This window comes from Amycolatopsis sp. cmx-4-83, assembly GCF_046548815.1.
GTDB classification, from domain to species: Bacteria; Actinomycetota; Actinomycetes; order Mycobacteriales; family Pseudonocardiaceae; genus Amycolatopsis; species Amycolatopsis pretoriensis_A.
The window spans coordinates 451,027-508,697 of the sequence record NZ_JAEBEF010000003.1; the positions used below are offsets into that span (position 1 = coordinate 451,027).

Annotated in this window: 46 protein-coding genes and 2 pseudogenes (2 of these 48 only partly in view); 22 read left to right on the plus strand and 26 right to left on the minus strand. The window is 71.1% G+C overall.

Annotated features, from left to right (window positions below; all coding sequences use genetic code 11):
- The 3 genes in view from ACLJQM_RS11585 to ACLJQM_RS11595 are tightly spaced (at most 25 nt apart) and all read right to left on the minus strand, a layout consistent with a single transcriptional unit that may run on beyond the window.
- Positions 1-519 carry the 5' portion of an alpha/beta fold hydrolase gene (locus ACLJQM_RS11585; RefSeq protein ID WP_410631170.1) on the minus strand. 399 nt of this gene lie to the left of the window's left edge, so only the first 519 of its 918 coding nucleotides appear in the window; its start codon is at positions 517-519; its stop codon lies off the left edge, out of view.
- Positions 520-544: 25 nt separating this feature from the next.
- Complete coding sequence (locus tag ACLJQM_RS11590) at positions 545-1,780, minus strand: beta-ketoacyl-[acyl-carrier-protein] synthase family protein (RefSeq protein WP_410631171.1); 1,236 nt, start codon at positions 1,778-1,780, stop codon at positions 545-547.
- A complete protein-coding gene (locus ACLJQM_RS11595) occupies positions 1,777-2,010 on the minus strand; it encodes a phosphopantetheine-binding protein (protein ID WP_410631173.1) in 234 nt (77 codons plus the stop codon). The genes ACLJQM_RS11590 and ACLJQM_RS11595 overlap by 4 nt, the downstream gene beginning before the upstream one ends.
- 533 nt (positions 2,011-2,543) lie before the next feature.
- Here ACLJQM_RS11595 and ACLJQM_RS11600 point away from each other — a divergent pair.
- Positions 2,544-3,251: an STAS domain-containing protein gene (locus ACLJQM_RS11600; RefSeq protein ID WP_410631174.1), complete on the plus strand. Its 708-nt coding sequence runs from the start codon at positions 2,544-2,546 to the stop codon at positions 3,249-3,251.
- 132 nt (positions 3,252-3,383) lie between these two features.
- Complete coding sequence (locus ACLJQM_RS11605) at positions 3,384-3,725, plus strand: hypothetical protein (RefSeq protein WP_410631175.1); 342 nt, start codon at positions 3,384-3,386, stop codon at positions 3,723-3,725.
- A gap of 85 nt (positions 3,726-3,810) precedes the next feature.
- On the opposite strand, the gene ACLJQM_RS11610 is transcribed toward ACLJQM_RS11605, so the two are convergent.
- From ACLJQM_RS11610 to ACLJQM_RS11625, 4 genes are read right to left on the minus strand one after another with little or no spacing between them, the layout of a single operon-like run.
- Positions 3,811-5,511: an amylo-alpha-1,6-glucosidase gene (locus ACLJQM_RS11610; protein ID WP_410631176.1), complete on the minus strand. Its 1,701-nt coding sequence runs from the start codon at positions 5,509-5,511 to the stop codon at positions 3,811-3,813.
- Between the two features lie 13 nt (positions 5,512-5,524).
- Positions 5,525-6,286: a carbohydrate ABC transporter permease gene (locus ACLJQM_RS11615; protein WP_247025088.1), complete on the minus strand. Its 762-nt coding sequence runs from the start codon at positions 6,284-6,286 to the stop codon at positions 5,525-5,527.
- A gap of 47 nt (positions 6,287-6,333) precedes the next feature.
- On the minus strand, positions 6,334-7,221 hold the full coding sequence (locus tag ACLJQM_RS11620; protein ID WP_410631178.1) for a carbohydrate ABC transporter permease: 888 nt from the start codon (positions 7,219-7,221) through the stop codon (positions 6,334-6,336).
- A gap of 8 nt (positions 7,222-7,229) precedes the next feature.
- Positions 7,230-8,480 carry an extracellular solute-binding protein gene (locus ACLJQM_RS11625; RefSeq protein ID WP_410631180.1) on the minus strand — a complete coding sequence of 417 codons (1,251 nt, stop codon included), beginning with the start codon at positions 8,478-8,480 and terminating at the stop codon, positions 7,230-7,232.
- A 96-nt stretch (positions 8,481-8,576) separates the two neighbouring features.
- Here ACLJQM_RS11625 and ACLJQM_RS11630 point away from each other — a divergent pair, with 96 nt between their 5' ends.
- Entirely contained in the window at positions 8,577-9,662 is a 1,086-nt protein-coding gene (locus ACLJQM_RS11630) for a LacI family DNA-binding transcriptional regulator (RefSeq protein ID WP_410631182.1), read from the plus strand.
- 130 nt (positions 9,663-9,792) lie between these two features.
- Entirely contained in the window at positions 9,793-11,622 is a 1,830-nt protein-coding gene (locus ACLJQM_RS11635) for an RICIN domain-containing protein (protein WP_410631184.1), read from the plus strand.
- A gap of 308 nt (positions 11,623-11,930) precedes the next feature.
- Here ACLJQM_RS11635 and ACLJQM_RS11640 read toward each other — a convergent pair whose 3' ends face one another.
- Genes ACLJQM_RS11640 through ACLJQM_RS11650 form a run of 3 tightly spaced genes read right to left on the minus strand, consistent with a single transcriptional unit; the run spans position 11,931 to position 15,432 of the window.
- Complete coding sequence (locus ACLJQM_RS11640; protein WP_410631372.1) at positions 11,931-14,222, minus strand: FtsX-like permease family protein; 2,292 nt, start codon at positions 14,220-14,222, stop codon at positions 11,931-11,933.
- Positions 14,222-14,911 carry an ABC transporter ATP-binding protein gene (locus ACLJQM_RS11645; RefSeq protein WP_410631186.1) on the minus strand — a complete coding sequence of 230 codons (690 nt, stop codon included), beginning with the start codon at positions 14,909-14,911 and terminating at the stop codon, positions 14,222-14,224. The genes ACLJQM_RS11640 and ACLJQM_RS11645 overlap by 1 nt, the downstream gene beginning before the upstream one ends.
- Positions 14,908-15,432: a PadR family transcriptional regulator gene (locus ACLJQM_RS11650; RefSeq protein ID WP_410631188.1), complete on the minus strand. Its 525-nt coding sequence runs from the start codon at positions 15,430-15,432 to the stop codon at positions 14,908-14,910. Before ACLJQM_RS11650 ends, ACLJQM_RS11645 begins: the two co-directional genes overlap by 4 nt.
- 427 nt (positions 15,433-15,859) lie before the next feature.
- Here ACLJQM_RS11650 and ACLJQM_RS11655 point away from each other — a divergent pair, with 427 nt between their 5' ends.
- The gene (locus tag ACLJQM_RS11655) at positions 15,860-16,243 is read left to right on the plus strand and encodes a MerR family transcriptional regulator (protein ID WP_410631373.1); all 384 of its coding nucleotides are present in this window, start codon (positions 15,860-15,862) and stop codon (positions 16,241-16,243) included.
- A 6-nt stretch (positions 16,244-16,249) separates the two neighbouring features.
- Here ACLJQM_RS11655 and ACLJQM_RS11660 read toward each other — a convergent pair whose 3' ends face one another.
- Positions 16,250-17,842 (minus strand): peptide chain release factor 3, encoded by a 1,593-nt coding sequence (locus tag ACLJQM_RS11660; protein ID WP_410631190.1) that lies wholly within the window; start codon positions 17,840-17,842, stop codon positions 16,250-16,252.
- A 1,109-nt stretch (positions 17,843-18,951) separates the two neighbouring features.
- The gene (locus ACLJQM_RS11665; RefSeq protein WP_410631192.1) at positions 18,952-21,951 is read right to left on the minus strand and encodes an AfsR/SARP family transcriptional regulator; all 3,000 of its coding nucleotides are present in this window, start codon (positions 21,949-21,951) and stop codon (positions 18,952-18,954) included.
- 640 nt (positions 21,952-22,591) lie between these two features.
- Between ACLJQM_RS11665 and ACLJQM_RS11670 the strand changes: the two genes are divergently transcribed.
- Both ACLJQM_RS11670 and ACLJQM_RS11675 read left to right on the plus strand, forming a co-directional pair.
- Positions 22,592-25,507, plus strand: coding sequence for a helix-turn-helix domain-containing protein (locus ACLJQM_RS11670; RefSeq protein ID WP_410631193.1), 2,916 nt, complete (start codon positions 22,592-22,594; stop codon positions 25,505-25,507).
- Positions 25,508-25,685: 178 nt separating this feature from the next.
- Positions 25,686-26,603: an NUDIX hydrolase gene (locus tag ACLJQM_RS11675; protein ID WP_410631194.1), complete on the plus strand. Its 918-nt coding sequence runs from the start codon at positions 25,686-25,688 to the stop codon at positions 26,601-26,603.
- A 41-nt stretch (positions 26,604-26,644) separates the two neighbouring features.
- On the opposite strand, the gene ACLJQM_RS11680 is transcribed toward ACLJQM_RS11675, so the two are convergent.
- Both ACLJQM_RS11680 and ACLJQM_RS11685 read right to left on the minus strand, forming a co-directional pair.
- Positions 26,645-26,950, minus strand: coding sequence for a hypothetical protein (locus tag ACLJQM_RS11680; RefSeq protein ID WP_410631195.1), 306 nt, complete (start codon positions 26,948-26,950; stop codon positions 26,645-26,647).
- 32 nt (positions 26,951-26,982) lie between these two features.
- Positions 26,983-27,405: a hypothetical protein gene (locus ACLJQM_RS11685; protein ID WP_410631196.1), complete on the minus strand. Its 423-nt coding sequence runs from the start codon at positions 27,403-27,405 to the stop codon at positions 26,983-26,985.
- A 223-nt stretch (positions 27,406-27,628) separates the two neighbouring features.
- On the opposite strand from ACLJQM_RS11685, the gene ACLJQM_RS11690 reads away from it, so the two are divergent.
- Positions 27,629-28,003: an RNA polymerase sigma factor gene (locus ACLJQM_RS11690; protein WP_410631197.1), complete on the plus strand. Its 375-nt coding sequence runs from the start codon at positions 27,629-27,631 to the stop codon at positions 28,001-28,003.
- Between the two features lie 135 nt (positions 28,004-28,138).
- A complete protein-coding gene (locus tag ACLJQM_RS11695) occupies positions 28,139-28,408 on the plus strand; it encodes a DUF1883 domain-containing protein (RefSeq protein WP_410631198.1) in 270 nt (89 codons plus the stop codon).
- Positions 28,409-28,560: 152 nt separating this feature from the next.
- Here ACLJQM_RS11695 and ACLJQM_RS11700 read toward each other — a convergent pair whose 3' ends face one another.
- Complete coding sequence (locus ACLJQM_RS11700; protein ID WP_360778266.1) at positions 28,561-29,598, minus strand: alpha/beta fold hydrolase; 1,038 nt, start codon at positions 29,596-29,598, stop codon at positions 28,561-28,563.
- Between the two features lie 133 nt (positions 29,599-29,731).
- Between ACLJQM_RS11700 and ACLJQM_RS11705 the strand changes: the two genes are divergently transcribed.
- Positions 29,732-30,379: a class I SAM-dependent methyltransferase gene (locus tag ACLJQM_RS11705; protein ID WP_410631199.1), complete on the plus strand. Its 648-nt coding sequence runs from the start codon at positions 29,732-29,734 to the stop codon at positions 30,377-30,379.
- Positions 30,380-30,513: 134 nt separating this feature from the next.
- On the opposite strand, the gene ACLJQM_RS11710 is transcribed toward ACLJQM_RS11705, so the two are convergent.
- Entirely contained in the window at positions 30,514-30,783 is a 270-nt protein-coding gene (locus ACLJQM_RS11710) for a hypothetical protein (protein WP_410631200.1), read from the minus strand.
- A 582-nt stretch (positions 30,784-31,365) separates the two neighbouring features.
- Between ACLJQM_RS11710 and ACLJQM_RS11715 the strand changes: the two genes are divergently transcribed.
- Positions 31,366-31,608 carry a hypothetical protein gene (locus ACLJQM_RS11715; RefSeq protein ID WP_360778258.1) on the plus strand — a complete coding sequence of 81 codons (243 nt, stop codon included), beginning with the start codon at positions 31,366-31,368 and terminating at the stop codon, positions 31,606-31,608.
- A gap of 120 nt (positions 31,609-31,728) precedes the next feature.
- Positions 31,729-32,916: an oxygenase MpaB family protein gene (locus tag ACLJQM_RS11720; protein ID WP_410631201.1), complete on the plus strand. Its 1,188-nt coding sequence runs from the start codon at positions 31,729-31,731 to the stop codon at positions 32,914-32,916.
- A 161-nt stretch (positions 32,917-33,077) separates the two neighbouring features.
- On the opposite strand, the gene ACLJQM_RS11725 is transcribed toward ACLJQM_RS11720, so the two are convergent.
- Positions 33,078-34,142 (minus strand): sodium:calcium antiporter, encoded by a 1,065-nt coding sequence (locus tag ACLJQM_RS11725; protein ID WP_410631202.1) that lies wholly within the window; start codon positions 34,140-34,142, stop codon positions 33,078-33,080.
- Between the two features lie 465 nt (positions 34,143-34,607).
- On the opposite strand from ACLJQM_RS11725, the gene ACLJQM_RS11730 reads away from it, so the two are divergent.
- Entirely contained in the window at positions 34,608-35,396 is a 789-nt protein-coding gene (locus tag ACLJQM_RS11730; RefSeq protein ID WP_360778249.1) for a Calx-beta domain-containing protein, read from the plus strand.
- On the opposite strand, the gene ACLJQM_RS11735 is transcribed toward ACLJQM_RS11730, so the two are convergent.
- Positions 35,380-38,358: a BTAD domain-containing putative transcriptional regulator gene (locus tag ACLJQM_RS11735; RefSeq protein WP_410631374.1), complete on the minus strand. Its 2,979-nt coding sequence runs from the start codon at positions 38,356-38,358 to the stop codon at positions 35,380-35,382. The genes ACLJQM_RS11730 and ACLJQM_RS11735 overlap by 17 nt on opposite strands.
- 192 nt (positions 38,359-38,550) lie before the next feature.
- Here ACLJQM_RS11735 and ACLJQM_RS11740 point away from each other — a divergent pair, with 192 nt between their 5' ends.
- Complete coding sequence (locus ACLJQM_RS11740; protein ID WP_410631203.1) at positions 38,551-40,188, plus strand: vWA domain-containing protein; 1,638 nt, start codon at positions 38,551-38,553, stop codon at positions 40,186-40,188.
- A 184-nt stretch (positions 40,189-40,372) separates the two neighbouring features.
- Here ACLJQM_RS11740 and ACLJQM_RS11745 read toward each other — a convergent pair whose 3' ends face one another.
- Positions 40,373-41,191: an SDR family oxidoreductase gene (locus ACLJQM_RS11745; RefSeq protein WP_410631204.1), complete on the minus strand. Its 819-nt coding sequence runs from the start codon at positions 41,189-41,191 to the stop codon at positions 40,373-40,375.
- A gap of 97 nt (positions 41,192-41,288) precedes the next feature.
- Here ACLJQM_RS11745 and ACLJQM_RS11750 point away from each other — a divergent pair, with 97 nt between their 5' ends.
- The gene (locus tag ACLJQM_RS11750; protein WP_410631205.1) at positions 41,289-41,888 is read left to right on the plus strand and encodes a TetR/AcrR family transcriptional regulator; all 600 of its coding nucleotides are present in this window, start codon (positions 41,289-41,291) and stop codon (positions 41,886-41,888) included.
- Positions 41,889-42,327: 439 nt separating this feature from the next.
- Here ACLJQM_RS11750 and ACLJQM_RS11755 read toward each other — a convergent pair whose 3' ends face one another.
- Entirely contained in the window at positions 42,328-44,235 is a 1,908-nt protein-coding gene (locus ACLJQM_RS11755) for a S9 family peptidase (RefSeq protein ID WP_410631206.1), read from the minus strand.
- A gap of 263 nt (positions 44,236-44,498) precedes the next feature.
- Between ACLJQM_RS11755 and ACLJQM_RS11760 the strand changes: the two genes are divergently transcribed.
- Positions 44,499-48,206, plus strand: a complete 3,708-nt coding sequence (locus ACLJQM_RS11760) for a S8 family peptidase (RefSeq protein WP_410631207.1) — start codon at positions 44,499-44,501, stop codon at positions 48,204-48,206.
- Positions 48,207-48,227: 21 nt separating this feature from the next.
- On the opposite strand, the gene ACLJQM_RS11765 is transcribed toward ACLJQM_RS11760, so the two are convergent.
- Positions 48,228-49,241, minus strand: a complete 1,014-nt coding sequence (locus ACLJQM_RS11765) for a LuxR C-terminal-related transcriptional regulator (RefSeq protein WP_410631208.1) — start codon at positions 49,239-49,241, stop codon at positions 48,228-48,230.
- 416 nt (positions 49,242-49,657) lie between these two features.
- On the opposite strand from ACLJQM_RS11765, the gene ACLJQM_RS11770 reads away from it, so the two are divergent.
- A complete protein-coding gene (locus ACLJQM_RS11770; RefSeq protein ID WP_410631209.1) occupies positions 49,658-50,206 on the plus strand; it encodes an RDD family protein in 549 nt (182 codons plus the stop codon).
- On the opposite strand, the pseudogene ACLJQM_RS11775 reads toward ACLJQM_RS11770, so the two are convergent.
- Positions 50,099-50,422, minus strand: a pseudogene (locus ACLJQM_RS11775) (response regulator transcription factor); the annotation flags it as partial. The gene ACLJQM_RS11770 and the pseudogene ACLJQM_RS11775 sit on opposite strands and share 108 nt — an antisense overlap.
- A 60-nt stretch (positions 50,423-50,482) precedes the next feature.
- On the opposite strand from ACLJQM_RS11775, the pseudogene ACLJQM_RS11780 reads away from it, so the two are divergent.
- Positions 50,483-50,731 (plus strand): annotated as a pseudogene (locus ACLJQM_RS11780) (terpene synthase family protein); the annotation flags it as partial.
- Positions 50,732-50,923: 192 nt separating this feature from the next.
- Here the strand turns inward: ACLJQM_RS11780 and ACLJQM_RS11785 are convergent.
- Positions 50,924-51,511: a TetR/AcrR family transcriptional regulator gene (locus ACLJQM_RS11785; protein ID WP_410631210.1), complete on the minus strand. Its 588-nt coding sequence runs from the start codon at positions 51,509-51,511 to the stop codon at positions 50,924-50,926.
- A gap of 65 nt (positions 51,512-51,576) precedes the next feature.
- On the opposite strand from ACLJQM_RS11785, the gene ACLJQM_RS11790 reads away from it, so the two are divergent.
- The 3 genes from ACLJQM_RS11790 to ACLJQM_RS11800 are packed head-to-tail and all read left to right on the plus strand — an operon-like array spanning position 51,577 to position 54,034.
- Positions 51,577-52,596 carry a zinc-dependent alcohol dehydrogenase gene (locus ACLJQM_RS11790; protein WP_410631211.1) on the plus strand — a complete coding sequence of 340 codons (1,020 nt, stop codon included), beginning with the start codon at positions 51,577-51,579 and terminating at the stop codon, positions 52,594-52,596.
- 43 nt (positions 52,597-52,639) lie between these two features.
- On the plus strand, positions 52,640-53,212 hold the full coding sequence (locus ACLJQM_RS11795) for a TetR/AcrR family transcriptional regulator (protein WP_360778194.1): 573 nt from the start codon (positions 52,640-52,642) through the stop codon (positions 53,210-53,212).
- Positions 53,213-53,266: 54 nt separating this feature from the next.
- Positions 53,267-54,034 carry an SDR family NAD(P)-dependent oxidoreductase gene (locus ACLJQM_RS11800; protein WP_360778193.1) on the plus strand — a complete coding sequence of 256 codons (768 nt, stop codon included), beginning with the start codon at positions 53,267-53,269 and terminating at the stop codon, positions 54,032-54,034.
- Positions 54,035-54,164: 130 nt separating this feature from the next.
- On the opposite strand, the gene ACLJQM_RS11805 is transcribed toward ACLJQM_RS11800, so the two are convergent.
- The 3 genes from ACLJQM_RS11805 to ACLJQM_RS11815 form a co-directional block, all read right to left on the minus strand.
- A complete protein-coding gene (locus ACLJQM_RS11805; protein ID WP_410631212.1) occupies positions 54,165-54,791 on the minus strand; it encodes a TetR/AcrR family transcriptional regulator in 627 nt (208 codons plus the stop codon).
- Positions 54,792-54,806: 15 nt separating this feature from the next.
- The gene (locus ACLJQM_RS11810) at positions 54,807-55,280 is read right to left on the minus strand and encodes a nuclear transport factor 2 family protein (RefSeq protein WP_360778189.1); all 474 of its coding nucleotides are present in this window, start codon (positions 55,278-55,280) and stop codon (positions 54,807-54,809) included.
- 114 nt (positions 55,281-55,394) lie between these two features.
- Positions 55,395-56,729, minus strand: coding sequence for a UDP-glucose dehydrogenase family protein (locus ACLJQM_RS11815; RefSeq protein WP_360778187.1), 1,335 nt, complete (start codon positions 56,727-56,729; stop codon positions 55,395-55,397).
- Between the two features lie 132 nt (positions 56,730-56,861).
- Between ACLJQM_RS11815 and serC the strand changes: the two genes are divergently transcribed.
- Positions 56,862-57,671 carry the 5' portion of a phosphoserine transaminase gene (gene serC / locus ACLJQM_RS11820; RefSeq protein ID WP_360778185.1) on the plus strand. 423 nt of this gene lie beyond the right edge of the window, so only the first 810 of its 1,233 coding nucleotides appear in the window; the start codon lies at positions 56,862-56,864; its stop codon lies off the right edge, out of view.

Here is a 57,671-nt window from a genome sequence, read left to right on the forward strand (position 1 = left end):
CCGATCCTCGTCGAGACACAGCTGCATCCGTGCCGCCATCGTGGCGAACTCTTCGACGTCGCCGTTGGCGAGGTGCTCGGCGGCTCGACGCAACATCTCCTGCTGCATGGCGCTGGTGTGCGAGACCACACCGCCGAGCACCAGCCGGGCGATGCGGTGCGGATTGCGCTGAGCGCAGCCGAAGGCGAGTTCCGCTCCGTAGGAGTAGCCGAAGAGGTTGACACGCGCAACCCCGAGGTCGTCGATGATCCGGTCGATCGCGGTGACCATGAGTTCGGTTCCAGCGTCGGCCGGCAGCGGATCGGAGCTGCCCATCCCGGGAAGATCGGCGGTCACGAGGCTTGCCACGGGGGCAATTCTGTCCTCCATGTGCGGCCAGCCATTGCGCCCCTGGAAACCGCCGCCGAGCACGACCACCGGTTCGGTCTGGGCCGTGGGCTGTCGAAGAATCCGGTAGCTGAACCGCGTCCGGCCGACCGACAGCGCGTGGATGACCTCGGTGTGCCTGCTCTGCATCATGCTCCAAGCGGTCGGCTGGTGGGACTCAGCAGCTCTTCGTCAGGACGAGCGCGGCGTTGTGGCCGCCGAAGCCCATCGATGTCTTGGCCGCACAGTCGAATCGGGCGGAGCGAGCTTCCTTGGCGACCACGTCGATCGGTATCCGGACGTCTCTGGTCCGGAAATTGGCCGTGGCCGGTACCAGCTGGTGTTCGAGGGCCAGTACGGCCAACGCGGTCTCGATCCCGCCGGCCGCGCCGAGTGTGTGTCCGGTCAGCGCCTTCGTCGAAGTCACCAGCGGCTCGTCGCCGAAGACGCGGTGCAGCACGGTGGCTTCGATCAGGTCGTTCATCACGGTGGAGGTGCCGTGAGCGTTGACGTGGCCGATGTCGGCCGGGGAGACCCCTGCGTCGGCCAGCGCGACCCGCAGTGCGCGTTCGATTCCGGCACCATCAGGGTCCGGTGCCACCGCTGCGAAGGCGTCGCTGGACGCTCCGTAGCCCGCGATTCCCGCCCGTACCCGCGCTCCACGAGCCTTGGCGTGTTCAGGCCGCTCCAGGACGACCAGGCCGGCTCCCTCGCCGACGACGAAGCCGTCTCGGTCGGCGTCGAACGGGCGGCACGCCGTCGAGGCATCGTCCCTGCGGGTTGACACAGCCCGCATCTGGCACGCGCTGGCGATCAGCAGCCGGGAGCGGACTGATTCGGCACCGCCGGCGATGACGACGTCGCAAGCGCCGGAACGCAGCAGTTGCAGGGCGGTGCCCACCGCAACCGTGCCGGAGGAGCACGCGGTGGAGACACTCAGACTCGGTCCGCGGGCGCCGAGATCCATGCAGACGCTGCTGGCGGCGCTGTTCACCGTGGTCATCGGCGCCAGCTTCGGTGAGACCCGGCGCGCACCCTTGTCGGCCAGCACGATGCTCTGCTGGTCGTAGAAGGGGAGGCCGCCGTGGGCCGAGCCGATGACCACCGCGACCCGGTCAGCGTCCCATTCCGAGGTGTCGAGCCCGGCATCCGCCGCCGCTTCTCGCGCGGCGATCACCGCGAGCTGGGAAAAGCGATCCATCATCCGCGTGGCGGGCACGCCCAGGATGCCTTGGGTGTCGAGGTTGTCGATGGTGTACATGAAGTCGCACGGAAGATCGGCGAGTTCGTCCGGATGGCCGATTTCTGCGACGGCGTCGGGCCCGCTCACCCCGCGCCAGGCAGCGGCGGAACCGACACCGGCCGCCGTGACGAGGCCGAGTCCTGTCACCGCCGCGGTGAGTCGCCCGCTCACGCCGCGAGCTTTTCGTCGACGACCGTCGTGAGCTGTTCCAGGGTCTCCTGCGAGGTCAGCTGGATGTCCTCCAGGTCGATGCGCAGGCGCTCCTCGAGAAGGACGCGCAGTTCCTCCAGGGCAAGGGAGTCCAGGCCCAGATCACGCAACGCCGCGTCGGATCGGATGTCGGCGGGGGCTACGCCGAAGTTCAGGTTGAGCAAGGCCGCGATCTCTTGTGTGGCAGTCACTGATGTCGTACTCCCATTCGGGCGTTGTGCGACCGCGCGTGCCCGTGGCCGCCAGGCGGCGCATCAACGGATGGCCGCGGGAACGTCTTTTATACCGGTATTCCTTCGCGGCTCGTGTTCGATTAGCTCAATGGAGTGAGTCTCGATCAAGGCTGATTCCATGAATGGCCAGCCCAGCTGCCTTTCGTGAGCGCACAGTTTTCTCGATCGGCGGATTTCGTCCGCTCGGCGGTGTTGTGGCGAAGGCGGCGAACAGCAGGTCCTCGGGCACCAGGCCGCCGGCTCCGGCGGAACCGCCCGATGACGGTGCAGTTGTCGGACTCGCGTGACCGGACAGGTCGGGGCGGCTGAGCGAAGTCGGGTAGTCCACGGACGTCGGTGGGATCAGGAACCGCGGCCGGGTGGCAGACGCCGGCCCTGCTGGGCTGCAGCACCGTCCGCACGCTCGCGGGGTGAACCGGACCAGCGCGTTTCGCACACCGGCGGAGGTTCTTCGGAGGGCGTCGCCGTGCCGGGACTGGCAGACTCGGTGCATGGTTGACGGCAGCGCCGCTCCGGCTTGGACGATCACGGTGTCCCGCACCGACCCCGCTGCGGTGGAGATCCTGATGTCGGGCGTCCTCGGGGCTCCCGCCTACTCGCTGATGCGCCACACTCTGCGCGGTGCATCAGTGGCCGCGCGGGCTCCCGGCCCGGGGGCGATCAGGGTTGATCTGACCGCGACCACTCGATGCGACCAAGTGCTGGCCGAAGAATTGGGCCAGCTGGCTTTGCGGTGCCTGGACGGCCCCATTCGCTTACGCGTCGATGTTCCTCCACATCTCCTGTCCAAGCTGGGCACCACGGACTTGGTCAGGTTCCTGCACCTCGCCGACCCGGCAGTGACGGGTACCTTGCTGGTCGACGTCGAGGCGACGTGGATCGACAAGGTGACGCTCGTGATCGCGGTGACCGGAGAGCTCGATCTGGCCGGCACGCCGCGGATGCGCGACGAAGTGGCGCTCATCTTGGCTGGGCGGCCGCTGCGGCTGGTGCTCGACCTGAATGGTGTCTGCTTCTTGGCCTCGACCGGGGTGAACGAGATCGTCAGGTTGGCCCACGCAGCGACGGAGGATGCGGTCACCCTGCACGTCGCCGCGGGTCCGGACAACCGGCGGATGCTCACAATGCTCGGCCTCACCGACACGCTGCTGCGCGTGTTCGACACCCGGGCCGACGCGTTGGCCGCCTTCGGCAGCTAGTGCCGCGGGTCGGGCAGCCGTCTTCGCTGCCGGTTTGCGGTCGCGTCACGAGCTGTTGCTGAACCGCTGCCCGGACGTGGTGCTGCACCCGGGTTATCGCGTCTGGTGGCGGAAGTGCTGTCCAGCTGATCGGTGTTCGTCGACGCCACCCGTGAGCTGATCGGGCTTTGCGCGCGGCTTCCACTGGCGCTGCGAATCGCTGCCGGCCGGGTCGCGGCCCCGCCGCACCTCTTCGTCGTCGATGTCGTCGCCGAGCTGACCGGCGACCGGTTTCGAGTTCCGGCGGCCCGGTCCGGGGCGATCGGCGACCCGGCCGAGTCGGCCGCGCTCATCTGCGCCGACGGCTATCCCCGAACGCCGGAACCGGCAGGCCAACCGGCTGCGACGCGGCCGGGACGGTGGACGCCCACCGGCCTCCGACCGCGCCGCCTGCAAACGCCGCGATGTCGTCGAACGCTGTTTCGACCGCCTTGAGCAATCCGCGCCGTCGCCACGCGCTTCGAAAAGACGGCCACCGCCTGCCGAGGTCACCCCGTGCCTCGGAGGACACGCGCCAGGACTACTGGCCCGTGCTTCGCCGGTGCTGAGCTGCTTCGCTCAGCAGGAGGTACGCGCCGGCGGTCCAGGTGTACGCGCGGTCGCGCAGGCCCGCTCCGGTCAGTGCGTCGAAGTTCTCGGCGAACCCGTGTTCCTCGCAGGTCCTCCGGAACCGGCTGCTCACCTCGTCGGCGAGGTCCGAGGCGCCGCCGCGGCGGAGGCCGTCTTCGACGAGGACCGTGACCGGCGCCCAGACCGGGCCGCGCCAGTAACCGTCGGGCTCGTAGTACGGCGAGGACGGCAGCTCCGTGGCGAGCCCGACCGGGGTGAGGTGCTCGGCCACGCGAACGCTCAGCCGTTCGAAGACGTCGCGGGGCAGGTGCTCGCCCAGCACGATCGGCATGACGTCGAGCAGGCTCGAGCCGCGCTGGGAGATCCCGGTGCGCACGGTGCGGCTGCGGAAGGACGATCCGTCCCAGAGCTCGGCGAGCAGCGCGGCCAGGAGGGTGTCGGCGCGTCGCGCCCAGTCCGTGGTGGTGTCCCCGACGACGGGGGTCAGCGCGGCGAGTTCCTTCAGCTGCAGGACGAGGAAGGCCGCGAGGTCCGCGGTGACGACCAGCCGCTCGCCGGCGAACACCATGGCGTTGTCCCAGCCGCTGTCATTGCCGTGTTCGTAATAAGGCAGCCGCTGCCCGGGGGCGCGGCGGTGGTCGAGCCAGAACGACGTCCACGCCGCGAGCTGCCGGTAGGCCAGCTCGGGATCGGGAAGCCCGCCCGGGAGCCGGCCGCGCAGGTGAGCCAGCGCCCAGCCGTGGATCGGCGGCTTGACGAAGTTCCGGAGCACCTCCGCGTGGGTGACCGAGTCCGGCAGGGCGCCCAGGCCGTCCTGGTGGTCGAAGGGCAGCTGGTACTGGTTCCACGCCAGCTCCGGCGCGCCGGGGGCCAGTGCCAGCGCGGTGAAGCAGTGGTCCCAGCTCCACACCTTGTTCATCCAGTGCTTGGACATCAGCACGGCCGGGCGGGCGAGGAACCCGGCGGGCGCGACCGTGGCGGACCACAGCACGTAGCAGGCGAGTTCGGCCGCGGGGGTCGAGTGGTCCCGCCACGGGGCGACGGCGTCGGCGAAGCCGGTGAATTCGCCGCGCGCCGAGGCGGCGGCGCGCGGGAAGTCCTCTGTGGACACGTATGGCGTCGCGCCGGTGCTGATCTCCTCCAGCGCGACCTCCCACGGGCCGCCGTCGGCGCCCACCGTGACGCCGCGCCGGGCCGTGCCGAGCTCCTGCTCGCCGACGTGCGTCCAGTGGCCGGAAAGGAGCGTCAGCCGGAGGCGGTTCCCCGTCTCGTAGAAGGTGAACACGGCGGCCCCGGACGGATCGGCGAAGAAGTACGGGCCGGTGAAGGGCGTGAGGGCCGGTTCCGCGGCGATGATGCTCATGCCCAGGCCGGTGCCGGCGATCCGGAGGGTTCCGGCGTCCGGGAAGGCCGCGGTGATCCGGCCGCCGGACGAGCGCCACGTGAGCACGGCGGGATCGGCCGAGACGTCGGTGGCGGCGCGGTGGCCGTCCCGCTCGGGCACGAGGGCCAGCACGGGGTGCAGGCCGTGCCGGTGGGACACCACGTGCACGTCGTCGGCGCGCCGCGTCGCGCTGAGCACCGGGGACAGGCCGAACCAGGCGCCGGCACGGCTGAACGGGATCTCCCCGACGGAGAACTCGGCGGTCACAGGGTGAGTCCCTTCAGTCCTTGACGGCGCCGGCGGTGACACCGGCCGCGACGTAGCGCTGGGCGAGCACGAGCAGCACGGTGGCGGGAACCGACGCGACCACGGCGGTCGCCATGATCGCGTTCCACTCCTGGTTGTTGTTGCCGATGTAGTGGTAGATGCCCAGGGTGAGCGGGCGCAGCCGGCCCCCGGCGTCGAGGGTGGCGGCGAACACGAAGTCCGACCAGGCCCACAGGAACGAGAACAGGGCCGCGGTGACGACGCCGTTGCGGCTGGCGGGGAGCACGATCGACACGAACGTCCGCCACGCCCCGGCGCCGTCGATGCGCGCCGCCTGCAGCAGTTCGTCGGGCACCGAGGCCATGAAGGAGGTGAGGATCAGCACGGCGAACGGCACCGCGACGGTGGAGTCGGCGACGATCAGGCCGCCCACCGTGTTGGTGAGGCCGATCTTGACGTAAACGCCGTAGAAGCCCAGGGCCATGATGATGCCCGGGATCATCTGCGCCACCAGCAGCACGAATCCGAGCACGCGCCGGCCCGGCGGGCGGAGCTTCGCCAGCGCGTACGCCGCGGGGGCCGCGATGACCAGGGTGAGCGCGACGGTGCCCAGCGCGACGAGCAGGCTGGTCCCGAAGTAGGGCAGCTGTTCCCGCAGGACGCGCTCGTAGCCCGCGAAGGTGGGCGAGGCCGGGAACAGGTCCGGCGGTGACTTCCGCAGCTCGCCGGCCGGGGTGAGCGAGACGGCGATCATCCAGTAGACCGGGAAGAGCATCACCGCGGTGAGCAGGACGCCGATCGCGGTCAGCCACGCCGGGCGCTTCACCCGTTTTCCTGGTGGCGTTGCAGGCGGATGTAGACCAGCCCAGCCGCGAAAGCGAGCAGGATGAGCACGTTGCCGACCGCCGCGCCGGGCCCGAACTTCGGCAGCATGGAGCCGAACCCCAGTTCGTAGGACCAGGTGGCGAGGGTGCTGGACGAGCCGCTGGGGCCACCCCTGGTCATGATCCAGATGATGTCGAACACCTTCAGCGTGTAGACCAGGCCGAGCAGCAGCGTGATCGCCGATACCGGCCGCAGGACGGGAAACGTGATGTGGCGGAACGTCTGCCAGCCGGTCGCACCGTCCAAAGCGGACGCTTCGTAGACCTCCGCGGGGATGTTGCGCAGTCCACTGTGGAGCACCACGAGGTTGAACGGGATGCCGATCCAGATGTTGGCCAGGATGACCGACACCAGTGACCACGACGGCGAGGTCAGCCAGTCGACCCGGGCGATCCCGAGCCCGTGGAGCACCGCGTTGACCAGCCCCGACTCGCTGTTGAGCAGCCAGGCCCACGTCGACCCCGACACGATCAGCGGCAGCAGCCACGGCACCAGGAACAGCGCCCGCAGCGTCGCCGACAACCGGAAGCGGCGGGTGAAGAACACCGCCGTCGCCAGGCCGATCGCGTACTGGAAGAACAGGGACGCGGCCGTGAAGACGAGGGTGTTGACCAAAGCGGTCGCGAACTGCGGGTCGCCGACCACGGTGGCGTAGTTGGTGAGCCCGGTGAAGGGCGCCCCGCCGTGGACGAAGGTCCGGACGGTGTAGTTCCGCAGGCTCAGGTCGATGGTCGTGTAGAGCGGATAGCCGTAGCAGGCGAGCAGGTAGGCCACCAGCGGAACGAGGAACGCCCAGCCGGCGAGCCGCTTCTTGTCGAGTCGCACGTGCGGGGCTACTTCGCCGCCGCGGCCGCGGCTTGGGCGTCCTTGAGCGCGGCGTCCGGCGTCTTCGAGCCGGTCAGAGCGGCCTGGACGGCGTTCCACAGCGGCTGCGAGATGCGCGGGTACCGCGTGCCGAGGTTGTCCCCGGTCCGGCCCTTGGCGTTCTTCACCGCGTCGACCCACACCGCGAGCTCCGGCTTCTGGGTGACCTGCTTCTGCTGGACCGACGGCACCGCCGAGACGTAGGTGAGCGCCGTGTCCGAGGTCAGCACCTTGTCCGGGGAGGTGAGGCAGGTCGCGATCCGGCCGGCCGTGCGCTCGCTGTCCGGGTTGTCCTGGGCGGGGACGGTGACGAACTCCCCGCCGGTCGGCGCGGGCGCGGTGCCGCCGGTGCGGCCCGGGATCGGGAGGACGCCGTACGGGAAGCCGGCCTTCTTCGCGTTCTCCAGCTGCCAGGTGCCGTTCTCGGCGAAGGCGTACTGCCCGGTGGCGAACTCCTGCCAGCTGGTCGTCTGGGTGTTGTCGATGACGGAGTTGGGGGCGTAGCCGCGGTCGAGCCAGGACTTCCACTGGGTCAGCGCCGCGACGGCCGGGGGAGCGGACAGGTCGGTCAGCGCCGCTCCCGAGCCCCAGAACCACGGCAGGAACTGGAAGCTGCCCTCCTCGGTGCCGATCGCGGAGAACGTGATGCCCTTCTTCCCGGCCGCCTTCACCTTGCCCAGCGCCGTTTCGAGCGACGCCCAGTCCGTGACGGAGGCGGGGTCGACGCCCGCGGCGGCCAGGACGTCCTTGTTGTAGTACAGCGCGAGCGTGTTGGCCCCCAGCGGCACGCCGTAGGTGCGGTTCTGCACGGTGCCGGCGGCCACCAGGTTCGGTTCGGCAGGCGAGGCATCCAGCCCGACCTCGTCGTTCGCCTTGAGCACGCCCGCTTCGACCATGGTGGACACGACCGGGTTGTCCAGCACGAGCACGCTCGGCGCGGTGCGCTGCTGGGCGGCGAGCAGCACCTTGCCGGTCAGGTCGGTCGTGTCGTAGGACTGGCGCTGGATCTTCACCCCGGCCCCGGCAGCGCACTCGTCGATCACCTTCGCCCACGCGGAGTCGGCCGTGAACTGCGGGTACGGGTCCCAGATCGAGAACGTGCCGGTGGTGCCGGCGCTGCCGCCGGTGTCCGGGGACGACGAGCAGGCCACCATCGTCGCGGCGAGGGCGACCGCCGTCAGCGCGGCCGGGATCGGACGGGTGCGCGGGGGGTACGGCATGGGGTCCTCCTGGCGGCTACGGCGACGACAGTCATCGAACCGGTTCGATGATGGGAGCCGGGTCAACGTAGTCCGAGGCGCCGCCCGTGCGCAAGGGTGCGCGTTTCCAGGTGGCAAGATGGTCGAACCGGTTGCCGCCGACGGATCCGGGGACGGGAAGCGCACATGAACATCGGCGAGATCGCCAAGCGGGCCGGGGTCTCCCGCAGCACGGTGTCCTACGCGCTGAGCGGCAAGCGGCCGGTGTCGGCGCGGACGGTGCGGCGGATCAACGACGTCATCGCCGAGCTGGGCTACCGGCCCAACGCCAGCGCGCGAGCACTGGCCGAAGGGAAGACCCGGACCATCGGGCTGGTGATCCCCCCGGCGAGCGCGCGCCTCACCGACGCGCAGCTGGGGTTCGTGGCCAGCGTCGTGGAGGCCGCGGCGGCGCACGACCACGACGTGCTGCTCTCGCCCAGCGGCGGCGACCACGACCGCTCGTTCGAGCGCATCGTGACCGGGCGCCGGGTCGACGGCGTGATCCTCATGGAAATCCTGCTCGAGGACGCCCGGGTCGACCGGCTGACCGGCGCCGGGCTGCCGTTCGTGGCGATCGGGCACGTCGAGCACCCCGGCGCGTCGTGGTGGGTCGACGTCGACTACGCGACGCTGATCGGGCGGTGCGTGCGCCACCTCGCGGACCTCGGCCACGACCACGTCGTGCTGATCAACCGCTCCGAACACCTGGTCGCCGCGGGCTACGGCCCGGCGGTGCGCGCCACGGCCGGGTTCGTCGGCGCGACCGCCGAGTGCGGGATCACGGGGCACACCGTGTGCTGCGCCGACGAACCGGCCGCGGGGCTGGAGTGCTTCGAAGGGATCCGGGCCCGGTGGCCCGAGGTCACCGCCGCGGTGACGATCAACGAAGCCGCCCTGCCCGGGGTGCAGCGGGCCCTCGACCGGGCCGGCCTGGACGTCCCGCGGGACTTCTCGCTCACCGGGGTGCTCGCCGACCGGCTGGCCGAGGACTTCCACCCGCCGCTGACCGCGGCGGACGTGCCCGCGGGGGAGATGGCTCGCCTGGCGGTGGACCTGCTGCTGGAGCAGATCGGCGACCGGTCGGCCGAGCCGCGGCACGCCCTGTTGCGGCCGGCGGTGGCCCTGCGGTCCAGCACCGGCGCCCGCCGCCGATCGTTGTAAGCCTCGGCGGAATCGGTTCGACGCCATTTGGCCGCTTGTTGGCGAATCCCTGACGGCGTAGCTTCACTCCTTGGTCGAACCGGTTCGATGTTGCCGCATCCCTCGCTGTCCGTGCCCAAAGGAGTCGCACGTGATCTTTTCGCGCGAGCGCGCCCGCCGTGGCTTCGCCGCCTTCCTCCTCACCGCCGCCCTCACCGGCGCGTCCGCCGTGGCTCTCGCCGAGCCGGCCCGGGCCGCCGACGAGTCGATCGCCGTCGACTTCTCCGCCGGGGGTGGTACGCCGGCCTACCGGGCGTCCGGCTGGATCTACGGCATGACCGAGAACGCCTCGGCCCCGGCCGACCACTTCTACCGGGACATGAAGTTCCAGGCCATGCGCGCCGGCGGCGCGCAACTGGACAGTCCGGGCGGCTGGGTCTCGGGCCGGTACGACCGCCGCTGGAACGCCACCCGGGCCCAGCTGCTGCGCACCCGTGCGCTCGGCGGCCGGTTCGTCCTGCTGGTGCACGACCTGTGGGGTGCGGACGGCTACCCGATCTCCCGCTTCCCGGGCGACAACGGCGACTGGACCGACTACGACAACTTCCTCACCCGCCTGATCGGCGACGTGCGGGCCACCGGCGCCCCCGTGGAGTGGGACCTCTGGAACGAGCCCAACATCTCGCTCTTCTGGAACCGCCCGCAGAGCCAGTACTTCGCGCTGTGGCAGCGCGCGTACCAGCGGATCCGCGCGGCGTTCCCGGCGCAGCCCATCATCGGCCCGAGCCTCGCCGGCGTCCCGTCGACCTCGGCCGGCTGGTGGACGCAGTACCTGGACTTCGTCCGTTCCGCGAACGTCGTCCCGGACATCGTGAGCTGGCACTCCCTGCCGGGCGATCCGGTGGCGAACGTCGCCGCCGCCAACGCTTCCCTCGACTCCCGCGGCATCCCGCACCCGCGGCCGTACCAGATCAACGAGTACGGCGCGTCGAACGAGCAGAACCCCGGCGACGGCTCGTGGTACATCACCCGGCTCGAACGGGCCGGCGCCGACGGGCTCCGCGCCAACTGGGCCAGCGGGGGAAACCTCCACAACGACCTCGGCAACCTGCTCGTCCACGATTCCGCCGGGCAGCACCAGCCCAAGGGGGAGTGGTGGGTCTACCGGTTCTACGGCTCGCAGACCGGCCGGATCGCCGCCACCACGCCCAGCGGTTCGTACGACGCGTTCGCCACGGCGACGAACGGAACCGCGAAGGTGCTCCTCGGCGGTGGTGGCACGACCGGCAACGTCGCGGTCGCCCTGCGGCGCCTGGACGCCACCACGGGAATCGTCCAGGACAACCAGGTCCGGGTGCTCGTCCAGCGGATCCCCTACAGCGGCGGCGGCGCGGTCGCCGGTCCGGTCACCGTCCAGAACTCGGTGCTGACCCTGTCCGGCAACGCCGTGACGGTCAACGTCCCGCACACCAACGCCGACGACACGTTCACCCTCACGCTGCTCCCGCCCTCGGACGGCGGGTTCCCGTCTGTCGCCGTCGCCCAGCATTCCCAGCAGTGCTTGGACAACACCGGCCTGAGCACCGCCGACGGCAACCGGCAGCAGCAGTTCCCGTGCGAGGGCGGCGACCAGCAGCTGTGGAACTTCCGCCCGGTCTCCGGCGCGTTCACCGTCGTCAACCAGCAGTCGGGCAAGTGCCTCGAGGTGGCCGGCGCTTCGACCGCCGACGGTGCGGCGGTCCAGCAGGGAACCTGCAGTCCTGGTGCGGCCAACCAGCAGTTCACCTTGCGGAAGGTGACCTACGGCGGCAACGACTCCCACGACTACCAGCTGGCCGCCCGGCACAGCGGCAAGTGCGTCGACGTCAACCAGGCATCCACCGCCGCGCGCGCCCAGCTCATCCAGTGGACGTGCCGGGCGGTCACCCAGGGCAGCCCGCTGAACCAGACGTGGCGCCTGTGGGGGAGCGGACCCGGGTGATCCGGCGGCGCCGCCCGGTCCAGTGGCCGAGCAGGTTCGAGGTCGAATGGCTTCGCACGGAAACGATGACGCTCACCGCGGTCCGTCCCCCCCGTCGCGACCGCGCCGGCCGAGCCCCCGCGGCATCCGGCCGGCGACTCGCACCGGGCCGGCGGGACCGCGCCGCCGGACCGGTGCAGCGGCTCGGCTTGTCCGGTTCACGCTCGACACCCCGATCGAGGCGCTCGTCGGCGAAGGCTCAGGATCCGGGCGCGCCCGGATCCTGAGCCCGACCGGTCAGCCTCGCGCCTTCTTCGTCCGCCGCCGACTCACTCTGAACGCAGCGTGTCCAAACGGGTCACCTGCCGCAGCAACGGCATCGTCAACCCGGTCACCAGCAGGACCGCCGCCACCGTGGCGCCGGCCAGTGCGAGCAGCGCCGGGACGTCGATGATCATCGATCGGTCCGCCAGCCGCAGGATGGGGGCGGTCAGCCCGAGCCCTGCCGCGACCGCCAGTACCACGCCGACCACCACCGGAATCGCGGTCTGCCACAGCGATCCGCGAGCCAGTACCCCGATCGGCACCCCGGCAGCGGACAGCGCCGCGAGTGGCCGCCGCCGCTCGCTGATCTGCTCGATCGACAGCATCAGCAGGCTCATCGCCGCCACCGCGAGCACGAACAGCGACGCCGTGATCAGCACCGAGCGGAAGCTCTCCACCATCCGCTGGTCGCGTGCGGCGAAGTCGTCGAGGTAGTCGCTCTTGCTCACCGCGGCGTTCCACGCGAGCGAGTTGAGTGCCCTCGCGACGTTGTCGGTCAGTGTCCGCGGGTCGCCGGTGCCCGACACGTAGACCGCGACCGACGACCCCGGCAGCGCGAGCCCGCCGAGCGCGCCCGGCGTGACCAGCAGCTGGCCCTCTGCCGCTTTCGCCGGGTCGCCCGACGGCACGACCTTGACGGTGCTCGGCACTGTCCACTCAGGACCATTCACTTCGCTGTCGTGGTACCGGCTTTGCAGCCGCACCTTGCCGACCGGGGCGGTGGCGCCCCGGTCGGGCACGACGAAGAACGCGTCGCCGTCGGCGCAGCTGCCGACGTCCGCTTCCACCTTGAGCGCGACGCAGTCGCCGACCACGCCGTAGGTCTGCTCTTGCCCGGACTGGATCACGATGTTCCGGGCCGGGTGCGTCCCGGTCACCCCGGCCGCCGACGCCGCCAGCCGGACGACCTCCGCCTCGTGTGCGGCGGTCGTCTGCACCCGCACCGGAGCCGTGGCCGCGCCGGCCGGTGGGGTCTGCTGCCGGACGCTGCCGCTGAGCGAGGTGAGCACGCCCTGGATCAGGATCGTGCCGGCCAGTACGACGACCAGGCCGGACACCACACGACTGGCGGTGCCGCTGTCCAGCTGCAGCCGCCGGATCGCGAGCTGCCACGACGGCGAACCGCCGTGCAGCCGCTCGACGATCCGCTCGACCAGCCACGGCAGCAGGGCCGCGACGCCCACGAGCAGGAACACGCTGCCCGCCGCGAGCGCCAGCCCGCCGGCTGTGTCGCCGTTCCCGCGGTCGAGAAGCAAGGTGCCGGCCAGGAACAGCACGCCGGCAGCGGTGAGCGCCCAGCGCCACCACATCCGCCGCCGCATCGGCTTGCCCTGGCGGACCACGCCGAGCGGTTCCACGATCGTGCGGCGCAGCCCGAACATCGCCGAACCGACGGCGAGTCCGGGCACGAGCAGCACGATCATCACGACCAGCGGCCAGTCCGGGACGAAGTCCTCCGGGAAGATCCGCAGGCCGAACGGCAGGATGTCGGCGATGAACGTGCGCAGCACGGCGAAGAACCCGAGGCCGGCCACGAGCCCGATCCCCGCCCCGACCAGTGACTCGGCCGCCGCGACCCGCTTGACCTGCCGCGCGTCGAGGCCGAGCAGCCGCAGCGCGGCGAGCCGGCGTTCCCGCTGCGCCGCGCCCATCCGCGACGCGGTGGTCACGAAGATCAGCAGCGGCAGCAGCAGCACCGCGGCGATCGGCAGGACGATGGCCAGCATGACCGCCGGCACCCCGAGCCCGGTGTAGGGCCGGCCGAACGCGTAGACCGCGGCGCCCCGGTCGCCTTCGGCCTGGATCCGCGCGGCCGGCACCCCGTAGTACGCGCTCAGGTCGCCGGCGTCGGCGACGCCGTCGCGCGACAACTGGCCTACGACGTGCCCCGGCAGCTTGGCCCGCATCGAGTCGCCGCCGGGCGAAGCCAGCTTCGCGGCGAGCTCCGGCGACACGACCAGCTCGCCCGGCGCGGGCAGGTGAGCGAGGCCCGGCGGTATCGGCGAACCCGGCCCGGTCGCCGCGACCGCGGTGAGTGTGACGAAGTCCTCGCCGACCGACGGGTACCAGCTGTAGGTCAGCAGCGGGGCGACGCCCGCGCGCGGCTCGGTGACCGGCTTGATCGCCGCCGCGCGGGCGGCCCGTGCGTCGGCCAGGTGGTGCACCGCGGCAGCGGGCAGCAGCACGGCGACCGCGAGCGCGATCCCGAACGCGGTCATCGCCAGGCGCAGCAGCGCCGCGCCGGACATCCGGCCGCCCCCGACGGCCAGCCGGAGGCCCAGCGCCAGATCCCGCATCACGCGACCAGCTCCCGGTCGACCGTGTGCCCGTCCCGCACCACGATCTCGCGGTCCGAGTAGGCCGCGACCCGCGGCTCGTGGGTCACCAGCACCACCGCGGCGTGCGTTTCCCGCGCGGCCTGGGTGAGCAGTCGCATGACTTTCTCGCCGTTGAGCGAGTCGAGCGCGCCGGTCGGCTCGTCCGCGAAGACCACCTTCGGCCCGGTCACCAGTGCCCGCGCCACCGCGACCCGCTGCGCCTGCCCGCCGGACACGTCCCCGGGCCGGCGCTTCGCCAGTCCGTCGACCTCCAGCCGGGCGAGCCATTCGGCCGCCTTGGCCTCGGCCTGCTTGCGCCTGGTCCCGGTCAGCCGCAGCGGGAACGCGACGTTCTCGAGGCACGACAGCTCGGGGACGAGCTGGCCGAACTGGAACACGAAGCCGAACTCGGTGCGCCGCAACGCGCTCCGCCCCCGGTCGTCCATCTCGACGAGGTCGGCCCCGCGGTAGGTGATGGTGCCCGCGTCCGGCCGGACGATGCCGGCGAGGCAGTGCAGCAGCGTCGATTTACCCGAACCGGACGAGCCCATGATCGCGAGCACTTCCCCCGCCGACACGGACAGCGCCGCCCCGTCGAGCGCCCGTGTCGGACCGAACGACTTGTGCAGCCCGTTGCCGACGAGCAACGGCGTTCCCGGCCCGGTCATGCGCGCACCGCCTTCTCGAGTTCGCCGAGGCGCGCGGCGGTGAGGTCCAGCCACCGCAGGTCCGCCTCGAGGTGGAAGAGCGCGTGGTCGCAGATCAGCTGATCGGCGAGGTCGCCCCCGTTCTTGCGCTTGGTGAGCTCACGCATCACCTGCAGGTGTTCGGCGCGCTGGACGTCGAGCACGTCGGAAGCGCTGCGCCGGGACAGCAGCGCGAGCACCACCTTTGTGTAGAGGGTGTTCTGCAGGTACGGCTGCGGGTTCTCCGGCGTGCGCAGCCACGTCTCGACGTCGGTGACTCCCGCGTCGGTGATCGTGTAGCGCTTTCGCTCCGGCCCCTCGCCGCTCTCGACGCCCGCCACCTCGACCATGCCGTTGCGCAGCAGCCGGGACAGCGTCGAATAGACCTGGCCGTAGGCGAGCGGGCGATCGTGCCCGAACTGCTCGTCGTACGCGCGTTTCAGGTCGTAGCCGTGCCGCGGCCCGGGTTCGAGCAACGCGAGCAGGGTGTGGGGAACCGACATTCTCCTGGTGCCTCCTTGACCCGGGTTTCCGGGGATGGCGCCACTATACATGAGGTGTATACCCCGTGTGTATACCACCGCGAAGCAGGTCATCCCCGCGGATCACGGGACGATGGCTGGTCGAGCCGGGCCGTGCAGGTCGAAACAGGCTTCGGGAGTGCGGATGCCCGTTCGCGCCGAGCGAGGGCCCGTACCGCGCGGTGGGTGAAGCCCGGTGAGAGCCGGCCTGCTCCGGCGTGGCGAGGGCCGCCACCGTGGTGATGATCAGGACCCGGTCGGAGCAGCGCTCGGCCAGCCGGCCGAGCGGCGGCGAAGCTGATCATACCCTTACGTGAGAGTAGTGTTGGCTGTCATGCCGGTCCCCGGTGGTGCGGGTGCGTTACCGTTGGCGGCCAGGCGGAGGAAGGGATCCGGCGTGGGCGAGCAGATGCAGATCGGCGAGGTGGCCGAACGCACCGGGCTGTCGCTGCGCACGATCCGCTACTACGAGGAAGTCGGCCTCGTCGTGCCGAGCGCCCGCAGCCAGGGCGGGTTCCGGCTCTACACCGAGCCGGACGTCGGCCGGCTGCTGCTGATCAAGCGGATGAAGCCACTGGGGTTCCAGCTGGAGGAGATGCGCGACCTGCTCGCCATCCTCGACCCCGTCCCCGGCGGCCCGCACATCGACGATCCCCAGGCTCGGCTTGAGGGGTTCAGCGAGACGGCCGAGAAGGCTTGCGCCGAGCTGCGCGCGAAGCTGGCCACCGCCGAGGAGTTCGCCGCACTGCTGCGCACGTCCCGCGCCGCGGGCGCGGGGCATCCGGTGCGCTGACGGGCGTCAGCCGCCTTCGGCGACCAGGGGTTCCAGCACCAGTTCGGGGTGTCCGCGCTGCAGCAGCCGAACATCCATCTCTTCGCCGAACAAGGCCAGGTCCGTGCCGTCGAGCCGGGTGAGGACCTCGCTGCGCCGACCGGCGTCGACGAGCGGCCGCTGTGCCGGATCGGCGAGCCGCCGCACGGCGTGGTAGGCCAGGTGCTCCAGCCGGATCGGTGAGGTGAACTCGTGCTCCATCCGGTGCGCGGCCACTTCGAACTGCATCGGCCCGACCGCCGCCAGGACGGGTGCGGCGTCGCCGCGGCGGTCCGAGCGCAGCACCTGCACGACCCCTTCGGCGCCCAGCTGCTCCACCCCCTTGCGGAACTGTTTCGCGCGGCCGATGTCGGCCGGCCGGGCGACGGCGAAGTGCGCCGGAGCGAAACTGGGCAGCCCCGGGAACCGCACCGGGGGTTTGCCGCTGTAGAGGGTGTCGCCCACCCGCAGTGCGGTGGCGTTGACCAGGCCCACGACGTCGCCGGGATACGCGGTGTCCACTGTGGAGCGTTCCTGGCCGAAGATCTGCTGGGCGTACTTGGTCGCGAACGGGCGCCGGGTGGTGGCGTTGGTGACCACCATGCCGCGTTCGAACACCCCGGAGCAGACCCGGGCGAACGCCACCTGGTCGCGGTGCGCGGGGTCCATGCCGGTTTGCACCTTGAACACGAACGCCGAGAACGGCGCGTCCAGCGGGCGGACACGGTCTTCGACGTCCCGGCGGGGCGCGGGCTCCGGGGCGAGGTCGACGAGCAGGTCCAGCAGCCGCCGGACCCCGAACCCGCGAACCGCGGCGCCGAAGAGCACCGGAGTCGCGGTGGCGGCGGTGAACCGGGCGGCGTCGAACTCGCCTTCGCTGGCCTGCAACAGCTCCACCTCCTCGCGGGCCCGCAGCCACTCCCGCCCGAGCTCCGCTTCGGCCTGCGCGCGGTCCAGCCGGACCTCGGGCGCGGCGTCACCACCCGCGGGCAGGTAACGGAGAAGGTCGGCGCGGTCGACGTCCAGCACGCCTCGGAGGTGGCCGGCCGGGCCGACCGGCCACGTGACCGGCATCGCGGCCAGCCCGATCCGCTCGGACAGCTCGTCACACAGCGCGAGCGCGTCGCGGCCGGGCCGGTCCCACTTGTTGACGAACGTGATCACCGGGATCCCGCGGTAGCGGCAGACGTCGAACAGCTTGAGCGTCTGCGGTTCCAGCCCCTTGGCGGCGTCCAGCAGCATGACCGCGGAATCGACCGCCGAGAGCACCCGGTAGGTGTCTTCGGAGAAGTCGGCGTGCCCTGGGGTGTCCACCAGGTTGATCACGGTCTCGCCGTAGGCGAACTGCAGCGCGGCCGAGGTGATCGAGATACCCCGGGCGCGCTCCATCTCCATCCAGTCCGAGGTCACACCGCGCCGGCCGGCCTTGCCGTGCACCGCGCCGGCTTCGGCGAGCACCTTCGCGTGCACGGCGAGCGCTTCGGTCAGCGTCGACTTGCCCGCGTCCGGGTGGCTGATGACCGCGAACGTGCGCCGGCGCCGCGCTTCCCGGGATACGTCGCCGGTCCGGCCTGACGTCATTCGTCCTGCAGTCACGCGTCCTCGCAACCTCGTAAATCTACCCTGACGTAAGAGTAGTGTAGGGTCACTGTGCTCAGGGGAGAGCACCCTGCTCAACCGGCATCGGGCTGCCGCCACGAGCCCGACCCCCACCTGACGCCAGGTGAGCGTTGCCGCCGAAGGTGCCTCCCGTGCCGCCGGCTCGCCGGGACCACCGCTGCCCGACTCCGTCGTCGAGCCGAGGAGCATCCCTGCGAACCGAGCAGGTGTCGTGATCAAGCCGAGCCAACCCTCGCCCGACCCGCCGTCCGCCAGAGCGGCGCCGCGAGCGGCCGAATTGTGACGGCTGTGGCCCGTTCCGGCGCATCCGTCACAGCTGACACAGGTGAGATCTCTGCAGGTGAGTCTCCCTTTGGGTCGGCGTCGCGAGGGGGAGTCGTGGCGGCCAGCTGGACGGGCTGTGACGGCCGGCCTCGCGCACCTGACTCCGGGGCACGTGGCGAAGACTGCGGTCCCAGGCGGCTACCGCGTGCTCGCCGACGATTCCCCAGCGCTTCCGGGCGGCGAACGCCCTGGTCCAGATAGTCGAAGCGGCTCGGTGGTCAGGTTGCCGGGCACTCCGATCATTGATCATTCCGCCTCGTATGCGCACACAACCAGACGCGGACGTCACCACCGAGCCGACCGGCACCATCGCGATGGACTACCTCCGCAAGACCGTCGCCTGGTGGGACCGGACCACTCCGAAACACCGGAAGCGTCGGCGACGGTGGGCGGGTTTACGTCTTCGAGCACCTGGGCGAGCGGGTGGTTTCTGATTGTCGGCCGGAGATGTGGGACTGCGCTCCGCCCGCCGGTGGTACGCACGAACGACGATGCGAACGCGTCGTTCCGGGCGTCCTCGGTTGCCGGCGCTGGACATCCTCCACCGTCGCCACGCCTGAGTCATCGAGGAGACGCCCGGCCGGTGGTGCCGGTGGCGCAGCACCCGTGGTGCGGGCGGAGAGGTCCTGCGATGCCACGCCCCGCGCCGCAGCCGTGCGCACCGTACCGGGGACAGATCCCCGATCAGCGGCAGCGCCGGGCGGTGGTCGACAGTTCCCCGTCCAGCTGCGGGGCGGTGTTACTGCTCAAGCTTCTGCCCGTCGGCCGGCCTCGGTGCCGAGGTTCGCCAGATTGCGCTGATAGTGCTCGCGGGCAGGGAGGCCGCCGGCTTGAGCGCGGGTCAATGCCGCTTCCCAATGGCGTTTCGCGCGGGGTAGGTCCTCCTCGTCGTGTGCGATGCGGGCGAGGCCGTCGTGAGCTGCGGCTTCGGTCGAGTTGTCACCATCGTCGGCGGTGAGTCTCAGTGATTCGTGGAAGCATTCTGAGGCCAGAGCCGGGGCATCGAGGTCGAGGTGTGTTTGCCCGAGAACCGTGAGCGCGTGACTTTGTATGTCGCGGTTTCTGATGCGGCGGGCGAGGACGAGTGCCGCGCGGGCCCCATCGAGGGCGGCGGTGAAGTTGCGTCGTTGGCGGTGGCTGTCCGCGATGGTGTAGAGGTTGCGGCCCTCGATTTCGGTCGCGCCGATCTCGCGGCTGATCGTCATCGATTTTTCGAGGTTCTGCAGCGCAGCGTCGATGTCTCCAAGGCGGAGCTGGGCGTGGCCGAGATTGTAGAAGGCCACCGCCTTGATGTGCGGGTTGCCCAAAACGGGGTCCTGCGCCAGCACCTTCGTGGCGGCGGAGATGGCGTCGTCGTAGTCGCCGAGAGCGATGTGAGTGGCCGCGAGGTTGATCAGTGCGGCGGCCTTGTCGAATGGCGTTCCGACCTCACCCAGGAGCGTGAGTGCATAACGGAAGCTGGTGCGCGCCTCAAGAAAACGGCCCAGCCGGAAGTGCGCGATCCCGAGGTTGCTGTGCGCGCGACCGGCTCCGCGGTCGTCACCCAGCTCTTGTTCGAGCGCGAGCCCCGCGTGTAGCGCACGCAGCGCTGCGTCCAAGCGACGAGCGGTGATCAGGGACTTGCCGAGGCCTCGGTACAGGTCGGCCTTGACCTCCGGAGAGCCGACCTCGAGGCCCGATTCATAAGCGGCCAGCGCCTCGTCCAAGTAGCCCTGTCGCTGCAGAACCGGCCCGAACAACGACGCCAGCTCGGCGGTCTCTTCCGACAGACCGGACTCGCCGGCCAGGTGAATCAGCTCGGCGATGGTGAGGTGCTCGGTGTCGATCACCGATCGCACGTCGTGTGCGTTGCGCATGTCCGGCAGGGGGTGACGGCTGGGCCCCCTCTCGTCATTCCCCACCGGGTGCGCCACTCGTTCGGCGGTGTGGCCGAGGTCGAGGTAGTACTCCACGACGCGACCGATCGCCTCGGTGCGTTCACCGTCGGAGCACAGCGAGCGGGCGAACTGGCGCAGTAGGTCGTGGAACAGGTACCGGTCGGGAGCCCGGTTCACGAGCAGGTTGACATCGACCAGCTCTTCAAGGGTCTCGCGTGCGTCGGGCAGTGCGACGCCCAAGGCGGCGCCGGCGGCGGGTACACCGAAGTCGCCCCCGGGTAGCAGGCCCAAGCGTCGGAAGGACCGCTGCGTGGAAGCGGAGAGGTTGTCGTAGGAAACGGCGAAGGCTGAGCGGACGCTGCGGTCTTCCGCGGCCAGCTCGGCCAGCCGACGGCTTTCGTCGCGCAGAAGGTCCGCCAGGTGCGAGACCGTCCACCGTGGTCTGCTGCGCAACCGCGAGGCGGCGATCCGGATGGCGAGCGGCAGGTAGCCGCAGAGCGCCACCACGTCGGCGACCGGCCCATCGGCAGGTCGCCTGTTCGCGACCCGGCAGAACAGCTGTTCGGCTTCGCCTGGTGGCAGCACGTCGATCGAGAGTGATGACGCGCTCTCCAGAACGGTGAGCCGACGTCTGCTCGTCACCAGCACCCGCACGCGAGGCGAGGCGGGGAGCAGGGGACGCACCTGCGCGGTGTCGGCTGCGTTGTCCAAGACGACAAGCATCCGCCGCTCGGCCATCACCGAGCGCCACAGGTCCGCGCGGAGGTCCACGCCCTCGGGGATCTTTTCGGGTAGCACGCCGACACCGCGCAGCAGCACGTCGAGTGCCGCGTCCGGCTCCAACGGCCGCCGACCGGGGGTGTGGCCGTGCAAGTCGACGAAAAGCTGCCCATGGGGGAATCGGCTGCGGGTCAGGTGACCGACTCGCACGGCCAGTGTGGTCTTCCCGATACCGGGCATACCGTCGATCGCCGAGATGACCACGGCGGTCTCGGAGGCCTTCTCCACCAGCTCCACGAGATCGCGGACTTCGTCGTGACGGCCGGTGAAGTCCGGGAGGTCGCGCGGCAGGGATCGAGGTTCCGCGGCTGCGGCCACGTGTTGGGTGGCCGGCGTCGTCGCCAGCGCGATGTCGCCGCGCAACACGCGTTCGTGCAGGTCGCGCAACTCCGGGCCGGGGTCGACGCCGAGTTCGTCGGCCAACCGGTCTCGGTGCTGCTCGTAGGCCCGCAGCGCGTCCGCCTGCTTTCCCTCACGGCACAGCGCGCTCATCAGGTGCGCGACGAACGGCTCGCTGGTCGGGTACTCGTCGGTGAGCGCGGACAGTTCACTGGTCAGACCAGTTGTATCGCCGGTGGTCACCCGCAGGTGGATCAGCAGTTCGTGGGCCGCGAGCCGTTGCGCGGCCAAAGATGCCGCAGCAGCTTCGAACTCTCGGCCGTCCAGTCCGGCGAACGCCGTACCCCGCCAAAGGGACAGGCCCGCGCGCACCACATCGATGGCGTCGTCGTTCGCGCCGGCGCGGGCCAGTTCGCAGGCGCGCTTCACCGCGCGGGAGAACCGCAGGACGTCAGCCTGGTCGTCGTCGATGCACAGGCGGTAGTTGCCGGAGTCGGTCATGACAGTGGCACCGGCGCCGCCGAGATCACGCCGAAGCCTGGAGACGGCGTTGCGCACCTGGCTTCGAGCCGTCGCGGGAGGGTCGTCGTCCCAGAGCACGTCGATCACCTGATCGGGTGACACGGTCGTGTTCGCTCGGAGGAGGAGCAACGCCAGCAGCCGTTTTTGGCGATATCCGCTGAGCGTGCGAGACGCGCCATCGACCCTTACCTCGAGAGGTCCGAGTACGTCGATGCTGATCTCGCTCACTCCTGGATTATCCACGCGACCGGGACAAGGCTGCGCGCACACGATGGCAGTCGAGCCCGGGGACCGAAGCCCTCCCCGCTCAGCGTGGCGAACGGCCGCTCGCCATCCCGATATCCACCGTTACCCGCGCGTGGATATCGGACGGATACAGACTTCGGGCAGCCTGGGCGCATGGCTGAACACCTGGATGTCGCAGTCCGGCGCCTGGCCCTCGGCGCCGGGAAACCCAGCCGCGCTACACCGCCGGACGGCACCCACCGCCGAGGGGGCGCTGGGTGCCGGCTCCACCACAACCGATCATGAGGACACGCGGCGCCACCCCGGCGTCACCGACGACCGCCGGGCTGTGCGCGTCGCGCGTTGCCCCGGCGAAGGCGAGCGCTCGGAGGCAGGGGGACGGCTCGTCGATGTAGTTCTGGACGTGCCGGGACCATCGGCCACGAGCGAGGAGTTCGCAGGACAGCCGGATGGGGCGCGGGTCCGGTCGGCGCGATCGCCGAACTGACGGCTGTTCCCGGGCAGCTGGCCGCGACGTCCCGCAGAGCCCCGACGCGGGCTGGTCGTCCGGCGAGGTCGTCCGGACGAGGAGCAACCGACCCGGGGGAGGGTGAGTCAAGCCATGCCACGTGCGGAACGACCGTTGGACCTGGACGGTTCCGCTCTCACGGAGTTCGCCGCCGGCCTGCGGAAACTACGGCAAGCCGCCGGCGGCCTGCCGTACCGCGAACTGGCGAAGCGCGCTCACTTCTCCTCGACGACGTTGTCTGATGCGGCCGGCGGCCGGCGGCTGCCCAGCTTGACGGTCGCACTGGCGTACGTCGCCGCCTGCGACGGCGATCGGGACGAGTGGGAACGCCGCTGGCACGCTGTCGCAGCCGAGCTCGACGACGGCGCTGCCGAACAGGACGACACGCCCACCGCGAACGCGCCGTATGTGGGGCTGGCACCTTACGGTCCCTCGGACGCCGACCGGTTCTTCGGGCGCGAGCGGCTGGTCGGCGACCTGCTCGGCAGGCTGCGGCGTCAGCGCCTCTTGGCCATCTTCGGGCCCTCTGGTTCAGGGAAGTCGTCGATCCTGCGCGCCGGGCTCGTTCCCGAGCTGGTGTCGATGGCCGACGCTGGACCGGTTGTGCTGTTCACACCTGGCCCGCACCCGCTGAAGGAACTGGCGCTGCGGCTCGCCCCGCTGCTGGGTACCACGGCGTCCGTGGTCGAAGCGGAAATCTCGGCTGATCCGCGCGCCGTGTCGTCGCTTTGCGACCAGGTGCTGCTCGACCGGCCCCACCCGGCGGAGGTGGTGATCGTCGTCGACCAGCTCGAGGAGATCTTCACGCTCTGCGCCGACCGGAACGAGCTGGCTGCGTTCCTGGCGCTGCTGCTCGGCGCCACGTCGGCCGGAACGCGATGCCGGGTGGTCCTCGGGGTGCGCGCGGACTTCTACGCGCACTGCGCCCAGCACGAAGCCTTGGTCGCAGCTCTGCAAGACGCCCAGATCACCGTGGGGCCGATGACGGCGGACGAGCTGCGGCGGGTGATCACCCGGCCCGCGACCAGTGCCGGCTGCGCGGTCGAGGCCGACCTGCTCAGCGTGCTGGTCGCGCACACCCACGGACAAGCCGGTGTGCTGCCGCTGCTGTCGCACGCACTGCTGGAGACGTGGCGCCGGCGCAAGGGGAACACCTTGACCCTCGCCGGGTTCCAAGCGGCCGGTGGATTGGACGGCGCGCTCGTCCGGACCGCGGAGACTATTTTCGGCGGACTGACGACGCAGCAGCAGCACCTGGCTGAACGCCTTTTCAAGCGATTGGTCGTCTCCGGAGAGAACACCGAGGATACCCGACGCCGTCTCGCTCGAGATGAAATCGAGGACAACCCCGACACGAACACCGTCATCGGCGTCCTCGGTGGCGCTCGTCTGGTGACCCTTGACCGGGATACAGTCGAGATCACCCACGAAGCCCTCATCGGTGCGTGGCCACGGCTGCAGCGTTGGCTCAACGCTGATCGCGAGGGCCACCGGATCCATCGCGAACTCAGTGACAGCGTCACCGCTTGGGAAATCCACCACCGTGATCCCGCGCTCCTGCTCCGTGGCAACCGGCTGGCCGTCATCGCCGACTGGGCTGCGCGATCCCATGAGCTGACCAGCCGGGAGCACGACTTCCTCGAGATCTGCACCTCTGCCCGAGACCGCCGGGAATCGGCGAGCCGCCGGCGAATCCAGCGCCAGAACGTGTTGATCGTGCTGCTGACCGTTGTCGCGCTGCTGGCCTCCGCCGCGCTGACTTTCGCTGTCGACGCTGAGCGCAGGGCCACAGAGGAACGAAACGCGGCCTTGGCCCTCCGAGCTGCAACCGCCGCCATGGATCTCATCCCCCGTGATCCGAAGCTGGCCGCTCAGCTGGCTCTCGCCGCCCACCGATTGCGGCCATCCCAGGAGACCCGGGAAGCATTGGTCAGCGCGGAGGCAATGGCGCAAGGCAGTAAGCTCCCGCAGGGGAGAGTCACCATCTCGAGTGGTGCCCGCACCTTGGCATTGCTCGACGAGACGTTGCGCGCGACGACGATATACGCCATCGACGGGCGAGGGCATCCGGAGAAGAAGTACACCATCCGGAGCGCTGGTGTGGTAAAGGATGAAAGATTCAGTCCGGATGGGGGGTTTCTCGCTGTCGCAGTACCGGGCGGATCCTTGGAGATCTGGGACCTCGGCAACGAGTCGGGCGAACCGAAGAAGTCGGCGACATTGCCCAGTGCTTCCGTGGTGGGGGACTGGTCGCCGGATGGTCGTTACATGATTACGGGTTTCTTTCCCGAGTCGCCGACCGGTGAAACGGCGTTGAAGGATCACCCGCCCGTGATATGGGACCTGGCGGTCCCGGCGAACCCGGTGCGTGTCCGGGTTTTGGAAGGCGTCGCCGGCCTCGGGGTGAAATTCGCCGGAGATGGGCGGACGATAGCGAACAATCCCGCTTCGGTTCCGGATGTGTCAGATCAATCCGTCGACTTGATGACTCTCGACCATGGGCAACCTCGGGTCATCTCGAGTCTTCGGGGGAATCACAACTGGTCCTTCACGGACTTGGGCTTCCCGCTGGGCGGCCGGCGGGCGGTGCTCACGCAAACCACCGGAGTGGGCAAGTTCGCCTACTCGGTGTGGGACCTGTCGAAGAAGGAGAATCCGGCTGCGTTGGGGAGATTCGTCCTTCCTGATGGATTCGTGCCTGCGCTGGGCATCGTCACGGACCTCAATCCGGATCAAGTGGTCACGACGGATGGCAGCTTCACCTCGGTCTGGAACATCGGGGAAATTGCGAGTCCGAAGTTGATCGCCAGATTCAGGACCGGCGGCGCGAAATCTTCTGATTTTCGCCTGACGGCTGCTCGGGATGGTTTACTCGGGGTCGTCTTCCGGCACGGGAACGAACTCACGCTGGTGCGCTGGCAGTTCGACCCGGCCGACTCGATCGCGCAGTTGTGCGCGGGCGGTGACGAGTTGCCCGCGGAGGTCCGGGCTCACTACTTCCCGGGTGTCTCGTACTCGTCTCCGTGTTGACGACACGGGCGTCCCGGTGCCTGGGACGTGGGTGCCGCGACCCGCAGTGGGTGAAGCCGCCGGGTTCGCACCGGCGATCCGGGCGTGCTTCCCTTGCGCAGTCCTGGCGGTTTCCGTGTTCGAGGAGGAAACAGGAAACTACTCCCCGTGTCAAACTGGGTACGTTGTGCTTCAGGTTATGACGCCGAACCTCGACCTCGATGGTCAGCTGCTGCCCGACGAGAACCGCTGGGGTCCGGGCTACGGCCCCGGGCGGCCCTACCCCGAGCGGACGCTCGCGGAGTTCGCGCGCTACGTCGGCGAGACCCGCCAGCCCGGCTACGGCGACCCGCTGCACGCCACAAGCCCGGGCTACCTGCCCGGCGCGCCGGGCACCCCGGCGCAAGTTCCGCCGGGTTTCGACGCCGTCGGCCACCCGAACCGCCGCTGCGCAGCGGCCGCGGCGGCGGATCCGGAGTTCCCGACCACGGCCGGGGACCGCCCGGTCCAGGTGGGCGCCGGGCTGCAGGAGTACTTCCGGTCGCGGGGCTGGGTGCTCGACCAGCACGGCCGGCCGCTGCACCCGCACCACGCGCAGCTGCTGGCCGACGTCCGGATCGGCCTGCCGGTCGGGCTGGGCTTCGCCTGGTGGCTGGGGGAGACCGCGGTCGTCGACGCCGTGGTCACCGCCGGTGGGGTCGTGTTGCTGACCACCCGCGACACCGACCGTGGCCGGATCCCGTGCCTGACCGGCGGGTACGCGGTCCCGGCCGACGAAGATCGCACGCCCGCGCAGTGGCGTGCCGGCGACCGGACGGTCACCGCGGGCGGGATCGTCACCGCCGCGGCCCGCAAGGTCCGCGAGGAGACCGGCCTGCGGGTGCCGGCGAGCGCGCGGATGCGGATCGTGCGCGCGATCCGGCCGATCAGCAGCCCGCACACCCTGAATGCCTGGACCTGCACCTACACCGTCCACGTCGACCTCGGGCCGGGTGCGCGCCCGGCGCTTCCGGGCGGTACTGGCGGCCGCTGGGTCGGCGTCGACGAGCTGCACGAGGACGTGCTGCACCGGCTCTGGCCCGATCACCGGCGCGGCCTGCTCGCCGCCCTCGCCTGACCACGGGCCCGAATCCGCGGCGAGCCGGACCGCGACGCCGGTCAGCCGTCGGAGGCGGCCGCGGCCGGCGCCTGCCGCTGCCTGATGATCTCGACCGGGCCCTGGGACGATCCGATCGCCCGCTGCGCCACGGTGGCGACGACAGCGTCGGCAGCAACGTCCTCGGTCGGGATGATCATGTCGGCGTGGTCGCACGCGGCCCCGCGCGTCGGGTGCAGGGAGACGTGACGGCCGTCCTCGAGGCCGTCGACGACCAGGACCCAGACGCTCGCGGCGGCGCGGTCGCGCATCATCCGGCAGCGCAGGTCCAGGGCGCCGCCGGGGGTGTAGCCGAGCCGTTCGGCCACGGCGAGGCTGTCGGCCGCCAGCCCGAGCTGGATCAGCCGCCCGGCGATCTCGGTCTCGGACGCCGCCGCCGCGGTGACCAGCTCGGCCAGCGGCCGACCGTCTTTCCAGCCTGCGTCAGGATCTCCTCCCGTGCGTGATGCCGGCGCCGGGAGGTGGTGCGGTCGAGGTTGGCTTCGACGTCGAAGTCCGGGTCGGCAGCGAGCAGGCCCCGCAGCACCACGTCGGCGTCGGCGCGCAGCACGGTGGTCTGCAGGTGCGGCGGAAGCATCTTCTTGCAGCGGGCCTGCAAGGCGCTGACCCGACGTTGCAGGGACACGGCCAGGTCGACGAGGGGGATCCCGGTGCGGAGCCCATCGAGCAGGATCTCGCTGTCGCGGGCCGACCAGTGCGAGCCGGCGCGCTGCGGCGCGGGCTCGGAGCCGGGATCGGCGGCATCGTGGCTTTCGGTGCTCACCCGGTCACGCCAGCCGGGTGCCGGGGAGCAGACATCGTTTCCCCCGGATGAGCGTCGCCCTGCTGAGCGCAACGTGTTGCAGTGGCGGGAAGCCGCGCCCAAAGTGATCTTGGTGGGAGGAACAAATCACGACAGGGAACTCAGAAGGTCACAGACCTGCAGGCCGGCGCGTGGCCGTGACGGCCGTGCTGCCGGCGCTCGCGGCCGGGGGCGGTGACGGGCTGTGCGCGTCGAGCGCAAAACGGTCTTGCGGCCGCCCGTCCGGCCCGCCCAGCGCAGTGACTACGACCTGGAACGCCAGGCCCGGGCGGGGGACGTCGAGGCGTTCGGGGAGCTGGTGCAGCGGTACTGCCCGGCGGTGACCCACATGATCAATTCTCGCGTCGTCGACCCGTTCGAGGTGGAGCGCCGGGTGGTCGAGGTCTTCTGCGCGGCGTGGCGCGACCTGCGGCATCCGCTGTGTCCCCACCGCGGGTTCCTCGGGATACTCAGCCACGCCCTCGCGGGCCGTCGAGGACGCGTCGGATCGCCGCCACTTCCGTTACCGGAGTCGTTTTTCGACGCCGTTGGACAGAAACGACGGAGTTCGCGGCCGTAAATTTCTGACGCGCTCAGCGGTGTAACAGTGGAATCGGCGTTCTCGACGTTCGAAGCGCGTGATGCGTTTCGCTCACCCTCCGGTTGAAAAAGCAGAGCGGAGGAGGACTTTGGTGTCCCCCGGGGGGTTGCTGTGGTGTCTGACGGGTCCGTCTTCGACCTCGGGTGGCTGAGCAGGTCGACCACCGTTCGCGTTGAGCTGGACGTTGTGGCGAACGTTCGGCTGATGACGAAAGCCAATATCGACGCTTACACCAAGAGAATCGCCTATCGCATGATCGGCGGGGTCGCGACCCGGCGGCCCTTCGACGTCAGGGTTCCCGTCGATGGGCATTGGTATGTCGTCGTGGACACGGAAGGTCTGCAGGCGAGCCGATTCCGAGTCGAAGTCACGATCCTCTCGTGAACGCCTGTCCCGTGAAGCACCAGCGTGCTGCCTCGCACCACCGGATTCCGCCGTCTCGGCGAGAACGGCTATTGGTCCGATGATCCGGACGTAGCCTGCCGGCGGCCTCGCCCGGTGGGCGCTCGTATCGCGCGTCGCGACCCCGAGCTGAGTCAGAGCAGCCCGGCGGTGGCGGCGTGCGCGGCGGCCGCCGCTCGCGACGGCACACCGAGCTTGCCGCGGATGTTCGACACGTGGCGGTGCGCGGTGTGGGCGCTGATCCCGAGCCGGCGCGCGATCTCCTGGTCGCTCAACCCTTGCGCGACCAGTCGCAGCACGTCGAGTTCGCGTTCGGAGAGCTCGCGGCGCGGCGAGCCGGCCCGGCGGGCGGGCCGGCCGGCGCCGAGGAACTCCCGCACGGCGCGGACGAGCCCTTCCACGTCCCCGCGCCAAGGCAGGTGATCGGTGCCGTCGAGCGGGACGAAGGTGGCGCCCGGGATGAGGGCGGCGACGTCCCGGCCCAGGGCGAACGGGATCGCGCGGTCGTCCCGGCGGTGCAGGACGAGCGTCGGCACCTCGATCGTGCCCAGCTGGTCTCGGACGTCGAACTCGTATACCGCCGCGAGTGAGCGCGCCGCTGTCTCCGCGGTGAGGCTTGCGCGCTGGAACCGGACGAACTCGTCGCGTTCCGCCGGGGTCGCGGTCGGCAGGAACAGGTCGGCGAGCACCCGGGACCCCACGCCCCAGTGCCGTCCGACGACCGCCAGCAGGGAATCGCGGGCTTCCGCCGTGGCGATCTCGGTGCCGCGGGCGTAGCTGCCGTAGAGGACGAGCCGCTCCACGCGGTCGGGGTGGGCCGCCGCGTAGGCCATCGCGGCGCAGCCGCCGGACGAACCGCCGAACAGGGTCACTTTCTCCCCGGCGGCGTCGACGACGGCGCGCAACGCGGCCACTTCTTCGGCGAGCGAAGTGACCAGCGGCCCGGCGTCGTCGGACATGCCGACGCCGGGCCGGTCGTAGCGGACGAGGGTGAACCGGTCACCGAGCAGGTCGGCGAACCGGCGGAACAACGGGTTCTGCCAGTCCAGTTCGAGGTGCCCGCACCACCAGCCGCCGACGACCAGCGGCGGTCCCGCGCCGAAGGCCGCCCAGGCGAGGGGGCGGTCGTCCGGGCCACTGGTGAACCGCACGACCTGGTCTTGTTCCGGCATTCGTCGAGCGTAGGCCGTTGCCCGGCCGGGCGTGGCCCGTTCCGGCCAGTCCCCGGAATGGCACGAGCGGGTGATGCGGTGGGTGGCCGGCGGCTGGTGTGCTGCAGCGCATCGGCGGTGTGGAGGAGGAACGATGACCGGAGGGGACAGCGTGGGGGCACGGGACGGGCTCCGGGAACGGTTCGGGGCGGCACTGTACGAACCGTTCCTGCGCCGGGGCGAGCGGCTCGGGTTGGCGGGCCGGCGTGGGGAACTGCTGCGGCGCGTGCAGGGCCGGGTGGTCGAGATCGGGGCGGGGACCGGGCTCAACGTCGGGCACTACCCCGCGACGGCGGAGGTCGTGCTGACCGAGCCCGTCCCGGCGATGTACCGGCGACTCGAAAAGCGCGTGGCGGGCCGCGTCGGCATGCGGCCGGTGCCGGCCCCGGCGGACGCGCTGCCGATGGCGGACGCCAGCGTCGACGCGGTCGTGTCGACGCTGGTCCTCTGCACGGTGCCCGACGTCGATCGGGTACTGGTCGAGCTCGCGCGGGTGCTGCGGCCCGGTGGGCGGCTGCTGTTCTGCGAGCACGTGCGAGCCGAGGACCCGAAGCTGGCGCGCAGGCAGACGCGCCTGGCGGGGCCGTGGGCGGCGTTCGCGCAGGGCTGCCGGTGCGATCGTGACACCGTCGCGCTGCTCAAGCAGCGGTTCGACATCGAGGACATGAGCACAGCGCGGTGGCGGGGGATGCCTTCGGTGGTGCACCCGCTGATCATCGGGACGGCGACACCGGCCCGGTGACCACCGTCGCCGGTGGCCGATCGGCCGGCGGCTGTCACCCGAACCGGTGTGGGCTCACGATGCCGTTCGGGGCGCTCACGCAGAATGGTCGCTCGTCCGCGATGACCGGCCCCGGGCGAGTCCTGCCCGGCGGCTCAGCCGACGGCCCGGCCGTGGGTGTCGGCGTGTCCGGGTAGGACGGTGATCGTCCAGTGTTCCAGTCCGCTGGGGTTGGGGTCGTCGTGCGGCGGGGCGAACGAGGACGGCGACACCAGCAGGCGGCGGGTTACGACGACGTCGCGCTGTCCGGACAGCGGCACGGTGAACCGGGTTCCGGGTTGCGTTTCGTCGGGGTTCTCGAACCGCATCCCTTCGCCCGTGAAGGCGAAAGTGCCGCTGTGGGTCCGGACGTGCGGCGCGTCCATCGAGGCAGGCGCGTCGAACGGGTGCGCGACGACTTCCACGTCGGCGGTGACGAGGTGGGACTGGAACGCGCTGACGAACGCGATGCCGTTGAGCCCGAAGCCGCAGATCTCGCCACGGTCGAGGATTGACGTAGGCGAGGAAGAACAGGCCGGGGTGGACCGCGACGGTGCGGTGGACCCGGTGGATCACGGTCATGGACGCACGGTAGCAGGGGCCGGTGCGCGAACTCGCCGCTCGCGCACCAGCTCCGATCCGGTGAAATCGTTGCAGTGCCTCGGGTTGTCGGTGGAGCGGAACGGGTATCCGACGCGGATGGCGACGGCTTTGTCGTAGGCGCAGCCGGGTCAGCGGGCGCCCGGCCTCGACAGAGCCGGGAACGAGGGTGATCGGCTTGGCCGGCTGCTTGATCCGCTGCGGGCGGACCGCGGCTCAGCAGCAGGGCGGAGGACCGTGCTGGCATCACCCTCCGGCCGGCCCTCTCCGGCGAACAGGAGCAGCTTCATCCACCCGGCCGGTCCGGGGAGGGCGGCCAGGAAGCCGGCAATGGCGAGCAGTCCTGGCACGCTCAAGGTGATCAGGCGGTGCTGCACGAGGATGGCGGCGAACTCCCGGGTGGTGGCGCGGGGCCAGTGGCAGAGGGCGGTGGATGCGCCGACGACCTGGTGGAGGTTGCCGGTGACGACGACACACCGGTACCCGCGCCTGCGCTCCTGCCTGAATTCGCGGCTGAAGGCGAGGTTCTGCCCGGTGGTCGTCGATCGGCCGAAGGCTTGCTGCCGGGTACCTCGTTCGAGGATCCGCCGGGTGATCGTGGCACCCGGTGACCGAGTCCCTCCACTCCCGAGCTGGTCGACGGAAAGTGATCGGGACGGTCACTGGTTCGTGGGCCGGTCGTCCCCGGATGGCGCTAGCCGCGCATTTCTCCGCGCGCCGAGAATCAGCCGGTGCCGGAAACCCGAAAAACCACGGCGGCCGGATCGGCCGTCTTCGAAAAGCTGAAGTTCCACGGCGACCCGCTCCCCGACGCCGTGATCGCGGATTTGGTGGCCAGTGGCCAGACCGGAGTGGTCAACGAGGTCCTGGCACAATTCCGGGACAACGACCAGCCCATTCCCGCGAACCTGCCCGAGTCGGTGCGCCGCTACCTCGTCGCCACGGACGTCCCGCCGGAGTGGGCCGACCTCGATCGAGTCGCGGGCGCGTACGAGTTCTTCGTCGACGATGGCGTGCACGTTGCTTCGGTGCTGTCGTTCGGGGCGATGGTGAACTGCTACGCCCAGCCGCGGCCGTCCCGGGTGCTGTCGCTGACCCACCGGCTGAACCAGCCGCACCGGCGGTTGTCGGAAACCTCGCAGTTCGTGCTGAACATGATGGGTCCCGCGCCGTTCGGCTCCGGTGGCGGGTTCGTGCCGGCGATCCAGAAGACGCGGCTCATCCACGCCGCCGTCCGGTACTTCATCACCCGCTCCGGCGAGTGGGACGCGGCGGCGGAGGGAGTGCCGTTGTGCCAGCAGGACATGCTGGGTGCGCTGCTCATCTTTTCGGTCCAGGTCATCGACGGCATGCGCCGGATCGGGATTTCCGTGACCGAACGCGAGGCGGAGGACTACTACCACGTCTGGCGCGTGACGGGTGCGATGCTCGGCATCCCGGCCGAGGCAATGCCGGAGACGCTGGCCGAGGCCCGGGAGCTGAACGCGAAACTGGTCGAGGCGACCTACGGGCCCTCGGCCGAGGGCATCGAGCTGACCCGGAACCTCCTGCGGCTGTACGAGGACATGATCCCGGGCAAGGCGTTCGACGGGGTGGCCGCCGCGGTCGTCCGCCAGGTCGTCACCCCGGAGGTCGCCGACTGGCTCGAGGTGCCGCGCTCGCGGGGCTGGAGCCGGGTGGTCGGTGCCGGGACGCGCTTGATGCGGCTGCTCGAACGGTCGGAAGACCGCAGCCGGACCGCCACCGCGGTGCTCGACAAGGCGGGAACCCTGCTGCTCGGCGGAAGCGTGCGCACACTCACCAACGGTCAGCCGACTACGCTGGACATCCCGGCGGGCTTGCGGGAGAAGTGGCTCGCCGCCGGTGTTTGCCCCGTCCGGCGAGCGCCGTCTTCAGGCGTCGAGCAGGAAGGCCGGTAAGCAGGGAGAACGAACCGTGCGGGCTCGGGGGAAGCCGACGTGGAGCACCCGGCGGGCTCGGCCCGCTCGGACGCCGTCGCGAACGCGTAGTGGCCGCCCCACGGTTGAGCGGCTGCTCGGGTTGACGACTCTGGCCGCTTCGCACGTCCGCCGTCGTTCGGTCAGGTGGCGATGGCGAACAGGCCGGCCAGCCCGAGCACGTACAAGGTGAGCACGACCAGGGAGTCCAGGCCCAGCCGGCCGAGCCGTCGCCGAGGGCGGAAGAGGAGGCCGGCGGCGTAGACGAGGGTGAGGAGCATGGCCAGTGCGGTGAGGTAGATGTCGGTGTTCTGTGCTTGCGGCAGGACGGCTTTGCCGGACAGCAGGGTGGCGGCCAGGAACAACACGGGCAGGAATGCGTTGCCACCGAAGATGTCGCTGATCGCGAGCTGGTAGTCACCGTGCTTGACCGACGCCAGGCCGGTGGAGATTTCGGGCAGTGACGTCGCGGCGGCCAGCACCGTGGCACCGAACAGCACTCCTGACAGCCCGGTGTGGTCGGCGATCGCGTCCCCGCTGCGTTCCAGGAAGACGCCGGCCACCAGGGTGACCAGGGCTGCGGCGGCGAAGATCAGGGCCGACTTGGTGGTGCTCGTGCCTTTTGCGCTGGCCTGCTGCTCGGTGTGGTGGCGTTTGTGCCCGCGCGGGCGGGATTGCCCGTCGGGTGCTTGCCCCGATTCGTGCCACGGCAGCGACCGCCCGGCGCGGCGCAGCAGGAACAGCCCGGCGACCCACAGCACGGCGATGAGCACCGGGCCCGGGGTCAGCCGGAAGGCGATGAGGTTGGCGGGCAGCTGGGTGCCGGCGATGACGACGGCGAGCACGGCGACGACCAGCAGTGCCTCGAGGACCAGGACCAGTGACGCGGCGCGGTAGGTCAGCGGGCGGTCACCCCGTACGCCTGCGATGTCGAGCACGACCAGGACGACGGTCTGGATGGCGATGCCGCCGAGAACGTTGCCGACCGCGACCCCGATGTTGCCCGACAGCGACGCCGTCGCCACGATCGCGATCTCCGGCAGGTTCGTGGCCACCGCCAGCAGGATCAGCCCGCCGAGCGCGGACCCGAGGTGCAGCCGGGTGGAGAGCACGTCGGTCTGGTTCGACAACGAGGTCCCGGCGATCCAGATCGCTGCCCCCGCTCCGGCGAAGATCAGCAAAAGCAACGGCAGCGACAGACTCGACACACAACCTCCTCCGGGACAGCGCCGCGTGGGCAGCGGGCTCGGTTCGGGTTACCCCCGTGGAAGCGTCCTTGCACGTCCCGGCGCGCGCCGGGGTCAGCGCGCGGACGCCCACGGCGCGCCACTGCTCGTGGTGCGGGTGATCCCGAAGCGCTCCGGCTCGGACTCGGTGGTCACGGCCACGAATCCCCAGGCGGCTCGCCGGACCGCGCGGTACGGGCTTGCTCCCGTGGCCGGTTTCGATCCGGTCCGGTGTGGCGCAAGGCCGTCCCCCGGGCGTCGATCGGCGCGGGCTGCCCGGATGGCCCCGCAGCGTTCCGGGCTCCGGCCGGGTCGAGCTCCGTCCGCGCTTGTCGGTACGCGGGACCGTGGCGGCCCGTCACCCGGCCACAACCCGGCTGCAACCGGGGTGCGGTACGCATGCCGGGTGGCGCGCTGCTCCGCGGGCCCGGACGCAAGGGGACTTCGATGAGATCAGCGGTGCTCGTGGTCGGCCTGCTCATGCTCGGACTGGGTACCGCCGCGCCTGCGGGAGCTGTGGTCGCCGGTTGCGGGCCCGCGTCGGTGGCGGTCGCCGACCGGACGCTCTACGAGGGCACGCCGGCTGTGGGGGAGCCCGGCCCGGCCTCCACCACTTTCACGTTCACCGTGTCCGTCACGGCGGCCGCGGGCTGCGCGCCCACCGGCTCGGTCTCCTACCGGACCGCGGACGGCTCACCGGGTGCGAGCAGCCCGGCCGACTACGAGCCCGCCGCGGGAAAGCTGAGCTGGACCGGCGACTCCGGCCCGCGCACCGTCGCCGTCCAGGTCGTCAAGGACGCCGCCGGGGAGCCGAACGAGCCGTTCCTGCTGCGCCTGTCCGATCCGGTCGGCCTGGTCCTGGCCGACGACCTGGCCGCGGGCGGGATCCTGGACGACGACGGCGCCGTCGGGCCCCCGGTCGTGGTCTCCACCGACGGCGGCAAGATCTGCTGGAAGGTCTGCGCGGTGGGGGTGCGCCTCGGCGGCCCCGCCGAGGCGCCGGTGACCGTGCACTACCGGACCCTGCCCGTCGGCACCGGCGAACCGGCGTACGTGCCGGTCAAGGACGCGACGGTGACGATCCCGGCCGGCGCTTCCGCCGGCAGCGCCGTGGTCGAGTTGCTGACCCCCAAGCCCGGCCAGGGCGAGTCCCGGTTCGTGCTGGAGCTGTTCAGCCCGTCGGCCGGCAAGCTCGGCACAGCGCGGTCGGAGGTGACGATCAAGCCCGGCGGTTAGCCACCTCGCGGGCCTCGGCCGTCGCGTTGGCCTGGGTGTACAACGCGGCGGCCGTGGCCCAGTGCCGGCCCGCGTCGGCGGGCCGGCCGAGTCGCGCCGCCAGGTCACCGAGGTCGCGGTGCAGGTGCGCCTGCTCGTAACCGTCGGGCACCGTGGCCCGCACGGCCAGCGCGCGTTCCAGGTGCTCGCGGGCGGCGGCCAGGTCGCCCGTCCCGAGCCGCGCCCGCCCGAGGTGCTCCAACGCGGCCGCCTCGCCGTGCCGGTCGCCGACGTGGCGGCTGAGGTCCAGGGCCTGCCCGAAGTGGTCCGACGCGGCGGTGAAGTCGCTTCGGCTCAGGTGGACCCGGCCGGTGTCGAGCAGCGACTCCCACTCCAGCCAGCGGTCGCCGAGCACGCGGCTCACCGCGAGGGCCTCACCGAGGTGCGCCAAGGCTGTGCGGTGGTCCCCGCGCTGCAGGTGCGCCTCGCCGAGCGTGTCGAGCGTGGCGGCTTCCAGCCGTGCGTTGCCCAGGGTGCGGAACGTCGACAACGCCGCGGTCAGCGGTTCCAAGCTCTCCGCGGCCCGGCCCATCCGGACGTAGGTGTGGCCGAGGTTCCGCTGGGACAGCGCGTGCCCGAGGTCGTTGCCGGCCGCGGCGTTGCGGGCCACCGCCAGCCGGTGGGCGGCGACGGCCTCGTCGAAGCGGCGCAGTTCGGCGTAGGCGTTGGCGGTGTTGTTGTGGATGTGCCCTTCGCCCTGGACGTCCCCGGCGGCTTGCGCCGTCCGCAGCGCGGCCGCGTTGGTCTCCAGCGCCTCCGGCAGCCGCCGGGTCATGAAGTACGCGACGCCTAGCGCCCGCAGCATCTCCGCCTCGGCCAGCGGGTCGCCGAGCCCGGCCGCGGCGGCGGCACCCTCGCGGCAGAGCTCGACGCGGGTGTGCCAGTGCCCGGCCGTGTCGTAGAAGCTGGTCAGCAGGTACGTCAGCTGCCACGCGGCCTCGGCGCGGCCGTGCTCGCGGGCGAACCGCACGACAGGCAGCAGGTTGTCGCGCTCGGCGGTGAGGAAGGTCAGCGCGGCGTGCCGGTCGGCGCCGACCGGGACCTCGGGCGCGGCGAACCGCGGGACCGGCGTGACCAGGTCGCGGTTCGGGTCGATGGCCCGGTTCGCCGCCGCCGCGGCCACCAGGTACCAGTCGACGAGCCGGTCGGCGACCTCCGCACGGGCGGCCGGGGGCTCGTCGGCCCGCGCGCACTGCCGCGCGAACTCCCGGATCAGGTCGTGGAACCGGAACCGGCCCGCGCCGGCGGCCGCGACGAGGTGCGCGGCGGCGAGCCCGGCCGCGGCGTGGTCGCCGTCGGTGCCCGCCACCGCGCAGAGCGCGGCGCCGAGTGCGGCGCTGAACGTGGCCCCCGGGCCGAGGGCGGCCCGGCGGAAGAACCTGGCCTGCGCGACGGCCAAGGGACGGTAGGCCGTCGCGAGCACCGCCCGGACCGTGCGGGAATCCCCCTCCACCGCGAGGGTTTCCAGCCGACCGGTCCCGGCCAGCTCAGCGGCGAGCTCGGCGATCGGCCGTTCCGGCGCGCCCACCAGCCGGGCGGCCGCGATGCGCAGCGCCAGCGGCATCCCGCCGCACAGCCGCGCCACCCGTGCGGCCGGTCCCCGCTCGCGCCGCACCCGCTCGCCGCCCAGCACCCGGTCCAGCAACGCGACGGACTCGGCGTGCCCGAAGGCGTCCAGGGCGATCGGGCGCACGGCGTGGCGGGTGCCCAGCGCGGCTAGGTGCTGCCGGCTGGTGACGACCAGCAGGGCCGAACCGGTACCCGGGATCAGCGGCAGGACGTCCTCGATGCCGGCCACGTTGTCCACCACGACCAGGCACCGGCGTCCGTGCAGCAGCGATCGGTACAGCGCGGAGCGCCCGGCCTGATCGCCCGGGATGTTCTCTTCGGGCACGTCGAGGCCGCGCAGCAGGTGCGTCAGCGCCAGGGCGCCGGGTAGCGGCTCGTCCGGATCCTCGCCGCGCAGGTCGAGGAACAGCCGGCCGTCCGGGAAGCGGGCCGCGACCCGGTGCGCCCAGTGCAGCGCCAGCGCGGTCTTGCCCATACCCGCCGCGCCGGAGAGCACCACCACCGGCCGTTCGGGCTCGTCGAGCACGGCGTCGAGAGCCGCGAGCTCGGCTTCGCGTCCGGTGAAGTGCCCGACGCCCGCGGGTAGCTGCGAGGGCCCGGTCGCGACCGGGCGCAGATCGAGGCCGGGGTCCCGCCGCAGGATCGCCGTGTGGCGGGCCAGCAGTTCGGGGCCGGGGTCGACGCCGAGCTCGTCGGCGAGCCGCCGCCGCAGCCGCTGGAAGGCGTCGAGCGCGTCGGTGTGCCGCCCGCAGCGGTACAGCGCGAGCATGTGCAGCCCGGTCAGCCGTTCCCGGGTCGGCGCGGCGGCGAGCACCCGGGGCAGCTCGTGGACGGCCTGTTCGTGGTGCCCCAGCCGCAGTTCGGCGTCCCAGAGGTCTTCCACCGCGCCCAGCCGCAGTTCGTGCAGCCGGTCCACCTCGCGCCGGCCCCAGCCGGACGGCTCCGCGTCGGCGAAGGCGTCCCCGCGCCAGAGGGTGACCGCGGCGCGCAGGGTGGTGGCCGCCCGCTCGACGGCGCCGGCCGCGAGGTCCGCCGCGCCCGCGCGGAGCTGCTGCTCGAAGCGGTGCGCGTCGACCGCCACCGGCGGGACGGTCAGCAGGTAACCCGGCTCCCGGGTGACCAGGACGGCCGGGAACCCGCAGCTTTCCAGCGCCTGGCGCAGCCGGGCGACATGGCTGTGCAGGGTCTTGACCGCGGTGCGCGGCGGGTCTTCGCCCCACAGGACGTCGATCAGCCGCGGAATCGGCAGCACCGTGCCGGCGTGCAGCGCCAGCACTCCGAGCACGACTCGCTGCCGCGTCCCGTGCAGGGTCGCGGGCCCGGCCGGCCCCACCGCTTCGACCGGCCCCAGCACGCGCAGCTCCCCGGGTTGGGACACCCCCCGCTCCTTCCCGCGCGGCACCACCGCTCAGCGAGCGTAACCAGCGCGAAGGAGGTGCGAAAACAGCCAACCAGCTGATCCGCGGGGCATCGACAACCGCTTCACAACCGGCTGCGGTGACGCTCGGTTCCCGTCCCTGTTCCGACTCGAGTGAGGGAAGACCGGATGAGCACCAGATCGCGGCCCCGGCGCCGCAGACCGTTCACCGCCGCGCTCGCGTTCGCCGCCGCGGCCGCGTTCCTGCCCGTGGTCCCCGCGGCAGCGGCCCCAGCCGTCGCACCGCCGCCCACGTCGCCGTGCGGGCCGCTCGACGTCGCGTTCGTCATCGACGACACCGGCAGCATGGGCCCGGCGCTGACCACCATCAAGAACGAGCTGGGCAGCATCGCCGCGGCCGTGCAGGCCAACTCCGGCAACGACTACCAGCTCGGCCTCGTCACGTTCAAGGACGACGTGACGGTCCGGACCGACCTCGCGCCGCTCAACCTGGCCACGGTCACCCCGCAGATCAACGCGCTGACCGCGTCGGGCGGCGGCGGTGAGCCCGAAGCGTCCGACGAGGCGGTCAACACCGCTGTCAACAACCTGCCCGCCACCGGGCGCCCGCAGACCGGCAACTTCTCCGGGACCTGGCGCAGCAACGCCACGAAGATGGTCATCCTGGTGACCGACGCCCACCCGGGCGGCTTCGACGACACCTTCACCGCGGCCGACCAGGCCAACGCCCACTCGCGGGCGGTGCAGGCGGCGACGAAGGGCATCAAGGTCTCGGCGGTCTACGTCCAGACGAACACGCTGCCCGGCATCTCGACGATCATGCAGGACTACGCCACCACCACCGGCGGCACGTACGCGGCGACGCCGGCCAGCGGCGCGGGTGCGGGCGCGGCGATCCTCGACGCGCTCAAGAACTGCCGCAAGACCGACGTGTTCATCAAGGACGCGCCGGCCGACACCGGGGTCGCGCCGCACGGCCTGAACCCGATCTGGACGAGCCCGGACATCAAGGTGTGCACGTCGCTGCCGCCGTGCTCGGGCACCAACCCGGTCGTCGGCGGGACGAACTACGTGGTCGTCACGCTGAACGCCCCGGGCCCGGGCGGGTCCGGCCCGTCGACCGGCCACGTCGAGGTGTCCTACACCGCGCAGGGCGGCGCGGCGCTGTGGCCGGTGGACTGGACCTCGATCGGCTCCTCGGCGACGGTGACCGTGCCGGCCGGCTCCACCCAGGTGGCGATCCCGTGGACCGCGGTGCCCGGGCCGGGCCACTTCTGCCTGCTCGCCCGGTGGATCTCGGCGACCGACCCGATGACCTACCCCGAGCTGACCGGCTCCAACACGCTGGTCAACACGCGGAACAACAACAACATCGCGTGGCGCAACGTGGACACGATCAAGCTGAAGCCCGGCACCCCGGTGACGCACCCGTTCACCCTCGGCAACCCGGTCGCGGACCGGGCCACCACCACCGACCTGCTCTTCACCCAGCCCGGCAAGCCGTTCGCGGGCGGCCCCGGCACGGTGGTCGTCGACCTGGGCAAGGTGCTGGCCGAGCGCTGGCGCCAAGGCGGCCAGAAGGGCGTTGGCGTGCGTCCGGTGGGGGAGACGCAGGTCGCGATCACGGGCGGGCAGCAGGCGGTCCTGCAGGGCCTGGTGATCCAGCCGAAGGAACGGCTGGAGACGGCGGTGACGTTCACCGCGACGGACGCGGCGGCGGGGACCGACTTCGTCTTCCGCGTCTCCCAGTCCAGCGGCGAAGACGACCTCGGCGGCGTCGAGTTCCAGCTGTCGACCGAGCGGTAACCCTCTCGGGCGGCCACCTCGATCCGGTCGAGGTGGCCGCCCATCGGTCGTGGCGCGGGTACCGGAGGCCGACGGGCCGCCGTGGTGCGCGAACCCGCTTGTGAGCTCTGGGTCTCGCTGAGCCTCGCCAGGTTTCCCGTGGAATCTCGTCCGGCCGCGTGCCGAACGTGCCCGAGGAGAACGGTCAGCCGGCGTCGGCCGAGCGGGAGGTCGACTCCCAGTCGGCCCAGACCTTTTGGCGTCCGGCGTAGATGTTCTGGGCGAGGTCGTAGGCGGTGCTGGACAGCAGCAGGCGCAGGGGCGGCTGCTCGGCGTCGACGGCCGCCAGTACCGCCGCGATGGTGGCCTCGGGGCCGGGGGACCGGGCTGCGCCGCGGCGGGCGGCCATGGCGGCACGGATTGGCTGGTACGCGGGGTGGGGGTCGGAGCGGACCGCCGAAGCGGTGCCCCAGTCGGTGGCGTAACCACCCGGCTCGATGATCGTGACCTCGATGCCGAACGGGGCGACTTCCTGTGACAGCGCCTCGGAAAAGCCTTCGAGGGCCCACTTGGAGGCGTGGTAGATGCCGAGGCTGGGGAACGCGCCGACGCCGCCGATGCTGGAGACCTGGACGATGTGCCCGGCTCCCTGCTCGCGCAGGAGCGGGATGGCGGCCTGGGTGACCCACAGGGCACCGAAGACGTTGGTCTCGATCTGCGCGCGGGCTTCCTGTTCGGTGATCTCCTCGACGAAGCCGAAGTGGCCGTAGCCGGCGTTGTTGACCACGACGTCGATGCGGCCGAAGTGGTCGTGGGCCTGCTTGACGGCGGCGAACGCGGCATCCCGGTCGGTCACGTCGAGCGCGAGCGGCAGCAGGGCGTCGCCGAAGGCTTCGACGAGGTCGTTGAGCGTGTCGGTGGCACGCGCGGTCGCGGCGACCTTGTCACCGCGCTCGAGGGCGGCTTTGGCCCAACTGCGCCCGAAGCCGCGGGAAGTGCCCGTGATGAACCAGGTCTTGGGCATGGGTGTGTGCCTCCATGGCTGGACGAACTCTTGGTGTCACCGTACGCCCAAGTTGGCACTCGGTGTCAAGAACGGCGTGTGATGCTAGCCTGGCCGGGTGGAACCACCGTCCCTGCGGGAGCGCACGCGTCTGGCTGTGCGCCAGCAGCTGCTCGATGCCGCGCTCGCGTTGTTCGTGAAGCACGGGTACGAGGAGACGACGGTGGACGAGATCGCCGCGGCGGCGGGCATGTCCAAGCGCAGCTTCTTCCGCTACTTCGGCAGCAAGGAAGACGTCATCCTGGGCAAGCACGAGCGTCTCGGCGACCAGTTCGTCGAAGCTCTCGAGGCGCGGCCGCCGGACGAGCCGTTGTGGACGTCGCTGCGGCGGATGTTCGACGACGTCGTCGACTACATGACCGACCCGGTGCAGGCGGCCGCTGCGGGGGAGCTGCAGCGGGTCATCAACGGTTCCGCGTCCCTGCGTGCGGCTTACCTGGACCGGATGCTCGGCAACCAGTCCCGGATCGCGGACGCCGCCCGGGCCCGGTCTCACAAGGCCGGCAAGCCGTGGGAGGACGCCGACCCGGCTCCGCTGGCGCTGGTCGGGTCGGCGTTCGCCTGCCTGACCGCGGCGCACGCTTCGGTCGCGGCGAGTGGTGGGCCATTGCACGAAGCGCTCGATCAGGCGATGGCCGCGGTCGGCTCACTCGCCTGAAGCGAACATCAAAGCGGCTGAGGCTGGTGAATGAGCGACGCCGGCAGCGTGGCGTTGATGCCGCAGGGCCGGCTCGGTGCTGCGAGAGCTGACGCCGGAGCGGAGCCGCAGGCTGCTGTCGCGCTCGTGTGTTGTCGCGGACGACGTCAGTGACGACGTAGTTCTGGCGGCTTCGGGACGGGCGTCGCGGGCACCCCGCCGGGGCGGCGGCCTCGCGGGTGGACGACCGCGGTTCACCAGGCCGAAGCGCCGGCTCACGGCTCGATCTCAGCGAAAGGCCTCGACATCGAGCCCATCGAGCGGGGAGCGGGCCCGGAAATCGTGCCGGACGAAACCGGTCGGGCAAAGCGTCGTGGGTGCGGCGCCAGCGGTCCTGGCCGCCGCGTGTGCAGGGTTGTCGTGACTGGACCGGAAGCCATGCAGGCGTGGCGGCTCCCGCTCAGGGCCGGAGCCAGCGGTCGAACCAGGCGCGGGTGCGGTGCAGGACGTCGAGTTGGTGGTTGCGTTCCCGGATCGAGTGGCCCTCTCGGGGGTAGACCACGAATTCGTGCTCGGCGCCGAAGTGGCGCAGTGCCCGGTGGAAGTACACGGCCTGGCCGAGCGGGACGTTGGTGTCCTCGGCACCGTGCAGGATCAGCACCGGAGTGCGGATGCGGCCGGCGAAGGAGACCGGGCTGACCGCGTCGTGCGGGTGCGGGCCGATCCCGTCCCACCCGATGCTGCCGCTGAGTGCGCCGTCGAGCTGGCCGTATTCCCCGGTCGCGGCGAGCATTCCCCAGTCGGTGATACCCGCGTCGACCAGCGCGGCGCGAAACCGGTCGGTTTGCCCGACCGCCCAGGCGGCCATGAATCCGCCGTGGCTCCCGCCGGCGATACCCAGCCGGTCGGGGTCGGCGATGCCCTCGGCGATGAGCAGGTCGATGCCGGTCAGGATGTCGGTCCACTCCTCCCGGCCGACCCGGCCCACGACGCCGGCCGCGAACTCGTGACCGTGGCCCTGGCCGCCGCGCGGGTTGGGCAGGAACACCGCGTACCCGGCGGTGGCCAGCCACTGTGCCCGCGCACTGGGGAACGAGAACAGCTGGAGGCGATCGGCGTACCGGTCGTAGGGGCCTCCGTGCACGCTCGTGACGAGCGGGAACGGACCGTCCGAGGCGGATTTCCCGGCCGGCAGCACGAGCAGACCGTCCAGCTCGAGGCCGTCGGCGGCTCGGTAGGCCAGCGGTCGCTGGGTGCCGAAGGTGATGGTGTCCAGTTCGGGGCGGGTGTCCGTGATCTTGCGCAGCGGCCCGGTCGGTGGCCCGAGGTGAACATCCGTGGGTTGGTGACGGCTGCCGGTCAAGACCGCGATCGTCTTGCCCGCGGGGGTGGTGGTGAGGGCGTCGAGGTGGCCGGGGTGCCGCGACAGTGGTGTGGGGCCGCCTGGGTCGAGCCGGGCCAGGGTCGTGTTCAGGCCGTCGGCGAACACCACCAGCGGGGCGGCGTCGGTCTGGCACAGTTCGGCGGGGCACATCGGCAGGCCGGCGGTGCGGTTGCGGCGGACCCGGCTGCTCACGGCCAGGTCGAACACGGCGGTGCCGGCGTGGAGGTCCGGTGGGGTGAGGGCGAGGTAGCCGAGGTGCCAACCGTCTTCGGCCGGCCACCAGGCCAGGGATTGCGCCTCGACCTCGACCGGTCCGAGGTCTTCCGCGGTCCCCGTTGCGGGGTCGAACAGGTGCAGCCGGCCGGTGCGGGGACCGTAGTCCTTGTCGGCGCTGTCCTGGGTGAGCACGGCGAGCGGGCCACCGTCGGGTCGTTGCCGCAGTTCCACGACGTGCCGGTCGCCGAACACGCTCGGGGTGGTGACCTGGCCGGTGCGCAGGTCGAGCAGGCGCAGCCGGGAACGCGGTTCGCGTTCGCCGACCACAATGGCGTCGTCACGGTCCCGGGCGCGGCGCGCGTCCTGCTCGGTGGGCTCGTCGTCGGCGAGCAGCGCGACCAGCTCGAGATCGGCGAGCGGCAGGTGGTCGACGATGCCGGCGCGCCAGCCGGTCAAGTCGATCACCACGCCGTCGGCGGGGGTGAGCCGGTGCAGCTGCGGAGTACCACGCTCGGCGAGGTCGGACAGGAAGTACAACGCGCGCGAGTCCGCGGACCAACGGGGCCGGGACTCCGTCGCGGTGTCGGCGGTCACCCGGCTCCACACACCGTCGCCGTCGATGTCGGCCAGCCAGAGTGCGGTGTCGAGGTGGTCACCGACCCTGCTGATGGGGGCGAGGACGTAGCAGAGCAGATGGCCGTTCGGAGCGAGCGCCGGGGTCTGCGGGACGCGACCCTCGACCACCACTTCAGCAGTCAAACCCGTCATGTGATCAGTGTGCCGAAGTCACCAGCGCCCCACCGGGACGAGAGACCGGTCTCGAGGGGCCGGCGAGCCGGGCGGGCGGAGCGGTGCCGGCAAGGTTCTTCCGACCGTCGCCGCGCACGACTTCGGCCGAGTCCGGTGCTGGTCGGCTGCTGGTCCGGACCACCGCGGCAGTGACCGGGCACCGCTGTCCCAGATGCGACATGTCGCAACCGCGACACCCGCCAGGTAGTGACGCGGACCCCAGCTCCCCCGAACCTGGTGCGATGACGTGGAGATCACGAGTTTTCGCACTCGTCTGCACGGGGGCACTGGTCGCGGCACTCGGCCAGGCGGTCCCCGCGGCGGCCGACCCCGCCGTCGGCGCGCCGCCGCGGAATCCCGGTGAACGGCACAGTGTCACGCTGCTGACCGGCGATGTCGTGCAAGTCGAATCCGTATCCGGCGGCCGGCGGATCGCGACCGTCCGGCCGGGCAAGGGCCGGGAGTCGATCCGGTTCAGTCAGTCCGAGGTGGACGGCAAGCTGGTGGTCGTCCCGTCCGACGCGATGCGGTTCGTCGCCGCCAAGCGGCTCGACAAGGACCTGTTCGACGTCACCGGCCTGATCGCGCAGGGCTACGCCGACGAGGCCGCCGCGCAGCTTCCGCTGATCGTGCACTACGCCGAGGGCATGTCGATCGCCGCGGCGCCGACGTTGGCCGGCACCGAGCGGGGCGCCGAGCTGTCCAGTGTGCACGGCCGCGCGGTCCGCGAGGACAAGAAGCGCGCCGGCGAGTTCTGGCGGTCCTTCACCGGTCCGCAGGCCGCTTCCGGCGCGGTGGAACGGATCTCGCTGGATCGGAAGGTGCACGCGTCGCTCGACCGCAGTGTCCCGCAGATCGGCGCTCCGGAGGCGTGGGCGGCCGGGTACGACGGCTCCGGTGTCAAGGTCGCCGTCCTGGACACCGGGTTCGACGCCACCCACCCCGATCTCGCGGGCCGGGTCGAGAAGACCGCCAACTTCTCGTCCAGCGCGGACATGGTCGACCGGTTCGGTCACGGCACGCACGTCGCGTCGACGATCGCCGGTAGCGGCGCGGCCGACGCGGGCAAGCGCAAGGGTGCGGCACCGGGTGCGAAGCTGTACATCGGCAAGGTGCTCGGCGACGACGGCTCAGCCACGTCGTCCGAGGTCCTGCAGGGCATGGAGTGGGCCGCGGCCACCGGCGCCAAGGTGATCAACATGAGCCTCGGTGGCGGCGCCACCGACGGCACGGACGATCTCAGCGTCGCGCTCAACGAGCTCTCCGCCCGCACCGGCGCGCTGTTCGTGGTCGCCGCGGGCAACGACGGCCGGCTCGGGCCCGAAACGATCGGCACGCCCGGCACCGCGGACGCGGCGCTGACCGTCGGCGCGGTGGATCGCCAGGACCAGCTCGCGCCGTTCTCCAGCACGGGCCCGCGGCTCGGCGACCAGGCGGTGAAGCCGGACATCACCGCGCCCGGCGTGGACATCGTCGCCGCCCGCGCGGCCGGCACGTCGATGGGCGCCGTGGTGGACCAGTACTACACCGCGGCTTCCGGCACGTCGATGGCGACGCCGCACGTCGCGGGCGCCGCGGCGATCCTGGCGCAGCGCTATCCACAGTGGACCGGGCAGCAGCTCAAGGACGGCCTGGCCAGTACGGCGAAGCCGACCAGCGGACTCACCGTCTTCCAGCAGGGCGGTGGACGCGTCGACCTCACCGCCGCCGCGGTCAAGCCCGGCGTCTTCGCGACCGGCACGCTGAACATCGGCCCGGTCACCGGCGAAAGCGGCACGGTGCGCAAGGAAGTGAGCTACACCAACACGACTTCCGCGCCGGTCACCCTCACCCCGCGGCTCGACCTGCACCGCCCGGGCGGCTCCCCGCCGGGCGCCGCGATCAAGCTCGACAAGTCCACTGTGGATGTTCCGGCCGGGGGCACCGCCACGGTCGGGATCATCGTCGACCCGGCCGCGCTCGCTCCGGGCAACTACACCGGCAGCCTCCTGGCCGGGGCCGTGCACACCACGATCGGGCTGGTGAAGGAAGCACCGAAGCACAAGCTGACGGTCAGCGGTCTCGACCGGGCCGGCAAGACCGGCGACTGGATGGAGATCGACCTCTTCGGCCCCGACTCCCGCTACGACATCTTCGGCGACATCAGGGAAGCCACCACCTTCGAACTCCCCGAAGGCGACTACTACGCGCGAGCCGTCTTCCACACCGGGCTGGCCCCGGACGAGGAGCTGGCGATCGTCGTCAAGCCCGAAGTCCCGCTGACCCAGGACGCGAAGCTGGTGATGGACGCACGGGCCGCGGTGCCGATCGAGATCAAGACGCCACGGCCGGCGACGCTGGAAAACATCATCAGCAGCTACACGCACCGCGAGTTCGGCGACCGCAACGTCACGAACTACATCATGGAGTTCCCCGGCACCCGGCACATCTACGTGACGCCGACGCGGAAGGTGACGAAAGGTACGTTCGAGTTCGGCACCCGCTGGCAGCTCACCGCGCCGATGGTCACGGCGACCGTGCTGCCGTGGACCGGCCTCGAACCGGAGCTGTTCACGCTCGGCCCGTCGCCGGCGATTGCCGGGACCAGCTGGCTGGCCGTCGCTCCCGTGGACGGCAACAAGCCGGATCAGTGGGGCACTGCACGCGGCAAGATCGCCCTGGTCACGCCGCCGGACGACGGCGGCATCCCGGAAGAGATCGCCGCGGCCGCGGCCAAGGCGGGCGCGGCGATGGTCATCATGATCACCAGGCCCGGCGACCACACCTACGCGCACTGGTCGCCGCGCGGCGACCGGCTGCCGATCCCGGCCATGATGGTCACCAACGAGCAGGGTGTGAAACTGGTTCAGCGGGCCAAGCTGGGGTTCACCAGCATGGTGCTGCGGGGGACCCCGGTCAGTCCCTACCTGTACGACGTGCTGCAGGTGTCGCGCGACCAGATCCCGCAGCGGGTCGTCCACGAGGTCTCCGACCGCAACAGTGCGACCGTGAAGGTGGACTACCCGAAGACCGGCGACCAGGAGTGGCTGTCCGAGCAGCGGTTCGGCTGGCGGCCGTGGGAGAAGTACGCGACGAACCAGTACCAGCGGTTCGCGAAGACCGCGTCGACGCGCGAGGAAATCGTCTCCGCGGACGACACGATCTGGCAGCACCGGGTGTACAACAAGCTCGCCTGGAACACCTTCGACCCGCTGGCCAACGGGCAGATCGGCCCGCCGCGCACGTTCCGTCCGGGCGAGCGAGCGAGCGAACGGTGGTACACCCCGGTGGTGCGGCCGGCCATTCCGCGCGGCGCCGGGCTGACGTCGTCGCGCACCGGCGACACGTTCGCGATCCGGATCCCGGAATACGTCGACGCGGAAGCCGGGCACTATGCCTTCGCCGACACCGAGATGGACGAACCGGAAGACCAGCTGAGCGCGAAGCTGTACCGCGACGGGCAGCTGGTCGAGGACGGCCGCGTCGCGTGGGGCAGCTTCCCGGCGGACGCCGGCCCGGCGACCTACCGGCTCGACGTGGCGGTGGCGAAGGCCGCTCCGGAGTGGCAGTTCGGCACGCGCACCGAAACGTCCTGGACGTTCGCCTCGCAGCGGCCGGCCGGCACCCGGACCGACCTGCTTCCGTTGCTGCAGGTGGATTACGGCGTGCAGACCGACCTGACGCAGCGGACCAGGGCGGGCCGGCCCGACCGGCTCGAGTTCACCGTGCGCAACCAGGACGGGATGGCCGCGCCGAAGAATCCGAAGCTGACCGTCGAAGTGTCCTTCGACGACGGTCGCACCTGGACCGCGGTCAACCGGGTCGACAGCGTCGGAGACGGGAAGTTCCGCGCCAAGGTCGACGTGCCGAAGCGGGCCAACACCAACGGGTTCGTCGCGCTGCGGGTGAACGCCTCCGACGGCGCGAACGCGGTGCGGCAGACCGTGATCCGGGCGTACGGGCTGTCCTGAGCACAGCGGCGGCCGGGGTGGTTACCCGGCCGCCGCCGGCTCGTCGAGCCAGCCGCGCCGGCTGACTTCCCAGGCGAGTTGCATCCGGGTCTGCACGTTCATCCGGGCCATGAGGTCGTAGATCCGCCGCTGGACGGTCCGCTGGCTCACCGCGAGCCGGGTCGCGATCGCCTTGTCGGTGACCCCGGCGACCAGCAACGACAGCAGGTGGCGCTCGTCCCGGTCGGGACGGGCGCCACCGCGCGCCGGTTCGGTCGCGTCCTGCGGTGTCCCGTCCGCGCGCAACGGCCAGGCGCGTTCCCAGTAGCTTTCGAACAACGCGATCAACGCGGCCAGCAGGCTGCTGTCGCGGATCAGCGCCGCGGTGGGCTCGCCGGCGCCGTCGAGGGTCTGCACCAGCGGGCACAGTGCGATGGACCCGTCCGCGATCGCCATCCGCACCGGTACCGCCGTGGACGACCGGGCCGCCTCGCCGTGCCGGATGCCGAGCGCGACGTTCTCGATCATCCCGGGCTCTTCCAGCAGGGCTCGTTCGTAAACCACCCGGAACCGCACACCGCGGGCGAGCGCGTCGAACTCGTCGTGGTTCTCCGCCGACGAAATCGCGATGTGCCCGGCCTTGCAGAACCACAGCATCTCGTGGCGGGCCCCGGCCTGCAGGTTCGCCACCTGCTGCCGGATCGCCGCGCTGCCGCTGATCACCTCGACCAGCTGCGTCGCGTCGCGCCGCCGGGCACCGCCGCGGTAGTCCTCCGCCAGCCGGTTCACGGCGGCCCGGGCCCATTCGAGCGACTCTTGCCCGCGCATCAGCAACGGACCGAAGGCGACGTCCGGCGGTGTCGGCGCGTACCGCACCTCGTCCCCGGTGACCAGGCTGACCAGCCCCTTGGCGTGCAGCGAACGCAGCGCGGCCGACACCTGGGACGGCGTGAGCCGCAGCTGCTGGGCCAGCTGCACCGGCCCGGCGTCGAACATCCCGACCAGGAGCCGGTAGACCCGCTCCTCGTCTCCGGTCACCCCGATTGCGTCCAGCATCCGGCGAGCGTAAGCCACCCACCCGCCGGGGCCGCTCGGGTCCATGCCGAAGAAAGTCGTGGAGTCCGTGCCCGGACGGCTCCAGCGTGGAGCACTGGCCGCCGGGCCCGCCCCGGGTCGAGCGGGGATCGCGCGCTCGCCGGGGGGCGCGGCGCGGCTGATCGAGAGCTGGGCGCCGGTGCCCGCGGCCGCGACGGGTACCGGCGCCGCGAAGTGGGCGGCCATCGCGGCCGCCTGCCCTGTCCGGGAGACCCGCGCCGGGTGGTCTCCCCGTCGCCAGGCGAGGTGCGTCGGAGCCTTGCCCGGCCGCGCCCCCCGGTGCCCAGCCCCGGGGGCGAAGTCGTGGCCCGGGACTCGGTCCGGGGTGGGAGCCGGCTCAGCGCGCGCCCGGGCGCGCGGACCGAGATCATGGGCTGATGACCCGTCCGGGACTCGGTGTCGTCGGCCGCCGCCTGGTGCAGTTCCTGCTCGACGAGCTGCTCGTGTTCGTGCCCACGCTGCTGCTCGCGATCGCCGTCATCTGGCTGTTCCACCCGCACGGCCCGGGCCTGCTGACGTTTTTGGAGGTCGTCGTCTACACGATGCTGGCGCTGGACTTCGTCGGTCTCGTGTTCGTCACCGTGTGGTGGCCCTACCGGCACGGCGGGCAGACCCCGGCCATGCGCTGGCTGCGCCTGCGGATCCAGACCCTCGAAGGCGCGCACCCGTCGCTGGGCGCGTTCATCGTGCGCGACCTGCTGATGCTGGTCGACGGCTTCGCGTGGGGACTGGCCGGGACCGTGGTGATGCTCGTGACGCGTCGGCGGCAGCGCTTCGGCGACGTCGTGGCGCGCACGGTCGTCGTGCACGTCTCCAGATCAGCGGATCAAGCCGCTGTCCCAGGCCCAGATGGCGATTTCGGTGCGGTTGCGGGCGCTGAGCTTGCGCTTGACCGCGCCGATGTGGGTCTTGACCGTCGGCAGTGACACCACCAGCGAGCGGCAGATCTCGTCGTTGGTTTCGCCGCGGGCCACGGCTTTCACGACATCCAGCTCGCGTGGGGTGAGCGGGCTCGCGGGCTGGACCGCGGGCAGGGAGACGCTGCGCGTGAAGTGCGCCAGCAGCCGCGTGGTGACCGCGGGGGAGACGAGGGCTTCGCCGTGGGCGGCCGCGTGCACGGCTTCGATGAGCAGGTTCGGCCCCTCAACCTCGAAATCTGGCTCACCGGCCACGCCAGGGAACACGCTTTCCGGTCGGCGGGCGTGACGCCGGGGTTCGCCGAGTACGCCCGGCTGCGACGCGACGCCTCGACCGTGCTGCCCCACTGCGACCTGATCGAACGGGCCGCCTGGGCCGAGCTGCCCGGCGCACTCTACTTCCAGGGTGCGTGCCAGGAAATCGTGGCCGCCACCGCGGACGTCATGTGCTGGACCAACGACGTCCACTCGCTGGCCGCCGAGCTGGCGGCGGGCGATCCGATCAACTTCGTCGTCGTCCTCGCCCGGGAACACCGGCTCGGCTGGGCGGACGCGGTGCGGCGCGTCGGTGACCTGAACGCGGACCGGGTCGCCGACCGGGGCGAGGCGGAGCTCCGGCCGGCCGCCGAGCTGGCCGAACTGGGGCCGCGGTCCGGATCCGGCCGTCGACGACCCGATCCGGCTGGTGCGCTGGGGTTCGGGCGCAAGGGAGCCGCCCGCCCCGGCTCACTCCTGCGGGGCCGGGGCGAGCTGCGTCCGGATGATCTGCTCGACGATGCCGTCGAGCGTCGCCGGGATGGCGCGGCCGGCGCCGGTGTAGCGGCGGACGGCGGCGTAGGGCAGGTCGAGGACGACGAGGAGGATTTCCGCCGTCGCGCTTCCGGTCACCGCCTTCAGGTCGGTCACCAGGCGGCGGACGTGCTGGTCCCAGCGTGCTTGGTCGGCCTCTCGCAGGCTGCGGTTTTCCGGAGACCAGGCGGCGGGTTCGAAGGAGCCGAGGCCGGCCAGCAGCACCTGGGCGTCCGCCGGGTGGGCGCGGCACCACGACACGGTCCGGCGCCCGAGGGCGGCGGCCGCGGCCACCGGTTCCTCGTCGAAGAGCGGGTACAGCTCGGCGTGGAAGCGCTGCACCGTCCGGTTCCAGACGGCGGCCAGCAGGGCCGCGCGGTTGGGGAACCGGTGGTAGACGGAGCCGCTGGACACCGCGGCTTCCCGGATGACGCCGGCGATGGTGATGGCGTCGGCGCTCCCGGTATCGAGCAGCCGGACGGCCGCGTCGAGGATCGCCGAAGTGTCGTGGACGGTTCTTGGCACGGGTTGACGATACCGAACGCCCTCTCTAGAGTTCTCTCTCTAGAGAGACCTATCTAGGGAGACTCGTGCAAAGCCTCGTTCTCTCCGGACCTCGGAGCCTGGAATGGCAAGACCGGCCGGCGCCCCGCCTGTCCGCCGCCGGTGACGCGCTGGTGCGGCCCATCGCCTCCGCGGCCTGCGACCTCGACCGGAGGCTCGTGGTGTCGCCTTCGCCGTTCGAGACGCCCTTCGCGCTCGGCCACGAGGCCGTCGGCGAAGTCGTCGACCTCGCCGACGACGATCCGGTGCTCCGGATCGGCCAACGGGTGGTCATCCCGTGGCACATCAGCTGTGGCACTTGCGAAAACTGCCGGCGCGGCCTGCCGGGCGCCTGCGCTTCGGTGCCTCCGCTCGCGTCCTTCGGCACCACGGCCGGCGGCTCGTGGGGCGGGTTGTTCGACGAGCTGGTGCGCGTGCCCTGGGCCCGGCACGCCCTCACCCCGCTGCCGCCGTCCGTCGAACCGTTCCTGGCCGCTTCGGCCAGTGACAACATCACCGACGCCTTCCAGGCGGTCCGGCCGACGTTGGTCGCCCAGCCCGAGGCCGAGGTGCTCGTGGTCGGGGGAACGGCCACCCTCGGGTTGCTGGTGGTGCTGAGCGCCGTCGCGCTGGGCGCCACGAAGGTCACCTACCTCGACGTGGACGAAGGGCGGCGCGCCAAGGCTGCCGCCGCGGGTGCGACCGTCGTCGCCGCCGACGCGTACCCCGACCGGCTCGACGGCCGCTTCGACCTGGTGGTGGACGCCTCGGCCGCGGCCGAGGGACTCCGTTGTGCCCTGCTGTCGACCCGCCCCGGCGGCACGTGCGTCATCCGGTCCGTCTACTTCGGAGAGCCGCGGCTGCCGTACTTCGCCTTGTACGGCACGGGGATCGCCATCGTGGTGGGACCACCCCATGTGAGCCCGCACGTGCCCGACGTGCTGGAACTCCTCGGCGACGGCACCCTGGACCCGGCACCGATCCTGGCCGGCCCGTTCGGTTATGCCGACGCCGTCGAGGTGCTCTCGGATCCGCCACCGGGCAAGCCGGTCTTCCTCGGCCGGTGAGAAGTTCTTGACCTGAAGGTCCATAACTGGCTAGGGTCGTTTCATGGGACGGCCGCGCACCTTCGACGACGAGGAAGTCGTCGATCGTGCGATGCAGGCGTTCTGGAGTCACGGTTACGCCGAGACGTCGCCGGCGATGCTCGCGGAAGTGACGGGTGTCGCGAAGGGAAGCCTGTACAACGCGTTCGGGAGCAAGCGCGAGTTGTTCGTCCGGGCGTTCGCTCGCTACGACCGCCTGGGCGCCGAGGTCGTGGAGGAGCGGCTGTCCGGTCCCGGCACCACCCGCGAGGTCCTCCGCTCCTACCTGCGTGGCCTGGTCGACGCCGACCTGGCCGCCGATCGCCGGGGCTGCCTGGTCGTCAACACCGCCATCGAACTCGCCCGGCACGATCCGGAGATCGCCCGCGCGGTGCGGCGGTCCCTGGAGCGGACGCTCGAGGTGATCGCCGCCCGGATCGACCGGGGCCGCCTCGACGGCGACCTCGACCCCGCGCTCGACGTGCGGGCGGCGACCGACCTGCTGCAGGTGACGATCGCCGGACTGCGGGTGCTCGCCCGGATCCACGACGCCCCTCGGCTGTACCGCGTCATCGACACCGCGTTGGCCAACCTCTGACGCGATCTTTTTTTGCCACTATTTTTGACCTCCAGTTCCAGAAGGAGACCGGCTGTGTCCACCCCCCTGAAGAACAAGATCGCGCTCGTGACCGGCGGGAGCAACGGCATCGGGCGGGCGATCGCCGAACGCCTCGGTCGTGACGGCGCAACCGTCGCCATCACCTACGCCCGTGACGAGGCAGCCGCGAAAGAAACGGTCGACGGCATCGAGAAAAACGGCGGAAGCGCTTTCGCACTGCGGCTGGAACTGGGACAGCCCGACGACGCGACCCGTCTCTGGGCCGCGTTCGACGCCGCCGGCGCGCACCATGTACCCGACGGGAAGCTCGACATCCTCATCCACAATGCCGCCGGCGGAAGTTTCGCACCGCTGTCCGACCTGACCCAGGAGGACTACGACCGGGTGTTCGCGGTCAACGTGCGAGCCCCGTTCTTCATCACCCAGGCCGCACTGCCACGGCTGCGCGACGGCGGGCGGGTCATCGCCATCTCCAGCCTCGCGGCTACGCTCGCGACGCCGGAAATGATCGCTTACAGCGCCAGCAAAGGCGCGTTGGACGCGTTCACGCTGGCACTGGCCAAGGGGCTCGGCCCCCGCGGGATCACGGTCAACTCGGTGGCCCCCGGCGTCATCCTCACCAGGAACAACGCTCGCCTGATGGACGACCCCGAAGCCGCCGCGCAGGAGGCCGAGCGAGTCGCGCTCGGGCGACTCGGCCGCCCCGACGACGTGGCCGACCTCGTGGCGTTCCTCGCCTCGGACGACTCGCGCTGGATCACCGGCCAGGTCATCGATGCCACCGGTGGTACCGCGATCTGAGGGAGCGCGCGCCGCACTGGAGCCGAGCTGAGCCAGGCTTCCAGGGCGAGGACTTGGCGGGCGCCGTCCGGCAACCGCCACCAGGACACGGACGCCGTCCTGACGGGCAGCTGACGCGACCCGGGCCGCGTCAGCTGCCGGTGATCCGGCCCGGGTGGTGGGTCAGCGACGCGAGGATGATCTCCCGCGCCGCGCGCTCGGTGGCCGTGAAGGCGGCCGGATCGCGGCCGATGCGTTCGGCGCCCGAGCGCATGACCCCGGACAGCAGCTCCACGGTGAGCCGGACGTCGCCGACGTCGCGGAACTCTCCGCGCTCGATGCCGGCCCGGACGACGTTCTCCACCTCGACGACGATCGCGTGGAACGGGTTGTCCGAGCTCTTCGGCGGCTCCACGAAGGGCAGGCCGGAGCCCGGCCGGAACATCAGCTGCACGACCTGGTCGGTGAACGCGTCCAGGACGGCGACGATGATCTCGCGCAGCCGGTCCGCGGCCGGGTCGGCGGAACGCGCGGCGATCGCGGCCACCCGCTCGACCGCCGGCCGGGCCAGCCGCTGCGTCAGCGCCAGGACCAGCGCGCTCTTGTCACCGGCGTAGTTGTACAGCGTGTTGCGCGCGACCCCGGCCCGCGCCGCGATGTGGCCCATGGTGATCGAGTCGTAGTCGCGTTCGAGCAGCAGTTGCCGCGTCGCCGCGGCGAGGTCGGCCCACACCACCTCGTGGTGCTCTTCGATGCTGGCTCCCCGGATCCGTGGCATCCGGTCATCTTCCCATCAACGGGTGCCCGCCGCGGCCAGTGCGACGCTCGACAGGTGCGGGTTGTCCTGGTGCGCCGAGGTGAGCTTCACGCGGTCGAGGCGCCAGCCGTCCGGCGTGCGGACCGCCTCGTTGTCGTAGAAGCCGACCACCAGCCAGTGGTTCGGCCCCCCGGCAGCGAGCTCGTCGGAGACCCAGTGATCGGCGCGGACGTGCGCGTGGATCGTCGCCCGGTCGCCGTCGACGTCGACGACGTGACCGGTGATGGCGTGGTGCGTGGCCGTGTAGAAGCTGAAGGCGCCACGGAGGTTCTCGACGTATTCGGCGAGCGGCACGGTCATCGGCGGGATGTCGGCGACCGACCCGAAGTCGAGTGTCACGGGATCGGTGAAGACGCGGGCGGGCAGCTCGGTGAACTCCTTCAGGTCCGCGATGTCGGCGTAGCGGCCGAGCAGCTCGACGAGTTCGGCGCGATCACTGAGCGCGTTCATGGGGATACCCCTCCGGTCGGTAGGGCGACGCGTTGATGCGACAACCTGTCGTAAAGATTACGACAGGTTGTCGCCAAAAGCAAGTCACCGATCCAAGCCACCCCCGACCGCGGGTCATCGACGAGGCGGGCGCCCGAGTGCGTGGAAGCTCCAACCGGCCGCGTTCCACCGCTGGGCGTCCAGCGTGTTGCGGCCGTCGATGACCTGGCGGTTGGCGACCACGGCACCGACCACCTCCGGATCGAGCTCCTGGAACTCCCGCCACTCGGTGAGGTGCAACAGCACGTCGGCGCCGGTCGCCGCTTCGACCGCGGAGCTCGCGTAGTTCAGCTCCGGGAAGTCCTTGCGTGCGTTGTCCGAGGCTTTCGGGTCGTACACGGTCACCTCTCCGCCCTCGAGCTGGATGGACGCGGCGACACTGAGTGCGGGTGAATCACGGACGTCGTCGGAGCCGGGCTTGAACGCCGCGCCCCAGACGGTCACCCGTTTGCCACGGAGCGCACCACCGCACTGCTCGCGCGTGAGGTCGACCATCCGGCGCCGCCGACGGAGGTTGATGGCATCCACCTCGCGGAGGAATTCCAGCGTGTGCCCGAGGCCGAGCTCGTCGGCCCTGAACTGGAAAGCCCGGAGGTCCTTGGGCAGGCAACCGCCGCCGAAACCCAGGCCGGGCAGCAGGTACTGCCCGCCGATGCGCGGGTCGTGGGCGAGTGCACGGGCGAGGTGGGTGACATCGGCGCCGGTGGTCTCGCAGACCTCGGCGATGGCGTTGATGAACGAGATCTTGGTGGCCAGGAACGCGTTGGCGGACACCTTGACCAGCTCCGCTGTGGGCAGATCGGTGACCACCAGCGGTACGCCGCGGGCGAGGGGGATCCGGTAGGCCTCGCGCAGGAGGGATTCGGCCTGCGGTGAACCCACCCCGAACACCAGCCGAGCCGGTCTGAGTGTGTCGCCGATGGCGAAGCCCTCCCGCAGGAATTCCGGGTTCCAGGCCAGTTCGACGCGCGCGCCGGCGGGTGCGCGCCGGCTCAGGCGGCGGGCCAGCTGCTCCGCCGTCCCGACCGGGACCGTCGATTTGCCGACTACCAGGCTCGGCCCGTTCAGGGTGGGTGCCAGCCGGTCGATCGCTTCTCGGAGAAAACGCAGATCGGCTGCCCGGTCGGTCTTCCTCTCCGGCGTCCCGACGCAGAGAAAATGTATGGCCGGTGCGCCGCCGGTGAACTCGTTGATATCACCGTACGAGGACGTAAAACGCAGCCTGCCGGATTTCAGGTGCCTTCGGACGAGGCTTTCGAGGCCCGGCTCGTAGAAGGGGGGATTTCCGGCGGAGAGCGCGGAAATCTTCTCCGGATCGGTGTCCATGCCGAGTACTTCGAACCCCATTTCGGCCATGCAGGCCGCGTGTGTGGCACCCAAGTAGCCGGTCCCGAGAACGGTGATTCGCATAACTGGGATCCCCTCGGCTGCACGGGCGGCAGGTCCGATACTGCGTCGTCTCGCTCGTCGAGGTCAAGTGGAAAACCGCTGGCAATCCGCTACTTCTCGGAGGTCCACAGATTGTCCATATGTGCTCCACAAATGTTCCACAGAAGAGCTGCCGGGCGCGGACTCCGTCGCGGGAAAGCCTTAAGATCCGGTGTTGTGCCCGACGATCAAGTGGTGAATTTCAACTTCCCGGACGGCTTGTTGCCCGCCGACGGGCGATTCGGTTGCGGCCCGGCCAAGGTGCGGCCCGAGCAACTGGACGCGCTCGCCTCGCGCGGCGCGGACTTCCTCGGGACCTCGTACCGCCGCGGTGCGGTGCGCGCGCTGCTGGGCCGGGTTCGCGCGGGGCTGCGGGAGCTGTTCGAACTGCCCGCGGAATACCAGGTGGTGCTCGGCAACGGAGGCGGCACCGCGTTCTGGAACATCGCCACCCACGGCCTCATCCGGAACCGGGCCCAGCACCTGTCCTTCGGCGAGTTTTCCGGCCGTTTCACCGCGGTCGACCGGGCAACGCCCTGGCTGGCCGAGCCGGCGGTGATCGAGAGCGCACCCGGAACCCACCCGGATCCGCGGGCCGATCCGGACGTCGACGCGTACGCGCTGACGCAGAACGAAACCTCGACCGGCGTGGCCATGCCGATCCAGCGGGTGCCGGGGGCCGGCGCCGAGGCCCTGGTGCTGGTCGACGGCACCAGCGCGGCGGGGGGCATGCTCGTGCGGCCCGAGGAGTTCGACGTCTACTACTTCGCACCGCAGAAGTGCTTCGGTGCCGACGGCGGACTCTGGATCGCTCTGATGTCGCCGGCCGCCGTGGCCCGCGCCGAAGAAATCGCGGCGGGTGGTCGGTACATCCCGGAGTTCTTCAGCCTGCCCGCCGCCATCGACCACTCGGCTCGTGACCTC

Bases quoted from the DNA above. Each gene is read 5' to 3' on its own strand.
- ACLJQM_RS11815 (WP_360778187.1), bottom strand. From the start codon at position 56,729: ATGCGAATCACCGTTCTCGGGACCGGCTACTTGGGTGCCACACACGCG.
- ACLJQM_RS11600 (WP_410631174.1), top strand. From the start codon at position 2,544: ATGGTTGACGGCAGCGCCGCTCCGGCTTGGACGATCACGGTGTCCCGC.
- ACLJQM_RS11700 (WP_360778266.1), bottom strand. From the start codon at position 29,598: ATGCCGGAACAAGACCAGGTCGTGCGGTTCACCAGTGGCCCGGACGAC.
- ACLJQM_RS11730 (WP_360778249.1), top strand. From the start codon at position 34,608: ATGAGATCAGCGGTGCTCGTGGTCGGCCTGCTCATGCTCGGACTGGGT.
- ACLJQM_RS11615 (WP_247025088.1), bottom strand. From the start codon at position 6,286: ATGCTCTTCCCGGTCTACTGGATGATCGCCGTCTCGCTCACCCCGGCC.
- ACLJQM_RS11755 (WP_410631206.1), bottom strand. From the start codon at position 44,235: ATGACGGGTTTGACTGCTGAAGTGGTGGTCGAGGGTCGCGTCCCGCAG.
- ACLJQM_RS11705 (WP_410631199.1), top strand. From the start codon at position 29,732: ATGACCGGAGGGGACAGCGTGGGGGCACGGGACGGGCTCCGGGAACGG.
- ACLJQM_RS11660 (WP_410631190.1), bottom strand. From the start codon at position 17,842: ATGACGTCAGGCCGGACCGGCGACGTATCCCGGGAAGCGCGGCGCCGG.
- ACLJQM_RS11760 (WP_410631207.1), top strand. From the start codon at position 44,499: ATGACGTGGAGATCACGAGTTTTCGCACTCGTCTGCACGGGGGCACTG.
- ACLJQM_RS11805 (WP_410631212.1), bottom strand. From the start codon at position 54,791: ATGCCACGGATCCGGGGAGCCAGCATCGAAGAGCACCACGAGGTGGTG.
- ACLJQM_RS11650 (WP_410631188.1), bottom strand. From the start codon at position 15,432: ATGTCGGTTCCCCACACCCTGCTCGCGTTGCTCGAACCCGGGCCGCGG.
- ACLJQM_RS11765 (WP_410631208.1), bottom strand. From the start codon at position 49,241: ATGCTGGACGCAATCGGGGTGACCGGAGACGAGGAGCGGGTCTACCGG.
- ACLJQM_RS11810 (WP_360778189.1), bottom strand. From the start codon at position 55,280: ATGAACGCGCTCAGTGATCGCGCCGAACTCGTCGAGCTGCTCGGCCGC.
- ACLJQM_RS11740 (WP_410631203.1), top strand. From the start codon at position 38,551: ATGAGCACCAGATCGCGGCCCCGGCGCCGCAGACCGTTCACCGCCGCG.
- ACLJQM_RS11710 (WP_410631200.1), bottom strand. From the start codon at position 30,783: ATGGACGCGCCGCACGTCCGGACCCACAGCGGCACTTTCGCCTTCACG.
- ACLJQM_RS11770 (WP_410631209.1), top strand. From the start codon at position 49,658: ATGACCCGTCCGGGACTCGGTGTCGTCGGCCGCCGCCTGGTGCAGTTC.
- ACLJQM_RS11640 (WP_410631372.1), bottom strand. From the start codon at position 14,222: ATGCGGGATCTGGCGCTGGGCCTCCGGCTGGCCGTCGGGGGCGGCCGG.
- ACLJQM_RS11645 (WP_410631186.1), bottom strand. From the start codon at position 14,911: ATGACCGGGCCGGGAACGCCGTTGCTCGTCGGCAACGGGCTGCACAAG.
- ACLJQM_RS11675 (WP_410631194.1), top strand. From the start codon at position 25,686: ATGACGCCGAACCTCGACCTCGATGGTCAGCTGCTGCCCGACGAGAAC.
- ACLJQM_RS11625 (WP_410631180.1), bottom strand. From the start codon at position 8,480: ATGCCGTACCCCCCGCGCACCCGTCCGATCCCGGCCGCGCTGACGGCG.
- ACLJQM_RS11655 (WP_410631373.1), top strand. From the start codon at position 15,860: ATGCAGATCGGCGAGGTGGCCGAACGCACCGGGCTGTCGCTGCGCACG.
- ACLJQM_RS11795 (WP_360778194.1), top strand. From the start codon at position 52,640: ATGGGACGGCCGCGCACCTTCGACGACGAGGAAGTCGTCGATCGTGCG.
- ACLJQM_RS11745 (WP_410631204.1), bottom strand. From the start codon at position 41,191: ATGCCCAAGACCTGGTTCATCACGGGCACTTCCCGCGGCTTCGGGCGC.